Annotated in this window: 53 protein-coding genes (2 of these 53 cut by a window edge); 29 read left to right on the top strand and 24 right to left on the bottom strand. The window is 70.9% G+C overall.

Features of this window, described 5'->3' with window-relative positions; all coding sequences use genetic code 11:
• Both OG266_RS35935 and OG266_RS35930 read left to right on the top strand, forming a co-directional pair.
• Window positions 1-86 carry the 3' portion of a DMT family transporter gene (locus tag OG266_RS35935; protein WP_329548609.1) on the top strand. Its footprint begins 808 nt before the window's first position, so the window shows 86 of its 894 coding nt (coding positions 809-894); the start codon falls outside the window, past its left edge; the stop codon is at window positions 84-86.
• A 42-nt stretch (window positions 87-128) separates the two neighbouring features.
• Window positions 129-644, top strand: coding sequence for an NUDIX domain-containing protein (locus tag OG266_RS35930; protein WP_329548608.1), 516 nt, complete (start codon window positions 129-131; stop codon window positions 642-644).
• Here OG266_RS35930 and OG266_RS35925 read toward each other — a convergent pair.
• Window positions 626-1489, bottom strand: coding sequence for a hypothetical protein (locus tag OG266_RS35925; protein WP_371550829.1), 864 nt, complete (start codon window positions 1487-1489; stop codon window positions 626-628). The genes OG266_RS35930 and OG266_RS35925 overlap by 19 nt on opposite strands.
• 52 nt (window positions 1490-1541) lie before the next feature.
• Here OG266_RS35925 and OG266_RS35920 point away from each other — a divergent pair, with 52 nt between their 5' ends.
• From OG266_RS35920 to OG266_RS35900, 5 genes are all read left to right on the top strand, one after another.
• Window positions 1542-1934, top strand: a complete 393-nt coding sequence (locus tag OG266_RS35920) for a YidH family protein (RefSeq protein WP_266466824.1) — start codon at window positions 1542-1544, stop codon at window positions 1932-1934.
• Window positions 1931-2263 (top strand): DUF202 domain-containing protein, encoded by a 333-nt coding sequence (locus OG266_RS35915; protein WP_266466821.1) that lies wholly within the window; start codon window positions 1931-1933, stop codon window positions 2261-2263. The genes OG266_RS35920 and OG266_RS35915 overlap by 4 nt, the downstream gene beginning before the upstream one ends.
• A gap of 110 nt (window positions 2264-2373) precedes the next feature.
• On the top strand, window positions 2374-2670 hold the full coding sequence (locus OG266_RS35910) for a hypothetical protein (RefSeq protein ID WP_266466818.1): 297 nt from the start codon (window positions 2374-2376) through the stop codon (window positions 2668-2670).
• Between the two features lie 166 nt (window positions 2671-2836).
• Entirely contained in the window at window positions 2837-3859 is a 1023-nt protein-coding gene (locus OG266_RS35905) for a phosphotransferase family protein (RefSeq protein ID WP_266466815.1), read from the top strand.
• A 6-nt stretch (window positions 3860-3865) separates the two neighbouring features.
• Entirely contained in the window at window positions 3866-5080 is a 1215-nt protein-coding gene (locus OG266_RS35900; RefSeq protein WP_266466811.1) for an acyl-CoA dehydrogenase family protein, read from the top strand.
• 93 nt (window positions 5081-5173) lie between these two features.
• Here OG266_RS35900 and OG266_RS35895 read toward each other — a convergent pair whose 3' ends face one another.
• Window positions 5174-5746 (bottom strand): hypothetical protein, encoded by a 573-nt coding sequence (locus OG266_RS35895; protein WP_371550825.1) that lies wholly within the window; start codon window positions 5744-5746, stop codon window positions 5174-5176.
• Between the two features lie 177 nt (window positions 5747-5923).
• Here OG266_RS35895 and OG266_RS35890 point away from each other — a divergent pair, with 177 nt between their 5' ends.
• Both OG266_RS35890 and OG266_RS35885 read left to right on the top strand, forming a co-directional pair.
• Entirely contained in the window at window positions 5924-7918 is a 1995-nt protein-coding gene (locus OG266_RS35890; protein ID WP_371550823.1) for a sensor histidine kinase, read from the top strand.
• 53 nt (window positions 7919-7971) lie between these two features.
• Window positions 7972-8706, top strand: coding sequence for a response regulator (locus OG266_RS35885; RefSeq protein WP_371550821.1), 735 nt, complete (start codon window positions 7972-7974; stop codon window positions 8704-8706).
• Window positions 8707-8710: 4 nt separating this feature from the next.
• Here the strand turns inward: OG266_RS35885 and OG266_RS35880 are convergent, their stop codons facing one another.
• The 3 genes from OG266_RS35880 to OG266_RS35870 are packed head-to-tail and all read right to left on the bottom strand — an operon-like array spanning window position 8711 to window position 11767.
• Window positions 8711-9304 carry a TetR/AcrR family transcriptional regulator gene (locus tag OG266_RS35880; protein WP_266466797.1) on the bottom strand — a complete coding sequence of 198 codons (594 nt, stop codon included), beginning with the start codon at window positions 9302-9304 and terminating at the stop codon, window positions 8711-8713.
• 34 nt (window positions 9305-9338) lie between these two features.
• Window positions 9339-11006, bottom strand: coding sequence for a class I adenylate-forming enzyme family protein (locus OG266_RS35875; RefSeq protein WP_371550819.1), 1668 nt, complete (start codon window positions 11004-11006; stop codon window positions 9339-9341).
• Window positions 11003-11767 (bottom strand): SDR family oxidoreductase, encoded by a 765-nt coding sequence (locus tag OG266_RS35870; protein ID WP_371550817.1) that lies wholly within the window; start codon window positions 11765-11767, stop codon window positions 11003-11005. The genes OG266_RS35875 and OG266_RS35870 overlap by 4 nt, the downstream gene beginning before the upstream one ends.
• A 205-nt stretch (window positions 11768-11972) precedes the next feature.
• Here OG266_RS35870 and OG266_RS35865 point away from each other — a divergent pair, with 205 nt between their 5' ends.
• Both OG266_RS35865 and OG266_RS35860 read left to right on the top strand, forming a co-directional pair.
• Window positions 11973-13211: an exo-beta-N-acetylmuramidase NamZ domain-containing protein gene (locus OG266_RS35865; RefSeq protein ID WP_371550816.1), complete on the top strand. Its 1239-nt coding sequence runs from the start codon at window positions 11973-11975 to the stop codon at window positions 13209-13211.
• Window positions 13212-13306: 95 nt separating this feature from the next.
• Entirely contained in the window at window positions 13307-14629 is a 1323-nt protein-coding gene (locus tag OG266_RS35860) for a serine-threonine protein kinase (RefSeq protein ID WP_371550814.1), read from the top strand.
• Window positions 14630-14732: 103 nt separating this feature from the next.
• Here the strand turns inward: OG266_RS35860 and OG266_RS35855 are convergent, their stop codons facing one another.
• A complete protein-coding gene (locus tag OG266_RS35855; RefSeq protein WP_371550813.1) occupies window positions 14733-17528 on the bottom strand; it encodes a penicillin acylase family protein in 2796 nt (931 codons plus the stop codon).
• A 331-nt stretch (window positions 17529-17859) separates the two neighbouring features.
• Between OG266_RS35855 and OG266_RS35850 the strand changes: the two genes are divergently transcribed.
• From OG266_RS35850 to OG266_RS35840, 3 genes are all read left to right on the top strand, one after another.
• Entirely contained in the window at window positions 17860-18465 is a 606-nt protein-coding gene (locus OG266_RS35850) for a hypothetical protein (RefSeq protein ID WP_266466778.1), read from the top strand.
• A gap of 120 nt (window positions 18466-18585) precedes the next feature.
• A complete protein-coding gene (locus OG266_RS35845) occupies window positions 18586-19320 on the top strand; it encodes a 3-keto-5-aminohexanoate cleavage protein (RefSeq protein WP_371550811.1) in 735 nt (244 codons plus the stop codon).
• Window positions 19321-19472: 152 nt separating this feature from the next.
• On the top strand, window positions 19473-20540 hold the full coding sequence (locus OG266_RS35840; RefSeq protein ID WP_371550809.1) for an RNA ligase (ATP): 1068 nt from the start codon (window positions 19473-19475) through the stop codon (window positions 20538-20540).
• Window positions 20541-20576: 36 nt separating this feature from the next.
• On the opposite strand, the gene soxR is transcribed toward OG266_RS35840, so the two are convergent.
• Window positions 20577-21113 (bottom strand): redox-sensitive transcriptional activator SoxR, encoded by a 537-nt coding sequence (gene soxR, locus OG266_RS35835; protein WP_371550807.1) that lies wholly within the window; start codon window positions 21111-21113, stop codon window positions 20577-20579.
• A 107-nt stretch (window positions 21114-21220) separates the two neighbouring features.
• Here soxR and OG266_RS35830 point away from each other — a divergent pair, with 107 nt between their 5' ends.
• Window positions 21221-21682: a MaoC family dehydratase gene (locus OG266_RS35830; protein ID WP_329548594.1), complete on the top strand. Its 462-nt coding sequence runs from the start codon at window positions 21221-21223 to the stop codon at window positions 21680-21682.
• A gap of 25 nt (window positions 21683-21707) precedes the next feature.
• Here the strand turns inward: OG266_RS35830 and OG266_RS35825 are convergent, their stop codons facing one another.
• From OG266_RS35825 to OG266_RS35815, 3 genes are all read right to left on the bottom strand, one after another.
• Entirely contained in the window at window positions 21708-22334 is a 627-nt protein-coding gene (locus OG266_RS35825) for a TetR/AcrR family transcriptional regulator (RefSeq protein WP_371550805.1), read from the bottom strand.
• Between the two features lie 84 nt (window positions 22335-22418).
• Window positions 22419-22706 carry a YiaA/YiaB family inner membrane protein gene (locus OG266_RS35820; protein ID WP_326724149.1) on the bottom strand — a complete coding sequence of 96 codons (288 nt, stop codon included), beginning with the start codon at window positions 22704-22706 and terminating at the stop codon, window positions 22419-22421.
• Between the two features lie 106 nt (window positions 22707-22812).
• Entirely contained in the window at window positions 22813-23964 is a 1152-nt protein-coding gene (locus OG266_RS35815; RefSeq protein ID WP_371550803.1) for an acyl-CoA dehydrogenase family protein, read from the bottom strand.
• A gap of 67 nt (window positions 23965-24031) precedes the next feature.
• Between OG266_RS35815 and OG266_RS35810 the strand changes: the two genes are divergently transcribed.
• The 3 genes from OG266_RS35810 to OG266_RS35800 all read left to right on the top strand — a co-directional run bounded on the left by OG266_RS35810 (window position 24032) and on the right by OG266_RS35800 (window position 26765).
• Window positions 24032-24673, top strand: a complete 642-nt coding sequence (locus OG266_RS35810; RefSeq protein WP_266466754.1) for a TetR/AcrR family transcriptional regulator — start codon at window positions 24032-24034, stop codon at window positions 24671-24673.
• 331 nt (window positions 24674-25004) lie between these two features.
• Window positions 25005-25730, top strand: coding sequence for an ArsR/SmtB family transcription factor (locus OG266_RS35805; protein ID WP_371550800.1), 726 nt, complete (start codon window positions 25005-25007; stop codon window positions 25728-25730).
• 105 nt (window positions 25731-25835) lie between these two features.
• Entirely contained in the window at window positions 25836-26765 is a 930-nt protein-coding gene (locus OG266_RS35800) for a DMT family transporter (protein WP_371550798.1), read from the top strand.
• A gap of 240 nt (window positions 26766-27005) precedes the next feature.
• Here OG266_RS35800 and OG266_RS35795 read toward each other — a convergent pair whose 3' ends face one another.
• The 9 genes from OG266_RS35795 to OG266_RS35755 form a co-directional block, all read right to left on the bottom strand.
• The gene (locus OG266_RS35795; RefSeq protein WP_371550796.1) at window positions 27006-28088 is read right to left on the bottom strand and encodes a Zn-dependent alcohol dehydrogenase; all 1083 of its coding nucleotides are present in this window, start codon (window positions 28086-28088) and stop codon (window positions 27006-27008) included.
• A gap of 42 nt (window positions 28089-28130) precedes the next feature.
• On the bottom strand, window positions 28131-29519 hold the full coding sequence (locus OG266_RS35790; protein ID WP_371550794.1) for an aldehyde dehydrogenase family protein: 1389 nt from the start codon (window positions 29517-29519) through the stop codon (window positions 28131-28133).
• A 121-nt stretch (window positions 29520-29640) separates the two neighbouring features.
• A complete protein-coding gene (locus OG266_RS35785; RefSeq protein WP_371550792.1) occupies window positions 29641-30459 on the bottom strand; it encodes a class F sortase in 819 nt (272 codons plus the stop codon).
• Window positions 30446-31054, bottom strand: a complete 609-nt coding sequence (locus tag OG266_RS35780; protein ID WP_371550790.1) for a hypothetical protein — start codon at window positions 31052-31054, stop codon at window positions 30446-30448. Before OG266_RS35780 ends, OG266_RS35785 begins: the two co-directional genes overlap by 14 nt.
• Before the next feature lie 102 nt (window positions 31055-31156).
• Window positions 31157-32389 (bottom strand): MFS transporter, encoded by a 1233-nt coding sequence (locus OG266_RS35775; RefSeq protein ID WP_266466736.1) that lies wholly within the window; start codon window positions 32387-32389, stop codon window positions 31157-31159.
• A gap of 39 nt (window positions 32390-32428) precedes the next feature.
• Window positions 32429-33865 (bottom strand): citrate:proton symporter, encoded by a 1437-nt coding sequence (locus OG266_RS35770; protein WP_326724140.1) that lies wholly within the window; start codon window positions 33863-33865, stop codon window positions 32429-32431.
• 135 nt (window positions 33866-34000) lie between these two features.
• Window positions 34001-36259, bottom strand: a complete 2259-nt coding sequence (locus tag OG266_RS35765; protein ID WP_371550788.1) for a molybdopterin oxidoreductase family protein — start codon at window positions 36257-36259, stop codon at window positions 34001-34003.
• 167 nt (window positions 36260-36426) lie between these two features.
• The gene (locus tag OG266_RS35760) at window positions 36427-37056 is read right to left on the bottom strand and encodes a TetR/AcrR family transcriptional regulator (protein WP_266466727.1); all 630 of its coding nucleotides are present in this window, start codon (window positions 37054-37056) and stop codon (window positions 36427-36429) included.
• Window positions 37053-37658, bottom strand: a complete 606-nt coding sequence (locus OG266_RS35755) for a hypothetical protein (RefSeq protein ID WP_371550785.1) — start codon at window positions 37656-37658, stop codon at window positions 37053-37055. Before OG266_RS35755 ends, OG266_RS35760 begins: the two co-directional genes overlap by 4 nt.
• Window positions 37659-37840: 182 nt before the next feature.
• Here OG266_RS35755 and hmgA point away from each other — a divergent pair, with 182 nt between their 5' ends.
• The 3 genes from hmgA (at window position 37841) to OG266_RS35740 (ending at window position 41221) form a co-directional block, all read left to right on the top strand.
• Window positions 37841-39157 carry a homogentisate 1,2-dioxygenase gene (gene hmgA, locus OG266_RS35750; protein WP_371550783.1) on the top strand — a complete coding sequence of 439 codons (1317 nt, stop codon included), beginning with the start codon at window positions 37841-37843 and terminating at the stop codon, window positions 39155-39157.
• A 105-nt stretch (window positions 39158-39262) separates the two neighbouring features.
• Complete coding sequence (locus OG266_RS35745) at window positions 39263-40012, top strand: GntR family transcriptional regulator (protein ID WP_266466721.1); 750 nt, start codon at window positions 39263-39265, stop codon at window positions 40010-40012.
• Window positions 40013-40036: 24 nt separating this feature from the next.
• A complete protein-coding gene (locus tag OG266_RS35740; RefSeq protein ID WP_371550780.1) occupies window positions 40037-41221 on the top strand; it encodes a type ISP restriction/modification enzyme in 1185 nt (394 codons plus the stop codon).
• A 90-nt stretch (window positions 41222-41311) separates the two neighbouring features.
• Here OG266_RS35740 and OG266_RS35735 read toward each other — a convergent pair whose 3' ends face one another.
• Window positions 41312-42034 (bottom strand): TetR/AcrR family transcriptional regulator C-terminal domain-containing protein, encoded by a 723-nt coding sequence (locus tag OG266_RS35735; protein ID WP_371550778.1) that lies wholly within the window; start codon window positions 42032-42034, stop codon window positions 41312-41314.
• Window positions 42035-42098: 64 nt separating this feature from the next.
• Between OG266_RS35735 and OG266_RS35730 the strand changes: the two genes are divergently transcribed.
• The 3 genes from OG266_RS35730 to OG266_RS35720 all read left to right on the top strand — a co-directional run bounded on the left by OG266_RS35730 (window position 42099) and on the right by OG266_RS35720 (window position 45173).
• Window positions 42099-43091: an ATP-binding cassette domain-containing protein gene (locus tag OG266_RS35730; RefSeq protein WP_371550776.1), complete on the top strand. Its 993-nt coding sequence runs from the start codon at window positions 42099-42101 to the stop codon at window positions 43089-43091.
• Window positions 43088-43870: an ABC transporter permease gene (locus OG266_RS35725; RefSeq protein WP_371550774.1), complete on the top strand. Its 783-nt coding sequence runs from the start codon at window positions 43088-43090 to the stop codon at window positions 43868-43870. Before OG266_RS35730 ends, OG266_RS35725 begins: the two co-directional genes overlap by 4 nt.
• A 94-nt stretch (window positions 43871-43964) precedes the next feature.
• Window positions 43965-45173, top strand: a complete 1209-nt coding sequence (locus OG266_RS35720) for a CaiB/BaiF CoA transferase family protein (protein WP_371550772.1) — start codon at window positions 43965-43967, stop codon at window positions 45171-45173.
• Window positions 45174-45571: 398 nt separating this feature from the next.
• On the opposite strand, the gene OG266_RS35715 is transcribed toward OG266_RS35720, so the two are convergent.
• The 3 genes from OG266_RS35715 to OG266_RS35705 all read right to left on the bottom strand — a co-directional run bounded on the left by OG266_RS35715 (window position 45572) and on the right by OG266_RS35705 (window position 47284).
• Window positions 45572-45841, bottom strand: coding sequence for a hypothetical protein (locus OG266_RS35715; RefSeq protein WP_266466705.1), 270 nt, complete (start codon window positions 45839-45841; stop codon window positions 45572-45574).
• Window positions 45842-45956: 115 nt separating this feature from the next.
• Window positions 45957-46745, bottom strand: a complete 789-nt coding sequence (locus OG266_RS35710) for an anti-sigma factor domain-containing protein (protein WP_371550770.1) — start codon at window positions 46743-46745, stop codon at window positions 45957-45959.
• Complete coding sequence (locus OG266_RS35705) at window positions 46742-47284, bottom strand: sigma-70 family RNA polymerase sigma factor (protein ID WP_266466700.1); 543 nt, start codon at window positions 47282-47284, stop codon at window positions 46742-46744. The genes OG266_RS35710 and OG266_RS35705 overlap by 4 nt, the downstream gene beginning before the upstream one ends.
• A 273-nt stretch (window positions 47285-47557) precedes the next feature.
• Between OG266_RS35705 and OG266_RS35700 the strand changes: the two genes are divergently transcribed.
• The 4 genes from OG266_RS35700 to OG266_RS35685 all read left to right on the top strand — a co-directional run bounded on the left by OG266_RS35700 (window position 47558) and on the right by OG266_RS35685 (window position 54333).
• Window positions 47558-49093, top strand: a complete 1536-nt coding sequence (locus tag OG266_RS35700) for a DUF4331 domain-containing protein (protein WP_266466697.1) — start codon at window positions 47558-47560, stop codon at window positions 49091-49093.
• A gap of 174 nt (window positions 49094-49267) precedes the next feature.
• A complete protein-coding gene (locus OG266_RS35695; RefSeq protein ID WP_371550767.1) occupies window positions 49268-50890 on the top strand; it encodes a tetratricopeptide repeat protein in 1623 nt (540 codons plus the stop codon).
• Window positions 50887-52641, top strand: a complete 1755-nt coding sequence (locus OG266_RS35690) for a sulfite exporter TauE/SafE family protein (protein ID WP_371550765.1) — start codon at window positions 50887-50889, stop codon at window positions 52639-52641. The genes OG266_RS35695 and OG266_RS35690 overlap by 4 nt, the downstream gene beginning before the upstream one ends.
• 57 nt (window positions 52642-52698) lie before the next feature.
• A complete protein-coding gene (locus OG266_RS35685) occupies window positions 52699-54333 on the top strand; it encodes a serine/threonine-protein kinase (RefSeq protein ID WP_371550763.1) in 1635 nt (544 codons plus the stop codon).
• A 31-nt stretch (window positions 54334-54364) separates the two neighbouring features.
• On the opposite strand, the gene OG266_RS35680 is transcribed toward OG266_RS35685, so the two are convergent.
• The gene (locus OG266_RS35680) at window positions 54365-55174 is read right to left on the bottom strand and encodes an SGNH/GDSL hydrolase family protein (protein WP_371550760.1); all 810 of its coding nucleotides are present in this window, start codon (window positions 55172-55174) and stop codon (window positions 54365-54367) included.
• A 310-nt stretch (window positions 55175-55484) separates the two neighbouring features.
• Between OG266_RS35680 and OG266_RS35675 the strand changes: the two genes are divergently transcribed.
• A protein-coding gene (locus OG266_RS35675) for a S8 family peptidase (RefSeq protein WP_266466682.1) crosses the window boundary here: on the top strand, window positions 55485-56284 show its 5' portion. The gene runs 409 nt beyond the window's last position; only the first 800 of its 1209 coding nucleotides appear in the window; its start codon is at window positions 55485-55487; its stop codon lies beyond the right edge, outside the window.

Genomic DNA, 56284 nt, shown 5'->3' with positions numbered 1-56284 from the left:
TGGGGATCGTGCTGCTCGGGCTGCATCCGGCGATGCCGCGCGGGACGTCTGCAACGAAGCCGACGCTGGATCTTCAGCCGCACTGAGGACGGTCCGCTCGGCTGGCTCGGCCCTGCTTGGATGGGGTCATGAGTGCCGCCGACGAGATCCTCGACATCGTGGACGAGAACGACCAGGTCATCGGGCAGTCCCCGCGCGGTCGGGCATACGCGCTCGGCCTGCGCCACCGGTGCGTGTTCATCCAGGCCCGGGACGCCGAGGGCCGGATCTTCGTCCACCGCCGGACACCCACCAAGCTGGTGTTCCCCTCCCTGTACGACATGTTCGTCGGCGGAGTCGTCGGCGCGGGCGAGACGTACGACGACGCGGCCCTGCGGGAGGCCGAGGAGGAGCTCGGCGTCTCCGGGCTCCCCCAGCCCGTTCCCCTCTTCAAGTTCCTGTACGACAACGGGGCCGGCCAGAGCTGGTGGTCCTCCGTCCACGAGGTCCGCTGCGAGCTCCCGGTCGACCCGCAGGTCGAAGAGGTCGCCTGGCACCGGTTCCTCCCCGAGGACGAGGTGGAGCGCCACCTCACCGACTGGACCTGGGTCCCGGACGGCCTGGCGGCGTACGAGCGGCTCAAGGACTATCGCTCGCTGAGCTGACCCGCTCCCGACGCAGCCGTTCCTGACCCGTCCGCTCCCGACGCAGCCGTTCCTGACCCATCCGCTCGCGACCCGTCCGCACCCGACCCGGTCCCCGCGAGGGCGTCGGCCAGCGCCCGCGCGTGGGCGGGTATGCCGCCCAGGGCGGGTGGCAGGATGCGCGGGCTGTAGCGCCCGTCGCACACCGCGAGGGGGCTCGCCCCGGTCGTGCCACCGCTCAGCGGACTCTCGCCCTGCGTCGTCCACGTCGGCCCGTCCCAGAACGGGTGGTCGAGGAGCCGCTCGGCCACTTCGGGCGCCGCGCTCTCCGGGACCCCCACGGCGGTGAGCGCATCGGAGATCCTCGACACCGCCTCGGCCACCGGCACGTCCGCGTCCCCGAAGGCGGGCAGCAGGAGGAGCAGCCGCAGCGCGGGGTCCCGTACGCCCGCGGCCCGCGCCGGGGCCGAGTCGGCGACGGCGACCAGCTCGGGCCAGGACAGCCCCGGGCCGCTGAAGTGGCCCTCCAGCGAGGCCAGGGGCACGTCCCGGTCCCAGTCGGGGTGCGTGATCAGGTAGTCCGTGCCGGGGTCGTCCGGGAAGTTGCGGTGGACGATCCACAGCAAGTGCCCGCCGGCCAGCGGTATTCGGTAGGCCGGCCAGACTTCCCGAGCGCTGTACAGCGCTTCGGTCGCGGCGTCGACGTCCGCCTCGTCGGCGCCGAAGAGTCCGGGCTCCTCGATGAACTCGTCCCAGCCCGGGAGGAAGTAGGCGGGCCAGAATCCGGCCAGCCCGAGCAACTCCTCGGCCGGCGCGATGCCGTGGCCCGGCTCGGCGTACCGGGCCAATGACAGGGGAACGTCCATGCTTCGAACGGTAGCGAGCCGCACTGACAATGCGCCCGGTAGGGTCCAGGTCGTGATCGAATTCGTACGGAACGTCCAGCTGTGGTTCGCGCCCCGGGACGTAGAGGCGGAGGGCAGCACGCCCGACTACCGCTTCTCACTGGCGAACGAGCGGACCTTTCTGGCGTGGCTGCGCACCGCGCTGGCGCTGATCGGCGGCGGCTTCGCGGTGGATCAGTTCCTGCCCGACCTGCGGTGGGGATGGCGCGTCGGCCTCGCCCTGGCTCTGCTGGCGGCGGGCGTGCTCTGCTCCCTGCGGGCCGTCAACCACTGGGTGCGGTGCGAGATCGCGATGCGGAAGGGCGAGGACCTGCCGGTGTCGCGCTTCCCGGCCGTGCTGAGCATCGCGGTCGCGGTCGTCGCCGTGGCGATGGTCGTCGTCGTCCTCTTCGGCTGGGAAGGATGACGGCTCCCGCCCGGGAACAGGAGCGGGACCCGGGCCTGCAACCGGAGCGGACGAGGCTCGCGTGGCGGCGTACGACCCTGTCGAGCACCGTGGCCGCCGTACTCGCCGCGAAGACGACGCTGCACGGCGGACTGTCGGTGACCGGAGTCGTGGTCTGCGTCCTGTGCTGCGCGCTCTGGCTGGGTTTCCTGGCCATCGCCCACCGCCGCATCCGCGTGCTCACCGCGCCCGGCCCGGGCGGACCGCCCGCGCTCACACCCCGGTACGCGACGCTCGCGGCGCTGTGCACGGTGGCGCTGGCGGTGTGCGCGGCGGCGCTGGTGTTCTGAGGGAGCCGGTACGACGTCGGCACGCGAGTCGGAATGGCACGATTTAGGATGCTTTCTGGCGCTAGCCTGACGTCGTTTCCGACTCCCCACCACCTCCGAAGGTGAGCACCATGACCACCCTCCACGCGGAGCACTCAGCGCACGAGCACGCCCACGGCCCCACCTGCGGTCACACCGCCGTGCCACACGGCGATCACGTCGACTACGCGCACGACGGGCACCTCCACCGGGAGCACTCCGGGCACTGGGACGAGTGCGAGTCGAGCGGTCACACCGCGCACGACGGGCACGGCCACCAGCACGGCGACGGCTGCGGCCACCCCGCGGTCGAGCACGGTGACCACGTCGACTATGTGCACGACGGGCACCGGCACGCCGAGCACGAGGGGCACTGGGACGACCACTAGGACCTGTCCGGATCCTCGGCGTCTCCCCCTCAGCTCCCCGGTTGCCCTGATTGCCTTGGCGCCCGGGAGGGGGAGACGCCGATCACGTTTCGTTCACCCGCTGGACGACATACCGACTGGTCGGCATCATGGTCACATCCTGATTTCCGTGTGCCGAGGAGCGAAGATGAGCCCAGACCACCCGCCAGGTCTCGATCTCGACCAGTTGCGCGGCCTGCTCGACCGTGAGCGGCCCGGGCTGGTGACCGGCCCGCTGACCGGCCGGTTGATCGAAGGCGGACGGTCCAACCTCACGTACGCGGTCACGGACGGCACGACGAAGTGGGTCGTCCGGCGGCCCCCGCTCGGGCATGTGCTCGCCACCGCGCACGACATGAAGCGCGAACACCGGGTGATCAGCGCACTGCACCCGACGGCGGTGCCGGTGCCGAACCCCGTGATCCTGTGCGAGGACGAGTCGGTGCTCGGAGCCCCGTTCTACGTAATGGAGTTCGTGGAGGGCACGCCGTACCGCACCGCCGAGGAACTCGTCCCGCTCGGCCCGGAGCGCACCCGCGGCGCGGTGCTCGGGCTCGTGGACACCCTGGTCGAGCTGCACTCGGTGGATCCCGCCGAGGTGGGCCTCGCGGACTTCGGGCGCCCGGAGGGCTTCCTCGACCGCCAACTGCGCCGCTGGGGCAAGCAGTTGGACGCGTCCAGGAACCGCGAGCTGGCCGGGATCGACGAACTGCACGCGGCACTGGGCCGGGCGCTCCCCGACTCCCCCGCACCCACGGTCGTGCACGGCGACTACCGGCTCGACAACGTGCTGATCGGCGCCGACGACCGGATCAACGCGATCCTGGACTGGGAGATGTCCACGCTCGGCGATCCGCTCACGGATCTGGGGTTGCTGGTCATGTACAGCATCCCGCTCGAAATGCCCAACTCCCCCATCAGCACGACCGCTTCGGCCGCGGGGCACCCGGACCCGGCCGAGATCGTCGAGCGGTACGCCGCGCGCTCGGGGCGCGACGTGTCCGCCGTCCCCTGGTACACGGCGTTCGCGTGGTTCAAGCTCGCCGTGATCCTGGAGGGCATCCACTACCGCTACACGCAGGGCCAGACGGTCGGTGCGGGCTTCGACCGCATCGGCGAACTGACCCCCGTCTTCATCGAGCACGGCCTGACCACTCTTCAGGAAGGCTGATCCGCCATGGACTTCGCATTCGACGCCCGCACCGAGGAACTGCGCGGGAAGCTGCTCGCCTTCATGGACGAGTACGTCTATCCGGCGGAGGCAGTCGCGGAGGAGCAGCGCGCTCAGCTGGCCTCGCCGTGGGACACCCCGGCCGTGGTCGGGGAGTTGAAGGCCGAGGCCCGCAGGCAGGGACTGTGGAACCTCTTCCTCCCCGACTCCGAGTACGGCGCCGGGCTCACCAACCTCCAGTACGCGCCGCTCGCCGAAATCACCGGCCGCAGCCCGCACTTGGCGCCCACCGCGCTGAACTGCGCCGCGCCCGACACCGGCAACATGGAGGTGCTCACCCAGTTCGGCGACGAGCAGCAGCGCAAGCAGTGGCTGGAGCCGCTGCTCGCCGGTGAGATCCGCTCCGCGTTCGCGATGACCGAGCCCGAGGTGGCCTCGTCCGACGCCACGAACATCACCACGCGCATCGAACGGGACGGCGATGAGTACGTCATCACGGGCCGCAAGTGGTACATCTCCGGTGCGATGAACCCCGACTGCAAGATCTTCATCGTGATGGGCAAGACGGACCCGGAGGGGTCCGACATCCGCCGTCAGCAGTCCATGGTGCTCGTGCCGCGCGACACCCCCGGCGTCGAGATCCGGCGCGCCATGCAGGTGTACGGCTACGAGGACCACTCCCACGGCGGGCACGCCGAGGTCGTCTTCCATCAAGCCCGGGTCCCCGTGGCCAACTTGGTCGGCGAGGAGGGCGGCGGCTTCGCCATCGCCCAGGCCCGGCTCGGCCCCGGCCGTATCCACCACTGCATGCGGCTGATCGGGATGGCCGAGCGGGCGATCGAGCTGATGTGCCGGCGGGCCGTGTCCCGTACGGCCTTCGGCAAGCCGCTGGCCCAGCAGGGCGTGGTCCAGAACTGGATCGCGGATGCCCGCGTCGCCGTCGAGCAGCTGCGCCTGCTGGTCCTCAAGACCGCCTGGATGATGGACACCGTCGGCAACAAGGGCGCCCACACCGAGATCCAGGCCATCAAGATCGCCACTCCGCGCACGGTCGTCGACATCCTCGACAAGGCGGTCCAGCTGCACGGCGCGGGCGGCGTCAGCCAGGACTTCCCGCTGGCCGAACTGTGGGCGAGCGCGAGGACGTTGAAGCTGGCGGACGGACCGGACGAGGTGCATCAGCGGTCGCTGGCCCACCGGGAGATCAAGAAGTACGTGTGACGCCAGGCTGGGCGCCGCCGAGGTAGGCGTGTGACACGAGGGCCGGTGAGGGCTGACGCGCCCTCACCGGCCCTCTCCCCCGAGCGGTGTTGGTCAGTTGCGGGTGGTCGCCGAGAGCGTCCACCCCTGGCGGCACTTCAGACCGAACGTGCCCTTGTCGCAGCCCTCGACCTTGAAGCTGTAGGTCCCAGAGGTGTGCTTCTGGACCCACATCCCGCCGGTGGTGCCGCCGCGCAGGGTGACCTGCGTGCCGCCCGCGTCGGCGGCGCTGGTGTAGCGGACCAGGAAGACGTCGTAGTGGTACGGGTCGGTGGGACCCCAGTTGAAGTACGCGTAGCCGTTGCGCTCCCAGGCGGCGACCACCATCTCCTGGCCCTGGCGGGGCGAGAAGGTCACGTTCCCGCTGTCGAAGTACTGCCGCTTGCCGAGCTTCGTCCCGTTCGCCGACTTGACGTTGAGCACGTTGGTCCGCGGGCAGCCGAGCATGCCGTTCACGCCGCCCAGATCGCTCCAGCGTTCGTAGATGTAGCTGTTGCTGAGCAAGTGGCCGCACGCCGACGGTGCCCCTGCCGGAGCGGCCGTTGCGGCGGGCACGGCCACCGTGCCGCCGAGAGCGAGTGCCGAGCCCAAGGCGAGGCCCACCAGACGCCGGTTCACTGAAACCATCACTGTTCTCCCCCGTTGCCGGTCCGGTGGCTCTTCCGCCGGCCCGCTGCTATGAGCATCGGGCTGCGGGGGCCCGGGAGTTGAGGGGGTACCGCCGGGCGGTCGCCGGAAGTTCTCCCGGGTGGACCGGGAACCGTTCCCATGACACCCGGGCGTCCGGCCAGGACGATGGCTCACATGGAGGACGAGTACGGGCGGACCCGGCGGCGCACTGTCACGGCGTACGTCCTGCTGCTCCTGGCGCTGACGCAAGTGGCCGTGGGAGCAGGGGCGTTGGCCGTCGCCGGGGTGTCCGGGGCGGATCTGGTCCAGTACGACATGGTCATCGACCTGGCTGTCGGTCTCGCCTATCCCGTCTGCGGCACGGTGATCGCGCTGCACCGTCCGCGTAATCCCATCGGATGGCTGCTGATCGTCTACGGGCTGGGGCACGCGTTCACGGGGCTGTCGACCGGCCTTGCGGTCGAAGGGCTGCGGGCGGGCTGGTCCCCCGAGGCGCTGCACGTGCTCACCACGATCGGGCGCCACACCTGGATCGTCGCAAGCTCGACGGCGTTCGTGTTCGTGTTCTTCCTGTTTCCCGACGGAAGGCTGCCCGGCCGGCGCTGGCGCTGGGCGCTGATCGCCCAACTGGTGGCGTCGCCCCTGGACATCGCCTACTGGGCGCGTTACGACTGGGGGCTCTACGACGGCACCGGAGCCCAGCCGTCGTACTTCCCGGTGTCACCAGGCTGGTTGCCCGTCCTTCAGCGAGTGGTGACCGTCAAGGCCTGTCTCGTCCTGGTCGCCGTCATGGCCGTCATGTGGCTGCGCTACCGCCGCGGCGGGGAACAGGACCGCCGCCGGCTTCTCTGGCTGCTCGCGGGGGTACTGCCCTTGCTGCTGAGCATCATGCTGCAGGTCTTCGGCTTCCCGCCGGTCTACACGTCGTACGGCACCCTGCTGCTGCCGGTCGCCATCATGATCGCCGTGATCCGGCACGAGTTGCTCGACATCCGGCTGGTGGTCTCGCGGGGCCTGCTGTACGGAGCGCTCACCGTCGGAGTGGTCGCCGCCTACGTAGGCCTCGTCACGTTCCTCCAGTCGCTCCTCGACCCCCATCCCGAACTGCTGGGGCCCGCCCTCATTTCCGTTGTCCTCGCCGTCTCCTTCGAGCCCGCCCGCCGTCTGCTGCAGCGCACGGTCGACCGAGCCCTCTACGGCGACCGCCACGACCCGGTCCGCGCGGTCTCCCGGATCGGCGAGCGGCTGGCCGGAGGCGGTGTCGGCGCGGTGTCCGAGGCGGTGGGCGAGGGACTGCGGCTGCCGTACGCCCATCTGGCCGCCGAGTCCGGGGCGCCGAGCAGCAGTTGGGGAACTCCGGGAAAGCTCACGCATGTCGTGACGCTGGACTACGACGGCCGTCGTGTCGGTGAGCTGGTGATCGGGCTGCGGCCCGGCGAGCAGCAGGTCACACCGGCCGATCTCGCGGTACTCGAACTGCTCGCGGTGCCTTTGGCGGCCGCCCTGCACGCCACCGATCTGTCCCGGCAGCTCCAGCTCTCCCGGGAGCGGATCGTCGCCGCGCGGGAGGAGGAGCGTCGCCGGATCCGCCGGGATCTGCACGACGGGCTCGGACCGACGCTCGCCGGGGCCGCCTTCCAGGCCGATGCCGTACGCAATCTGCTCGCGTTCGATCCGGAGCGGGCGGCGGGGCTGCTCGCCGAGCTGCGCGCCGAGATCGGCGGGGCGGTCGGGGAGATCCGCCGGCTGGTGGACGGACTGCGGCCGCCGGACCTCGACCAGCTCGGGCTGCTGGGCGCCCTGCGCGAACGCTCGGCCCGGCTGTCCTGGCGCGCGGACGGCACTCCCATCGCCATACGGGTGCGGGCCCCCGAACTGCTGCCGCCGCTGCCCGCCGCCGTGGAGGTCGCCGCGTACCGCATCGCGACCGAGGCCCTCACCAACGCGGCCCGGCACGCCCGTGCGACCCGCGTCGACCTCCGCATCGAGATCGGCGAAGGGCTGCGCCTGGAGGTCTGCGACGACGGCTCCCCGGTGGATGGGGAGACGGCATGGCGCCCCGGGGTGGGCATCACCTCGATGCAGGAGCGCGCCGCGGAGCTCGGCGGCAGCTGTGTGGTGGGGCGGGGGCGGGTGGAGGCGACACTGCCGCTCGGGGAGCCGCCGTAGCGGGGCATGAGCCGCACGGGAGGCCGGGTACTGAAACAGCTGGGGAGGCGGGCATGGAGTCGGATGAGCACGCGGAGCCCCCACGCGAGCGGGGCCTCCAGCCGGTGCCACCGGGCGGTGGCGAGGGTGCGCTCAGGGTCGTGCTCGCCGACGATCACCCCGTCGTGCGTACGGGGCTGGCCGCACTGTTGGAGTCGGTGCGGGACGGGACGCCCGGGGTGTCCGTCGTGGGGGTGGCCTCCGGCGGACGGGAGGCGGTGCGGGCCGCCGTGACGCTGCGCCCGCATGTGGTCGTGATGGACATTCGGATGCCGGACATGAACGGCATCGAGGCGACACGGGAGATCGGCCGGGTGGCGCCCGCGGTGGCGGTGCTGATGCTCACGATGGTCGAGGAGGACGACTCGGTGTTCGCGGCGATGCGCGCCGGGGCCCGCGGCTATGTGCTCAAGGGTGCCGGTCAGGACGAGATCGTCCGGGCGATCAGGGCGGTGGCCGCCGGGGAGGCGATCTTCGGTCCGGGCGTGGCACGGCGCGTGCTGGGGCAGCTCAGCCGCCCGCTGCCGCAGCCCGACCCGTGTCCGGCGCTCACCCCGCGCGAACGGGACGTGCTCACCCTGATCGCCGCGGGGACGCCCAACGCGACGGTGGCGGCCCGGCTCGGTCTGTCCCCGAAGACGGTCAGCAACCACATGTCGGCGGTGCTGGCGAAGCTGGGTGTTGCGGACCGTGCGGAGGCGGCGGCGTGGGCCCGCGAGGCGGGACTCGGGCCGGCCGTGGACACGTAAACCCTCAGGGCCGCAGCGCCCGCAGCAGCAGGTCCGCCAGCTGGTCGGCGACCTGTTGCGGGGTGAGTGGGCCGTCGGGGCGGTACCACGTGGACAGGTGGTGCACGGAGCCGAAGTGGTAGTCGACGACCAGGTCGGCGGGGGTGGCCGTGGAGAAGACGCCCTTCTTCTGGCCCTCCTCCACGAGCGCGCGGAAGCGCTCGTGGTAGCGGCGGCGCTCGGCGCGTACCTGCTTGTGCTTCTCGGGGCTGAGGTGGTGCATGGAGCGGAAGAAGATCGACGCGTCGTCGAGGTTGTCGATCGTCGTAACGACCACGTCGGCGGCGGCGCCCCGCAGCCGCTCCTCGACGGGCGCGTCGGAGTCGGCGAAGGCGTCAAGCCGCTCCTGCTGGATGCGCAGCACGCGCGCGTAGACCTCGTGCAGGAGGTCGTCCTTGGAGCCGAAGTAGTGGTAGAGCGCCCCCTTGGTGACGCCCGCCGCCTCGACGATCTCCTGCACGGAGGTGCGGTCGTAGCCCTGCTCGGCGAAGAGCCGGGTGGCGGCGGCCAAGAGCCGCTGCGGGACGGGCGTACCGTCACCGTCCGTCGTCCTGGGCACTGCCGCCACCTGCCTTCCTTGATGTCCTGGCTGTCTACTGGCTGTCCTGTGAGCGGGAACGCAACTCCCGACGGAGGATCTTCCCACTCGCCGTCTTCGGCAAGTCGGGCAGGATCTCCACCTGCCGCGGATATTTGTAGGCGGCCAGTCTCTCCTTGCAGTACGCGGCGAACGCTTCGGGGACCTCATCGGCGCCGGGGCGCAGGCTGACGTACGCCTTGACGGTCTCGCCGCGGTAGCCGTCGGGTATCCCGACGACGGCCGCCTCGCGCACCGCGGGGTGCGTGTAGAGGACGTCCTCCACCTCGCGCGGCCACACCTTGAAGCCGGACGCGTTGATCATGTCCTTCTTGCGGTCGACCACGTAGAGCCAGCCCTCGGCGTCCATGAAACCGATGTCGCCGGTGCGCAGTTCGCCGTCCGGGAAGGTCTCGGCGGTGGCTTCGGGGCGGCGCCAGTAGCCGGGCACGACCTGCGGTCCCCGTACGACGATCTCGCCCTGTTCACCGAACGGCACCTCCTGGCCCTGGTCGTCGACGATGCGTACGACGGTGTCGGGGCCCGGTACGCCCACGGCCAGCGTCCCGGAGACCGGGTCGACGGGAGCCTCCAGCGCGGGCGGCACGGAGGCGCAGGGGGCGGTGCACTCGGTGAGTCCGTAGCCGTTGCGGATGTACGGCCCGAAGCCGGCGCGGAACTTCTCCACCAGGGCGGGCGGCAGCGGCGCGCCGCCGGAGGAGATGTTCCGGAAGGAGGCGAAGTGCTCGCGCGTGACGGCGGGGTGCGCGGCCAGCGCCATGAAGGCGGTGGACGGGCCGACCGTGTACAGGGGCTTGTGCTCGGCGAACGCGTCGAGAACGGCGCCCGCCTCGAAGCGGTAGGCGAGGACCAGCGTCCCGGCGCTGTTGAGACACGCCACGAGCTGGCAGACCATCCCGGTGATGTGGAACAGGGGCGCCATCGCGAAGTAGACGGGCGCCTCGGGCAGGTCGAGGCCGGTCCGCTGCCGCTCGGCGTTGTACATGATGTTGCCGTGCGTGTTGGTGGCCCCCTTGGGGGCGCCGCTGGTGCCCGAGGTGTAGCTGATCAGCGCGATGTCGGACGGGACGGGGTCGCGGTCCCCCGGCGCCTTGTGGCCCTGCCGGGCGACGGTCACGAGGTCGTCGGCGTCCGCGGCCTGCGGGAGCCGCTCGAAGGCCAGCACGCGCGCGTCGTTACGGGTTTGGAACTCCAACTCACAGGCGGTGAGCGCGATGCGTACGGGCGAGTCGGCGGCCGTCTCGCGCAGATACGTGTCCCAGGCACGGTCGGAACAGATCAGCGCCGCGACCTCGCCGTCCCGCAGGACGTGGGCGACCTCCCCCGACTTGTACATGGGGTTGACCGGCACGACGGTGGCACCGGCCTTCCAGGCGCCGAGCAGGGCGAGCACGAAGTGCGGGGAGTTCTGCAGCAGGATCGCGACCCGATCGCCACGCTCCAGGCCACGGGCGGCGAGGTGCCCGGCGACGGAGTCGCTCAGCTCGTCCACCTCGCGGTAGCTCAGCCGCCCGTCGAAGTAGGCGAGGGCGGGGCGGTCCGGCACCGTCTCCACGGCCGCGCGCAGGGCCTGCACCAGGGAGTCGGCGGGGCTCACCGGTGCGCGCTGGACATCGTTGAGCAGGGCCAGCCAGGGCTGGGCGGCGTACGCGGAGACGGTCACTGGCTCGACTCCCACTTCTGCTGGATGTGGTTCATGTTCGTCAGCCAGCGGTCGGGGTCGGTGGCCCGCGCCTCGTAGTACCCGGCGACCTCGGGGTGCGGCAGGATCAGGAAGCGGTCCTCCGCGATGCCCGCGAACAGGGCGTCCGCGACGTCCTCGGGCTCGATGGCGGTGGGCTGGAGCACCAGGTCGCCCGCGCTGCCGGTGGCGGCGAGCATGTCCGTGCGCACGCCCTGCGGACAGATCGCGTGGACCTTCAGGCCGCGATGGCGGTACGTCAGCGAAAGCCACTCGGCGAAGGCGTACGCACCGTGCTTGGTGACGGCGTACGGCGCGGCGCCGATCATGGTGAGCAGCCCGGCCGCCGACACCGTGGAGACAAAACGGCCGCTGCCGCGCTCCAGCCAGGCCGGGAGCAGCTCATGGGCCGCGCGGACGTGCGCCATGACGTTGACGTCCCAGGCGAGGGCCCAGACCTTCTCGTCGGCCGCCTCCGTCCCGCCCGAGGCGAGGCCCGCGTTGGCGCAGTACACGTCGACCGTGCCGCCGAGGGCGTCCCGGGCCTCGGCCACGATCGCGGACGCGTCGCCCGGGACCGCGATGCCGCCGATCTCGTCGGCCACGGTCTTCGCCTTGACGGCATCCAGGTCGTTCACGACGACTCTGGCCCCCGCGGCGGCGAAGCGGCGGGCCAGCGCTGCCCCGATACCGCCCCCCGCTCCGGTGACGATCACTCCGGCATCCTGCACGGCTTCCACCATCGGTCTCCTTCGACGCGACGAGAATCGGCTCTGCTGCGTCGCCAGACTAACCGGTCGGTATGTACGGAGGGAAGGGGGCTGGGCAGCGCCCCGAAGGGGCGCGGGGAACGGCGCGACCAGCCACAGGCGGCCCGCAGCCTACGAACTTCCGGCGGGAGCGCCTAGCGTGCCTATGCCAACCTTCCGCGATCACGGAGGTCACACCATGCGCCTGTCCAGACGGACACTGCTCGCCGCCGGCACAGCGGCGGCGGCTCTGACACCGGCTCCGGCCGCAGCGAAGGAAACCGGCGGCCGCAGGCTCCGCACCGGCTTCGAACGCCTCGCCGCAGGCGGCTACGCCCCCCTCGACGCCCAGCGCGTCGGCATCGTCACCAACCCCACGGGCGTCACCCGCGACGTACGCCACATCGTCGACGTCATGCACGCCGACGACCGCGTGAACCTGACCGCCGTCTTCGGCCCCGAGCACGGCTTCCGCGGCACCGCGCAGGCGGGCGGCTCCGAGGGCCGCTACGACGACCCGGCGACCGGACTGCCCGTCTACGACACGTACTTGAAGAGCGGTCAGCCCCTCGCCGACATCTTCACCGCCTCCGGCGTGGACACCGTCGTCTTCGACATCCAGGACGTGGGCGCGCGCTTCTACACATACATCTGGACGCTGTACGACTGCATGGAGGCGGCCCAGCTGGCGGGGAAGCGCTTCGTGGTCCTTGACCGGCCGAACCCGGTGACCGGGCGGGCGGCCCAAGGTCCCGTCCTGCACAAGGAGTTCGCGACCTTCGTGGGACGGCAGCCGATCGCCCAGTCGCACGGGATGACGGTGGCGGAGCTGGCACGGCTGTTCAACGGGGAGTTCCTGACGACGCCGGTGGCACTGGAGACGGTACTGATGTCGGGCTGGCGGCGGTCGGAGTTCTACGACTCCTCCGGTCTCCCCTGGGTGCCGCCAAGCCCGAACATGCCGACGGCCGACACCGCCCTGGTGTACTCCGGGACTTGTCTCTTCGAGGGGACGAACCTGTCGGAGGGGCGGGGCACGACCCGCCCGTTCGAGCTGCTCGGCGCGGAGGGCATCGACCGGAGCTGGGCCGAGGCGGTCGGGCAACTCGGGCTGCCCGGCGTGCACTTCAGGGAGGCGTACTTCGCTCCCACCTTCTCCAAGTTCCAGGGCAAGACCATCGGTGGGGTGCAGATCCATGTGCACGACCGGGCCGCATACGACCCCGTGCGCACCGGAATCGCCCTCCTGGTGACCGCCAAGAAGGTCTGGAGCGGCTTCACTTGGCGCGCCGACAACTGGATCGACAAGCTGACCGGGTCCACGAGCGTCCGCACGATGGTCGACGCAGGGGCGACGGCCGACGAGGTCGTGGCCGCCTGGCAGGACGAGTTGGCGGCGTTCCGGACCGTGCGCGAGGAGTACCTCGTGTATCGATGAAGTGTGCCCAGTGCCTGGAGTCTGGCCAACCTCCGGCGCCCGCAGGACGATGCGCCCACATCGCACCGCCAACGGGGGCCGAAGGGGGCTTCGTCATGGCCGATCCGGAAATGAGCGTGACTCCGTACTGGGAACTGACCTTCGACGCGGACGGAGATGTGGACGGCCGTCAACGGGACCGGCTGGTCAAGGAGATGGTGCAGCGCAAGGTCCGCGACCTGATCGTCTTCTCGCACGGCTGGAACACCGACCGCTCCGGCGCGACCCGCCTCTACAGCCGCTTCTTCGAACCCGTGCCGGCGCTGGCGCCGCAGGCCCGCCTGGGATACGTGGGTGTGCTGTGGCCCTCGATGCGGTTCTCGGACGAGCCGATCCCCGACCTGCCCCCGTCGGTGGCCGCCGAAGTCCCCGCGGCCGCCCGGCCGGTGCTCGACAAGGGCACCCGGCACGCCCTCCTCGAGGTGTTCCCGGGCCGCGCGACGGTGGTCGAGCAGATCGCCCGGCTACTGGACCAACAGCCTGACGAGGGAGCCTCGTTGGAGGAGTTCGGCCGTCTGGTACGGCTGCTCGTCGAGGTCCGGCCAGGGGGTCCGCAGGCTTCCTTCGCCGCGGACACGCTGGCGGAGGGGGAGCCGGCGGGCGACCCTCTGATGCTCTTCGGGGACACGGCGACGGTCTGCGGCGAGTTCGCGCAGGCACTGGCCGGGCTCGAAAGTTCCGGCGGCGCTTCGTTCGCCATGCCGCGCCTGTGGGACGGAGCGCACGAACTGCTGCGCCAGGCCACCTACTACGCGATGAAGCGACGGGCCGGCACGGTCGGTGAGCGTGGTCTCGGGCCCCTGATCGGTCAACTCGCCAAGGCCTCACCGGAGGTGCGCGTCCATCTCGTCGGGCACAGTTTCGGTGGGCGGCTGGTCTCCTTCGCCCTGCGCGGACTGCCCGAGAGCGTGCGCGCGGTGAAGTCCGTGACACTGCTCCAAGGGGCGTTCTCGCACTACGCGTTCGCGGCGCGGCTGCCGCACGACCCACGGGCGAGCGGTGCGCTGAACGGCCGGCAGAACCGCATCGACGGCCCCCTGGTGTGCTGTTACTCCCGCTTCGACTCCGCACTCGGCACGATCTATCCGCTGGCCTCCCGGATGGCGAACGACTCCCGGACGGTCACGGCGGACTTCGGCATCGGCCGCAAGCTGGGCCCCGAGTGGGGCGCGATGGGTCACGACGGGGTGCAGGCGGTGGCGGGCACCCGCGCCTTCACACTGGCCGAGGCCCTGAAGGCGAAGCTGCCCGCCACCGGATGCGTGAACATCGACGCCGCCTCGGTGGTGAAACGCGGCGGGTCCCCGTCCGGGGCCCACAGCGACATCTGCCACCGGGAACTGGCGCAGGTGGTGCTGTCCGCGGGGCGCGTACGGTGACTTTGCGGTCAACGGGCGTGGGCCAACACTCGTACACCTAACACCTGTTGGCCAACGAGCGAGGACAAACGCCCGTTGGCCAACAGCCATAGGTACGGCAGCGTCACCTGTGCGAAGTGAACTCCACCACCTGCTGGTAGGTCGGACGGTTCTGCCAGCTGATGCTGTAGTGCTTGATGCCGCCGAGCGTCCGCTGGACGATCGAGTCGGCGCACCACTGGTCGCCCGCCGAGCACTGGGCGTCGCCGGGGTAGACCTGGGCCGCGGTCATGCCGGCCGCGGTCTTGAGGGTGCTGATCAGGATGTCCCGGCAGCCGGTGAGGGTGCCGCCGCCGCAGTACTTCTGCGCCAGACCACCCTGTACGGACTCACCGAGCACCGCCCGGATGTCCTTGTCGACATAGCTCCACCATCCGTACTGGAAGGAGCTTCCGGCGTGCGAGCCGGTCGGCCCGTGTCCGGCCGACGGAGCCTCGTCGATGGGGAGGCTGGTGGTGATGGCGGTGTACAGGTCGGTGCCGAGGCCCGGTTCGAACTCGGCCTTCACCAGCAGCGGCCACCAGGCGTCCAGGATGCGGATGGCGTCGGCGTTGGCGTAGGTCTTCGAGCCGAAGGAGGTCTCCGTGCGTTTGGACCCGGCCGTCACCCAGGTGGACAGCTTGCTCACCGCCGCCGCGGCCGCGGTGTCGGTGACCGTCTGACTGTTGATGACCTTCAGCAGGTCCGGGAGCACGTCCTCGGCCCGCAGATCGGCGACCGAGGCGTCGGCCATCGCCTTCGTGAGCGAGGCTCTGGTCACTCCTCCCGCGGTCACGAGTTTCTTGACGCGGTCGTCGATGAGGTTGCCGCGATGGACGGAACCGTTGCCCCAGGGAGCCGTCGCATAGTCCTGGGCCACCTTGTTGTTCCAGGAGATGTAGTAGTCCTGGTCGATGTCGTTCGGGTGCGCGGACGCCGGGGTGTACGTGGCGGTGTTCGTGGCCGGATTCCAGCCCTGCCACTCATAGGCAGCCTGCGCCCACACCGGGAACTCGGCGTCGACGCCGGTGGCGCGCACCGGGTTGTTGCCGCTGTTGTAGTACGCGGTGTGGGTCGAGTCGGCGTAGAACCAGTTGAAGGTGTAGTTGATGTGCTGCGTCGCGGCCTGGAAGGTCTCCGGGCTCTTGACGTAGTCGGGGTCGTTGAGCATCTGGAAGCCGATGATCGAGTCGGCCTCGTGCATGTAGGAGGAGCGCAGGCTGGTGTAGGCGACCTTCTTGCCGTCGACCGTCGCGCGATGGGTCACGGGGCCGTACTTGGTCCGGTAGACCTGCATGCGGTACGAGCCCGCAGCGGTGCCGTCGGCGGTGGTCGGCACCCAGGAGTTGGTCTGCTCGATCTTCTCCATGGCGGTGCAGGTGCCGTGGTAGAGGTAGTGGTAGTCGTCCTGGCACAGCTCGACGGCGTACGTGTCGATGATGTCCTGACCGGAGGTGGTCGCGCTCCAGGAGTAGTCCTGGCCGCGCCCGAGTTCGACGTACATGCTCAGCCCCGCGAAGGAGGCGCCGCGGGCGCTGAGTCCGGGACCCTGGATCTCCTGGAGCATCAGGAGCTGGGGCGCGAAGTAGCCGGTCTGGGGACCGAAGACGGCGATCGGATGGCCGCTCGCCGTCTTACTGCCGCTCACCACGAGGGCGTTGGACATGCCGCGCTTTGCCGAGGTGAGGGCGGTGGCGGCCGCCGCCGTCGAGGTGGTGGCGGCGGTCGTGGTGGCCGCGCTGCCCGTACGGTCGTAGACGAGCTGCTCCTCGGCGACCGTACCGGCGGTGGGCAGGGCCTGGCCCTGCGCGACCGCGGGCTTCGTCGCGTACGGGAAGCTCTGGCCGTCATGGAGGGTGAGGGCGGCCTCGGGGTCGTTGCGCTCGCGGAAGGACTCCCAGACCTTGGTGCCCTCGGTCACTCCGTACTTGGACTGGGCGGAGAGGAGTGAGATCGCGTTGCTGACCTCGCCGCCGCCTCCGGAGCCGAAGAGCGCGCCGATGACGGAAGCCAGCGCGACCAGGTCGGTGAGCTTGAAGTGCTCGATGGTTCCGGCGTTGGTGATGGAGTCCTTGTGGCCGGTCAGGACGTACTCACCGGGGAAGTAGCGGCCGCTGTCGGAGGCGTCGATGTAGGCGTTGATGCCGGCGACGTAGGCGGTGACGTCCGCGAGGGCCTGCTGGCCACGGGCGCCGCTGTTGGCGGTGGCACTGTCGATCTGGGCCTGCAGATCGGCCTCGGTATAGGGCGCGCTGCGCCAGAACTGCTGCTCAAGACCCTGGTTGGAAGGGTCACCGCCCGCGAAGGGGGTCAGCTGGCCGCGTCCGACGTGCCGGAAGACGTCCATCAGCCACAGCCGGTCCTGGGCTGCGGCGTACCCGGCGCCGAACTCGGTGCCGTAGCGGGTGGTGCCGGTGATGTGCGGGACGCCGGTCTTCTTGTCGCGGACGATCGTGACGTCGGTGCGTCCTGCGGGGTTCGTGGTCGACTCGACCTGATCGGCGGCGACCCCGAACGAGGCGTCGTTGAAGAAGGTGTTGATCTTGGCGTCGGTGAGTCCGGAGTAGCCCGAGGCCAGGTTCGCGTAGGGGCCCAGCTGGTCCTCGGCGTGCGCGGGCTGCGAGCCGAAGACCTGGTTGAGCAGGATCTGCGCGAGGGTCGCGTTGCCGTTCTCACCGGGCGGCAGGATGTCGGAGCACTGAGCGCCGCAGTAGTCGTTGGCGGCGGCCGCCGTGACCGCCGTCCCCGCGGCAGACGCTTGGGTAAGCGGAGACAAAAGACCGGCAATGAGAAGGCATACGGATGCTGCCTTCAGGAACTTGGGGAATCTGCGGGGAGTTCTCAGTCTGTCCAGGATGGTGCGTGGGATGCGCCGTGTCATGGCAGCTCCTCGCGACGGGGGTGGGCCGGACGTTACCGCCGGTATCCCCGTGTTTGAAGGTGAACATGCGTCACTTTTTGGGATCGGGGTGTCCGTTGGGAGCTCCCCGCCTCACGGCGCGCCGCCCGTCGCCGCATTCGACAGACGGACAACAGGCAGCTCACAGCGTTCAGGGGTAGGCCAGGAGGGGTTCGGCAGATGGCTTATGGGTGGTCATCGGAAATCGGATGGAGCCGAATCGCTTGTCGATACGTCTATTCGGCGAAGTCCGTACGACGACGACGCCGAAGTGACCGAAGTACAGGTGCAGGTGTGACGGAGGTGCAGGGCGATGGCCGGTTTCCGGAGTCTGGCGAGACAGGTGCGAGATCCGAGGAGTGATCTGGCACTGCGGCGCTACTCACTGCGCAAGTGCCTTGAGAGGTTCGCCCCTTACGGGCATCGGGCGACCTGGGACCATCTGAGCTCGCGGGCCGGCTTCGGCCCCGAGGACCGCTCCCCCGATCCGGCGCGGCTCGTGGCCGCACTGGACGAGCTGGAGGAAGCCCGCTCCGTCTGGCTCGCCTACGAGGCCGGGTTCGCGGAGCGGCGCAAGAAAGAGAAGCACGACGGGCTGCGCAGGCCGGGCAGCGTGGACGACTGGCACCGGCTGACCTGGGGCGGCTTCGGAGTCGCGTGGTGCGACGACCCCCGGATCCACCCCCATGAACCACTGGCCGAGGTACTACGCCGGCTGATCGCCGCGTTGGAACGCGAGCCGGGTGCGGTGTGCCCGGTGTGCGCGGGCGGGCGCCTCGACTGGAAGTACGACCTGGCGCACGAGCCGTCGTCGGGTCCCGTCTGCACGCGCTGCGGAATCGTGGTGCCGCGGCCTGTTCTAACCCCTGAGGCGCTGGCGGAGGCCAGGCGCGGACAGTTGCTGCTCGCGTCGGCGTGAGTGTTCGGCCGGATCGGCCGGCCGGGAACTGCGGGTGAGCCGTCCGCCGCGGGTTGTTCGTGGCTGGGCGCGCAGTTCCCCGCGTCGGGGTTGTCAGTGGCGGGTGCCACTATCGAGGGCATGGTGCAGGTCTGTGTGAACGGAGCCCGGGGAGCCGGTGACGGTGCCGCCGTGCCGTTGTCGCCCGGGGACATGGCCGAGTCCGCGGCCGGAGCCGTCGCGGCCGGAGCGTCGGACATCCATGTCCATCCCAAGTCTCCCTGCGGGGACGACACCTTGTCGCCCAAGGCACTCACTCCGACGCTGGAAGCGATACGGGCACGGGTGCGCATCCCGGTCGGCGTGACCACCGGCGCCTGGGCCGAGCCGGACCCCGCGACCCGCCTGGAGCGCGTCCGCTCCTGGACCGTCCTGCCCGACCACGCCTCGGTCAACTGGCATGAGCCCGGCGCCGAGGAACTCGCGGCGGCGCTCCTCGACCGCGGAATCGGCGTGGAGGCGGGCATCTGGTCCGGCACGGAGGGCGCCGCGCGGTTCGCGACGTCACCGCTCGGGCCACGGGTGCTGCGCGTCCTCGCCGAGGTGATGGACACCTCGCCCGACACCGCGGAGAGGTCGGCACACGCCCTGCTCTCAGACCTCGGCACCGCCCACGCACGCCCCGTCCTGCTGCACGGCATGGACGGCGGCACATGGCCGGTGCTGCGACTCGCGGGGCGACTGGGGCTCGCCACCCGGATCGGCCTGGAGGACACCTTGCTGCTGCCCGACGGTGAACGGGCCGTGTCCAACGGCCAGTTGGTGGCGCAGGGCCTCGTCCAGTACCAACACGGGTGGGATCAGCGCTCCTCGTAGGGCAGCGAGACGAACACCTCGCCGACGACGCCCACGGCGCCGAAACCCACGGCCATCCCGACGCTACCAGCCGCAAATCCGCTCGCTCCAGCCCTTTCCCGTCCGGACAGTTGGGGGCGATGAAACACAGCTGAGGAACCCGAGGAGTCCCGATGTCGACGCTGCGCGTCACCGCCGAAGTGCTGACCATCCATGAGCATCCCAACGCCGACGCCCTCGAACTGGCCCAGGTCGGCCTGTACCGAGCCGTCGTCGCCAAGGGCGCCTACCGCACCGGCGAACGGGCCGTCTACATCCCGGAGCAGTCCGTGCTTCCGGCCGAGCTCATCGAAGAGCTGGGCCTGACCGGGCGACTCGCGGGGAGCGGATCGGACCGGGTCAAAGCCGTACGGCTGCGCGGCGAGCTGTCGCAGGGCATCGTCTGCCGCCCGGCGGCGCTGGCGGAGGTCGACCTGGCGAAGGCGGCCGAGCACGGGACCGACTTCGCGGAGGCGCTCGGCATCGTCAAGTGGGTGCCGCCGATCCCGCCCACGATGAACGGCGACGTCGAGTCCGCGGCCGGTCTGCTTCCCTGGCTCGACATCGAGAACATCCAGCGGTACCCGGACATCTTCGCGCCGGGCGAGCCCGTCGTCCTGACCGAGAAACTGCACGGTTCGGCCTGCCTGCTGACGTACCTCGCCGACGAGGGCCGCGTCCATGTCTCCTCCAAGGGCTTCGGCGCCAAGTCCCTCGCCCTCAAGGAGGATCCACGCAATCTGTACTGGCGAGCCGTGCACGGCCACGGCGTCCCGGAGGCCGCGGCCCGGCTCGCCGAGCGGCTCGGCGCGCGCCGGGTCGGCATCTTCGGCGAGGTGTACGGAGCCGGCGTACAGGACCTGACGTACGGCGCCGACGGCCGCCGCGAGACGCTCGGCTACTCCGTGTTCGACGTGTCCGCGGAGATCGACGGCGAGATCCGCTGGCTGGACGCGGCGGCGCTCCTCGACGGCGAACTGCCCCTGGTCCCACGGCTGTACGAAGGTCCGTACGACATCGACCGCGTCCTGGAGATCGCCTCGGGCCGGGAGACCGTCTCCGGGCGCGGGCTGCACCTGCGCGAGGGTGTCGTCGTACGGCCTGCCGCCGAGCGGTACAGCCCGGTGACGGGTGGCCGGGCCATCGCGAAGGCGGTCAGCCCGGCGTATCTGACACGGAAGGGCGGCACGGAGTACGAGTAGGCGGACGGGTCGGGTGTACGGAGCCCGGGGCGCCGTTCAGCGGCAGTCCTCGGGCTCCGGCTCCTTCTGCGGTGCGGCGGGAGCGGCGGCGCGCCTGTCCGGTCCGGCGGCCGGGCGGGCGCGTTCCGCCATGAGGCGGGAGCCTGTCAGGCGCTCGCCGAAGACATCGTCGGGATTGGAGAGCACACAGTTCTCCAGGGACAGGCAGCCGCAGCCGATGCAGTCCGTGAGATGGTCCCGCAGGCGGCCCAACTGCTTGATGCGGTCGTCGAGTTCGGAGCGCCAGGCCTCAGAGAGGCGGGCCCAGTCCTCTTTGGTCGGGGTGCGCTCCTCGGGCAGCTCGGCGAGCGCCTCGCGGATGGTGGCGAGCGGGATGCCGACGCGTTGCGCGGCGCGCACGAAGGCGACGCGGCGCAGCGCGTCCCGGTGGTAGCGGCGCTGGTTTCCGGTCGTGCGGCGGCTGTTGATGAGGCCCTTGGACTCGTAGAAGTGCAGGGCGGAGACGGCGGCGCCACTGCGCGCCGACAGCTGGCCGACGGTCAGCTCGTGGATCTTCTCAGGGATCTGGGGCACCCCTCCAACCCTACCCACCTCGCCACCCGTCCGGTCCGTTGACATCCGGCCCGCACCCGACCATGCTAAGCAGTCGCTTAGACATTGACATGCGGGAGGCCAGGGACATGGCAGAGCCGAGGATCTTCAAGTCCGCCGACGAGCTGAAGTCGGGCGTGGGCGAGCAGTTGGGCCACAGCGACTGGCTGGAGATCGACCAGAAGCGGATCGATCTGTTCGCGGACGCCACGGGTGACCACCAGTGGATCCACGTGGACCCGGAGAAGGCCGCCACGGGCCCCTTCGGCACGACCATCGCACACGGCTATCTGACGCTCTCACTGCTCCCGGCGCTGGTGCCGCAGGTGATGCGCGTCGAAGGCATGAAGATGGGCGTCAACTACGGCACCAACAAGGTCCGTTTCCCCGCGCCCGTCCCGGTCGGCTCCCGGCTGCGCGCCACGGCCGTGCTCACGGAGGTCACCGAGGCCGGTGGCGGTGTGCAGGTCACGGCGACGGTGACGGTCGAACGCGAGGGCGGCGACAAGCCGGTGTGCGTGGCGGAGTCGGTGTCCCGCTACTACTTCTGAGGCTTCCGGGCCGGTCCCCGCGGGGCTACGGCTTGGCCCCCACCATCCGCAGTACGAGGTCGGCGTAGAGCGCGCCGACCTCGTCGGGGGTCCGGGGCCCGTTGACGTTGAACCAGCGCGCCACGTCGATGCAGAGCGAGAGCACCGCGAGCGTGGTGCCCGGCACGTCGGGCACGTCGAACTCGCCCGCCGCGACACCGTCCTCGATGATGCCGCGCACGGCGGCGTCGGTCTGCCGCCGCAGGGCCACGATCTCCGCACGCGCGTCGGGACCGAGCGCGTCGAGCTCGTACTGCACGACGCGCGCGGTGGTGTGCTGCGCGGCGTGCCACCGTACGAAGGACCGCACGGCGTCCGAGAGCCGCTCGGCGGCGCTGCCGTCACCCTCCGCGGCGGTCCGCAGAATGTCGATCGCCTTGTCGTGCCCGATCCGGCTGATCCGGTGGAGCAGCTCTTCCTTGGTCTTGTAGTGGATGTACAGCGCGGCCGGGCTCATGCCCGCGCGGCCCGCGATGTCCCGGGTGGTCGTCGCGTGGTACCCGCGCTCGGCGAAGGCTTCCACGGCGGCGACGAGCAGCCGCCGGGCCGCGTCGGGGGTGACCTCGGCCCACGCCTGCGCCTCGGCGCCGGCCGTTTCCTCCGCCGTACTCATCGCTGGTTCGCCCCTTCCACTGGCAGGGTGACACCATACCCCCGAACCTGAGCGAGCGCTTAGCATGCCCGCTCAGGGAGCGGATCAGAGCTTCTCGAAGGGGTCGTGTTCGGCGAGCAGCTTCTCGAGTCTCGCCTGGTCGACCCGGCTGACGATCTGCCCGGCCTCCTGACGGTCCCGGATCACCTTGGCCAGTGTGAAGGCCGAGGTCACGAGGTAGAGGACGGCGATACCCAGGAACGCGCGCACCCAGGCGTCGGTCTGGAGGTTGAAGATGCCGAGCGCGGTGGCCCCCATCGCGATACCGAAGGAGGCGACGGCCTGCCCGTAGAAGGCCGCGGTGGACTGCTGCTTGACCGATGTCTCACTCATGGGAATCAGGGTCGGCCACGGCGCTCCGGACCACATCCGCTCGGGTACTCACTTGCGTACTCAGCCGCACCCGGGACCTCGGAGCCTCAGACCACTGCAGAACACCTCAGAACGCCGAAACGCCGGTCAGCGCCCGCCCGATGACCAGCTTCTGGATCTGGCTGGTGCCCTCGTAGAGGGTCATCACGCGGGCGTCGCGCAGCAGCTTGCCCACCGGGTACTCGTCGATGTAGCCATAGCCGCCGAAGACCTGGAGGGCGTTGTTCGCGGCACGCACGGCAGCCTCGGATGCGAAGAGCTTGGCCTTCGAGGACTCGGTGGCGAACGGCAGCCCGCGGTCTACGAGATCGGCGACCCGCCAGGTCAGCAGGCGCGCCGCGTCCACGTCCACGGCGATGTCGCTGAGCAGCTCCTGCACCAGCTGGTGATGGGCGATCGTCTTGCCGAACTGCTCCCGCTCGGTCGCGTACGTCACCGCCGCGTCCAGCGCCGCCTGGGCTATGCCGACGCAGCCCGCGGCCACCGACATCCGCCCCTTGGCCAGCGCGGACATCGCGACGGCGAAGCCCTTGCTCTCCGGCGCGATCATCGCCGAAGCGGGGACGCGCACGTCCTGGAGGACCAGCTCCGCCGTGGCCTGCCCGCGCAGTCCGAGCTTGCCGTGGATGGTGCGGCGGGACAGTCCCGGTGTGTCGGTCGGTACGAGGAAGGCGGAGACGCCCTTGTGTCCCGGGGCGTCGGTCGACCGGGCGAAGAGGAGTACGACATCGGCCCAAGTCCCGTTCGTGATGAACATCTTGGTGCCGTTGATGACGTACTCGTCGCCATCGCGGTCGGCCTTCGTCGACAGGTTGCCCGCGTCCGAGCCGGTGCCGGGCTCGGTGAGCCCGAAGCATCCGACGTACTCGCCGGAGGTCAGCCCCGGCAGCCACTGCCGCTTCTGCTCCTCGCTCCCCCAGTACGCGATCGTCTTGGCGACGAGGCCCAGCGAGACGGACACGATCCCGCGCACGGAGGAGTCACCGCGGCCCAGCTCCTCCGTCACCAGGCAGTACGCGAGGTGGTCGCCGCCGCTGCCGCCGTACTCCTCGTCGATCGTGAGCCCGAGGAAGCCGACCTCACCGAGCTTCTTCACGATGGACCGGTCGACGTCCTCCGCACGGTCCCACTCGATGACATGCGGGGCGATCTCGCGGTCCACGAAGTCCCTGGCGAGCCGCCGGACGGCGGTCTGCTCCTCGCTGAGCTCCAGGTTCATGACGAGTCACCCCACTACATTTTAATTAGCACTGCTAGTTTCCAGGCGCAGCCCTACTATGTGCGCCATGGCCCGACCGCGCAAGCCCCTCCTCAGCACCGACCGCATCGTCGGCGCGGCACGTGCGCTGGTGGACGCCGAGGGCCTGGCCGCCGTCTCCACGCGGCGGCTCGCGGCCGAACTGGGGGTCAGCGGGCCGTCCCTCTACAACCACTTCGCGACCAAGGACCTGATCCTGGAGGCGGTCGCCGACTCGGTCAGCGCGCAGGTCGACCTGTCGATGTTCGAGGACGGGCGTGACTGGCGTACGGCGCTGCACGACTGGGCCGTGTCCTACCGGGCGGCGCTGCGCGACCATCCGAACATCGTGCCGGTGCTTGCGCGGGGGCCCGGGCGGCGGCCTGCGGGGCTGCGGCTGGCGGACGCCGTCTTCGGTGCGATGGTCGAGGCGGGGTGGCCGCCGTCGCAGGCCACGTCCATCGGCGCGCTGATGCGCTACTTCATCATGGGCTCCGCCCTCGGCTCCTTCGCCGGCGGCTTCGTCGACGACGCGGCGGCGTACGATCCCGCGGACTATCCCCACCTCGGGCAGGCCCATCTGCTCGCGGAGCACCAGGAGAAGATCGATGAGCGGGCGTTCGAGGTGGGGCTGAGGGCGTTGCTGGATGGGTTGGCGGTGCGGTTCGAGGGGCTGGGGCGGGGGGAGTGAGGGGTTTTTCGCCCCCTCCGCCCCTACCCGTCCCTTGTCTCTGGGGGCTCCGCCCCCAGACCCCCGCATCGCGCTGACGCGCTCGTCCTCAAACGCCGGACGGGCTGAAAGATCTACCCCGGCCGGGGCTGAAGGATCTACCGCGGGGGCTGAACGATCTGCCGCCGGGGCGAAAGATTCAGCTCCGGCCGGGGAAATCTTCAGCCCCTCCGGCGTTTGAGGAGCGGGGTCTGGGGCGGAGCCCCAGGAACAAGGGACGGGTAGGGGCGGAGGGGGCGAAAAAAATCCCACCCCCACCACCCTTCGGTGCCCACCGAACTGTTCCCGGCGCATGCTGGACGGCATGACAAGGGCGAGGAACCCGGCAGGGCCGGGGCTGGCGGCGCTGGCAGGGCTGATCGCCGATGAGACGCGGGCCTGCATTCTGCTGGCGTTGCTCGACGGCCGGGCATGGACCGCCGGCGAGCTGGCACGCCACGCCGGAGTCGCCGCGTCCACCGCCAGCGAACACCTCGGCAAGCTGGTCGCGGGCGGCCTGCTCACCGAGGAACGCCAGGGCCGGCACCGATACGTACGACTGGCCGACACCGGCGTCGCACAGCTCGTCGAGGACCTCGCCGCCCAGGTCGCACCGACCGCCACCAGACAACCCCGCACCCTGCGGGAGTCCGGCGCCGGATCCGCGATGTCCCGCGCCCGCACCTGCTACGACCACCTCGCCGGCCGCCTCGGCATCACCCTCACCGACGCCCTGACGGACCGCGGCCTCCTCCGCCAGGACACCGGCTTCGCGCTCACCGACGCAGGCCTCCGCTGGTTCGACACCGCCGGCATCGACCTGGACCGCACCGGCCGGCGCCCCCTGACCCGCTCCTGCCTCGACTGGACCGAACGCCGCCCCCACCTCGCGGGCACCGCCGGCGCGGCCCTGTGCCGCCACGCACTCGACGCGCGCTGGTGCGTACGGATCGGCTCGGAGCGAGCGGTCAAGGTCACGCCCGAAGGCGAACAGGCCTTCGCCGGCCTCCTCGGTATCGAGGCCACGGCACTGCACTGAACGAGAACGAGGACGAGGACGAGGACGAGCGAAGCACCGAGCCCGCCGGGCACGACGTCCGAAATCCGCCAGACCCTGCCTCCACACCCACCTAGCCTCAGGAGCATGATGACCACCCCGGCCCACGCCACCGCCCGGCGGACCGACAGACTCGCCGCGGGCGCCGCGACCGTCACCGTCGTGCTGTGGGCCTCGGCCTTCGTCTCGATCAGGAGCGCGGGTGCGGCGTACTCGCCGGGTGCGCTCGCCCTCGGAAGGCTGCTGGCGGGAGCCGTCATTCTGGGCGCCATCTGCCTTGTACGCAGGGAGGGTTGGCCACCGCGTTCGACCTGGCGGGGCATCGCCATATCCGGAGTGCTCTGGTTCGGCGTCTACATGGTCGCCCTCAACTGGGGCGAGCAACATGTGGACGCCGGTACAGCGGCACTGGTCGTGAACATCGGCCCGATCATCCTCGCCCTGCTCAGCTCCCGGCTGCTCGGCGACGCCATGCCGCCGCGCCTGCTCGCGGGGATGGCGGTGTCGTTCGCGGGGGCGGTCGCCGTGGGGCTCTCGATGTCCGGCGAGGGTGGTTCCTCGGTCCTCGGGGTCGTCCTGTGTCTGCTCGCGGCCGTCACCTACGCGGCCGGGGTCGTCGCCCAGAAGCCCGTCCTCGGCCGGGCGAGTCCGCTCCAGGCCACGACGTTCGGCTGCCTCGTCGGGGCGGTCGCGTGCCTGCCGTTCGCCGGGCAACTCGTCCACGAAGCGGCAGACGCGCCCGTGTCGGCGACGCTCAACATGCTTTACCTGGGTGTGTTTCCGACCGCACTGGCGTTCACGACGTGGGCGTACGCGCTGGCCCGTACGACGGCGAGTCGGATGGGGGCGACGACGTACGCGGTGCCTGCGCTCGTGGTGCTGATGTCCTGGCTGTTCCTGGGCGAGGTCCCCGGGCTGATGACGCTCGCGGGCGGGGTGCTGTGCCTGGCCGGGGTGGCGGTGTCCCGGTCCCGGCCGAGGGCGGCCGCGCCGGAGCGGGAGCCGGAACGGGCCTGAGCTCGGGGGGTTTTCGCCCCCTCCGCCCCTACCCGTCCCTTGCTCCTGGGGGCTCCGCCCCCAGACCCCCGTATCGCGCTGACGCGCTCGTCCTCAAACGCCGGACGGGCTGAAAGATCTTCCCCGGGGCTGAAGGGTGCAGCCCCCACGGGTGGGTGGGGGATCGGGACGGCGCACCTCGCCCTCAAGCGCCGACGAGGCTGAAAGATCTCCGGCCGGGGCGGAAACCCAAGGCACGACCTAAAACACCACCACCGCCCGTCCCCCCTTCCCCGCCACCATGTTCTCGAACGCCCCCGGAATCCCCTCCAACCCGATGCGTTCCGTGACCAGCGCCCCCAAGTCCAGCCGCCCTGCCCGTACATGCTCGGCCAGTACCGGCAGATCCCGCGCCGGGTCGGAGTTGCCGTACACGCAGCCGGAAAGGGTCCGTCCCCAGTGGAAGATCTCCAGAGCGTTGAAGGTGACCTGCTGGTCCTTGCCGCCGATGCCGACGACTGTGGTGCGGCCGCCGCGTCGGGTGGAGTCCCAGGCGGTGCGGATGGTGACGGCGCGGCCGACGCACTCGACGGCCACGTCGACGCCCTGCTTGCCGGTGAGGGCGCGGATCTCGCGGGCGGTGGCGTCGGAGGCCACGACGTAGTCGGTGGCGCCCGCGTCGCGCGCGAGTGACTCCTTGGCGGGTGAGACGTCGACCGCGACGATCTTCGAGGCGCCCGCGATCCGGGCCGCCTGCAGCGCCCCGAGCCCGACGCCGCCGGCCCCGAACACGGCGACGGTCTCCCCCTGTTGGACCTTGGCGGAGTGGTGGACGGCACCGTATCCGGTGAGGACGGCGCAGCCGAGGAGGGCGGCGTCGGTGAGGGGTACGCCGTCCGGCAGGGGGAGTACGCATCCGGCGGCCACGACGGTCTCCTCGGCGAACGCGGCGACGTTCAGGCCAGGGTGGAGATCGCTCCCGTCGGAGGCGCGCCGTGCGTAGACGTCGCCCGCGCCGCGCAGCGCGTTGGCACACAGCCACACCTCTCCCAGCGAGCAGGTGTGGCAACTACCGCATGACGGTGCCCAGTTGAGGACGACCTCGTCGCCCGGCGCGACGTGCGTGACGCCGTCGCCGACGGAGATGACGGTCCCGGCGCCCTCGTGGCCGAGCACCGCGGGGACGGGCACCCGCATGGTGCCGTCGGACAGGGAGAGGTCGGAGTGGCAGACCCCGGCGGCGGCGAGCCGTATGCGGACCTGTCCGGGACCGGGTTCCGGCAGGTCGATCTCGGCGATCTCCAAAGGAGCGCCCACGGCGGGAAGTACGGCTGCGCGAACCACGTGCGTGCTCCTGAGGGCTAGAGCCGGGGGGGGACTTGAGGGCTAGAACTGGAAGGACTTGGTCTGGAGGTACTCGGTCAGTCCGTGCGAGCCCAGTTCACGTCCCACGCCCGACTGCTTGTAACCGCCGAACGGGGCAAGGGGGTTGAACCGTCCTCCGTTGATGTCGACCTGCCCGGTGTCGAGTCGCCGCGCGAAGGCGACGGCCTCCGCCTCCTCGGCCGCCCAGACGGCGCCCGCGAGCCCGTACACCGTGCCGTTGGCGATCCGTACGGCTTCCTCCTCGTCCTCGTACCGGATGATCGACAACACCGGCCCGAAGATCTCCTCCTGAGCGATCGTCATGTCCGGTGTGACGTCGGCGAAGACGGTCGGGCTGATGAAATAGCCCTGCTCGCGCGGGGATTCGGGTCCGCCCACCACCAGTCGCGCGCCTTCCGCGACCCCCTTCTCGATGTAACTCCGCACCCGGGAGCGCTGCTTGGCGCTCACGACCGGGCCGATGCGGTCGCCGTACTTGGTCGCGGCCGCGGCGGCGAGCCCGACAGCCTCCTCGTACTGCGAGGTGTGCACCAGCATCCGGGTCCAGGCACTGCACGTCTGACCGGAGTTGGACATCACGTTGGCGACGCCGACGTTGACGGCCTTGGCGAGGTCGGCGCTCGGCAGGATGACGTTGGCCGACTTGCCGCCGAGTTCGAGGGCGACCCGCTTGACCGCCGCACCGGCCGTCGCGCCGATCCGCCTGCCGACCGCCGTGGAGCCGGTGAAGGAGACGAGGTCCACGTCCGGATGTTCGGCGAGGGCCTGGCCCGCGACCGGGCCGAGGCCGGTGACGAGGTTGAAGACCCCCGCCGGAAGGTCCGCCTCGGCCACTGCTTCGGCGAAGAGCTGGGCGGTCAGCGGGGTGTCCTCGGCGGGCTTCAGGACCACCGTGCAGCCGGCGGCCAGCGCCGGGGCGGCCTTGGCGACTATCTGGTGCAGCGGGTAGTTCCAGGGCGTGATCGCGCCGACCACTCCGACGGGTTCGTGGTAGACGGTCGAGTTGCCCACCTTCTCCTCGAAGGCGTACGTCGCCGCCAGCTCGGCGTACGAACCCGCCACCAGGATCGGCACCCCCGCGTGCACCGCCTGCGAGAACGGCAGCGGCGACCCGAGCTCAGCCGTGACGGTCTCCGCTATCTCGTCCTTGCGCGCGACGAGTACGTCGCGGAGGGCGGCCAGCTTCGCGGCCCGCTCGGTGGGCGGGGTCGCGGCCCAGCCGGGGAGGGCGGCACGGGCGGCCCGTACGGCGTGGCCGACGTCCGCGGCGGTGCCCGCGGGGACCCGGCCGATCACCTGCTCGTCGACCGGGTTCACGACCTCGATCGTGTCCGCGCCGGCGGCGAGGCGCCACTCGCCGCCTATGTACATGCCGTGATGAGCCTTCATCGTGTTCCTCCCGGGCAGGGCAGCGTCGCCCGCCCCCAAACTAGCGATGTTAGTTTTCTGACGCCAGAGTGCCCGGGTGCCGGGTGCCCAGGTGCCCGGGAAGCTTCACGCTGCCCTGGGCTCATGTGCCGCGGGCGCGGCCCCGGGTCTCCGTGAGATGCGCGAAGACGACGACATTGCTGGCGTACCCCTTCTTCCGGTCGTACGTGCCGCCGCAGGTGATCAGACGCAGCTCGGGGCGCCCCCTGTCGCCGTACACCTCCTTGTTGGGGAAGTGCGCCTTCTCGTACGTCTTCACCGCGTCCACGGTGTAGACGGCGGTCCGCCCGTCGGCGCGCCGGGCCTCGACGAGTCTGCCGGGCCGGAGTTGGCCGATCGCGGCGAATACGGCGGGCCCTGTCCTGGTGTCGAGGTGGCCGACGGCGACAGCGGTGCCCCGCTCGCCCGGCGTCGGTCCACCCTCGTACCAGCCGACGAGTTTCGGATCGTCCACCGGAGGAGCGGTGAGCCGCCGTTCCCGGTCGAGCCCGAGGCCCATGACCGGCGCCTCCAGGCCGAGGTACGGGATGGCGAGCGAGGCCGCCGGGGAGCGCGGCAGCGGCCTGGGCGGGGGCTTCGGCCGGGCGGGCCGGACCGGCCGGGCGGGCGCGGGGCGGAGGGGGTTCGCGCCGCCGCGCCCATCGGTGCCGGAACGGTGGGACTTCGTACCGCGTCCTTCACCCTCGACGCGGTGGGACTTCGCACCGCGCGCATCGCCGCTGCCGTTGCCGTCGGCGGCGACCGGAACCTGGGCCAGGTTCGCGGCCGCGTCCGCGGGTTCGTCCTCCCCCGCCCACCAGACGCCGCCCACCACCAGACAGACGGACATCACGAGGGTCCGTGTCAGGCGGTAGGCGCGCGTCCGGTACCAGGGCCTGCGGGCGCGTCTACGCCGCGCCATCGGGGCGACGGCGCAGCCGGAGGTACACGGCTCCCCCGGCCACGACAAGGCCTACGGCCGCCGCCCCGGCGACCGGCGCGAAGTCCTGGGTGTGGGCGAGGCCGCCGCCACCCGCCGGGGGCCCGCCGTGCGGTCCGCCCGGACCACCGCCGGGTCCGCCGGGGCCGCCACCCGGGCGGTCCGGGCAGTTGACCTTGAAGACCTTGTGCTTGCCCGCGCCGTTGCCGCCGTCGATCTTCCAGGTGAGCTTGTACTGCCCGTCGGGCAGCGTCAGGTTCGCCGTCCGGCCCGCACCCGTGTCGAGGGTGATCTTCCCGCCGAGGGTGGCACCGCCGGTGACCGCGGGCTGCGTCACGAGGGTCCAGGTGATGCCCTCCGCCACGTCGAAGTTGAACGCGTCGAGGTAGAACAGGCACACCTTGGGCTGGTTCAGGCGGGCCTCGACGGCCGTGCCCACCACATGGACCTTGACGGTGCCGTTGTCACCGGGAGCGGCGAACGCGGCCGGGGCTGCGGCAAGGGTGGATCCCACGACTGTGAGAGCCGCGAGGGCGACGGCACTCCGGCGGCGGCCTGGAAGGGACGAGGTGGGCATGCGAGTTCCTCCGAATCAGGTGATTGTCATACAAATTGGACATGCACCTGATTCCCTTTCACATCTGCCCAGGAAAAGGCGGCAGCAGCGCCCGACACTCCGTCAGATATCGCTCTTACGGCGCAGAGGCACCCGGCTCCGCACCGGCTCACCAAGGCCCGCGACCTCCGGCTTCGCGGGCGAACGCAGCGCGATGCCCGATGACACCAGCAACAGCGCACCCAGCATCACGAACGGCGCGGCCACCCCCGCGACTCCGGCGACCAGGCCCGCGGCGGCGGGCGCGGCGACCTGGCCGAGCCGATTGCCGGTCAGCCGAAGGGCGAGGGCGGTGGAACGGGCGCCTTCGGGGGCGGCCTGGACGACCGTCGTCATGGACAGCGGCTGACCGACGCCGAGGCAGAACCCGAGAACCAGGAGCATCGCGGCCAGCGCCCAGACCGGCACCGGCAGCGCGATGCCCGCACACACCAGGCCCGCCGCCAGACACGTCACGGTGAGCAGCGCGGTCCGGCCAAGGAGTCGCAGCATCGGCGTCATCACCAGCCGGCAGGCGATCGTCGCCGCCGCTCGCAGGCTCAGCAGCAGGCCAATCACTGACGGCGCGATGCCCCGGTGCTCACCGACGACCGGCAGATACGCCGTGAGGATGTCCGTCGCCGACAGCACGGCGAGACTGATGAAGATGCCCGCGGGGACGCCCCGGGTGCGCAGTATGCGGCGCACGGGAACGCGGTCGCCTTGTGCGGTACGGGACTTGGCGGGCGTACGGCGTTCGATGCGCCACAGCGAGGTGAACGAGACCGCGGCGACCCCGCCCGCGACGAGCAGGGCCAGCGCGCTGGTGCCCGCCATGTCGGAACCGCCGATGAGAGTGCCCGCGGCGATCGGACCGATCAGCTGGCCGAGGGAGGCGCCGATGGTGAAATGGCCGAAGTTGCGGTCCTGTTCGTGCGGCGCGGACTGGCGGGCGACGATGGACTGGGCACCGATCACGAAGCACAGGTGGCCCAGGCCCATCACTCCGCTCCAAGCCGCCATCGCCGTCAGCGAGTTCGCCCTGCCGCTGAGGGCGCAGCCGCCCGCGATGAGCACGACGCCGATGGGCAGCAGCGGTGCGCAGCGGCCGTGGTCGGTACGGCGGCCCAGCGGTACCGCGGCGAAGAGCGGCAGGAGGGCGTAGACACCCGCGATCACGCCGATCGCGCGCTCGTCGGCGCCAAGGGCGAGGGCCCGGTAGGAGACGGCGGGCCGCGCCATCGACACCGCCCCCTGAGCGAAGCTGAAGGCGATGACGAGGCGCAGCAGCCAGCCGCGGTTTCCACCGGGCCCCATGGTTCTTTACCTCCTGGAGGAGTCGTACGGGTACGAGCGTCAGATGATCCCGAACAACAGCCCTGCCCCGAGGATGATCAGACATGTGAGCGCGGCCCACTTCACCACGAACCTTGTGTGGTCGCCGAACTCGACCTTGGCCATGCCGACCAGGACGTACACGGCCGGGACCAGCGGGCTCGACATGTGCAGCGGCTGGCCGACGAGCGAGGCGCGGGCCATTTCCAGCGGGGTGACTCCGTGGGCGGCACCGGCCTCGGCGAGGACCGGCAGGACGCCGAAGTAGAAGCCGTCGTTCGACATGAAGTAGGTGAGCGGGAGGCTCAGCACGCCGGTGACGAGGGCCATGTGCGGGCCCATGCTGGCCGGAATGATGTCGACGAGCCACGTGGCCATGTGGTCGACCATGCCGGTGCCCTGGAGGACGCCGGTGAAGACGGCGGCGGCGAAGACCATGCCGGAGACGTTGAGGACGTTTTCGGCGTGGGCGCCGAGGCGGGCCTTCTGGTCGGGCATGTGGGGGAAGTTGACGGTGAGCGCGAGAGCGGCGCCGAGCAGGAACAGCACCGGGATCGGCAGCCACTCCATGATCATGGCGGTGAGCAGGGTGAGCGTGAGCAGCGCGTTGAACCAGTAGAGCTTGGGGCGCAGGGTGGCACGGTTGGGGTCGAGGACGGCGAAGCTGTCGTCCTCCTCAGGAGCCTCGGCCCCAGGAGCGTCGGCGTCCGTGCCGGAGCCCGAACCACCCGTGCTCACGGCCTTCTTGCCGAGGTCGACCGGACCACCGCTGCCGGCGCCGGAACCCGCGCCGACCAGAACCGTCTCGGTCTCCTGCGGCTCCAGCACCTCCTCCAGCGTCAGCACGCCAAGGCGTGTGCGCTCGCGGCGGCCGAGGACGTACGAGAGCACGAAGACGCCGAGGAGGCCGACGGCGAGGGCCGGGATCATCGGTACGAAGATGTCGCTGGCGTCGAGCTTGAGGGCGGTCGCGGCGCGGGCGGTGGGGCCGCCCCAGGGGAGGGTGTTCATCACGCCGTTGGCCATGGCCGCGACGCCGGTCATCACGACGAGGCTCATCTTGAGGCGCTTGTACAGCGGGTACATCGCCGAGACGGTGATCATGAAGGTGGTCGAGCCGTCGCCGTCCAGGGAGACGATGGCGGCGAGGACTGCGGTGCCGACCACGATGCGCAGGGGGTCGGCCTTGCAAAACTTCAGGATGCCTCGCACGATCGGGTCGAAGAGCCCGACGTCGATCATCACTCCGAAGTAGACGATCGCGAACATGAGCATCGCCGCGGTGGGGGCGAGGCTGGTGACGCCGTCGATGACGTAGTCACCGAGCTTGGCGCCCTTTCCGACGAAGACACAGAAGAGTGCCGGAATCAGCACGAGCGCCGCGATCGGCGACATCTTTTTCAGCATGATCAGGACCAAGAAGGTCGCGATCATGGTGAAGCCGAGGATGGTCAGCATGAGTTGGATACCTAACGTTCGCCCTTGAACTCCCACCTGGGACGGCGGTGCGAGTGACGTTAGGTCGGGTGCGCAAGTCTTAACAAGACGTTGACACGCGAGCAATAAGCGCAAAACTCCAGGTCACAGCTTTGCTCAGCTCAGAGGTGTCAGCTCCACGGGTACGCCGTTGAGGACGGCGGTCCCCGACAGGGGGTCCAGGAGGCTGCCGTCGAGGAGCTGGTTGACGTTGACTCCGGGGTCGAGTGCGGCGTGGCTCATCCGGGTGCCGGGGCGGTTGTGTCCCCACCCGTGCGGGAGGCTCACCACTCCGCGTCGTACGGCGTCCGTGACCTCGGCGGGGGCGGTCACCTCTCCCCCGGCGCCCTTCACGCGGACGGCCGCCCCGTCGGCGAGGCCGAGGTGTTCGGCGTCCTCGGGATGGATGTGCAAGGTGCAGCGGTTGGAGCCGCCGGTGAGGGCGGGCACGTTGTGCATCCAGCTGTTGTTGGAGCGCAGGTGGCGGCGGCCGATGAGGACGAGGGCCGTCGGGCGCTCGCGCAGGGCGGCCCGCAGCCGGGGAAGATCGTCGACGATCGGTGCCGGAAGCAGCTCGATCTTCCCGCTGCGGGTCTTGAGCGGCTGCGGCAGTCGCGACCGCAGGGGGCCGAGGTCGATGCCGTGCGGGTGTGCGAGCAGTTTCGCCAGGCTCAGCCCGTCCGGTCGTACGCCGAAGCCGTCGCCGTACGGGCCCAGGCGCAGCATCATGTCGAGGCGTCGCTCGGGGCCGTTGTCGCCGGTGAGTTGGCCGGCGAGTTCCATCGGGTCGCGGCCGTGCACCGGCGAGTGGGGCTCGGTGACGGACTTGCCGAGTGTGCCGGCGATGACCATGTCGTCGACGGCGGACGGGTCGGTGCCGTGCATGCCGGTGGCGGCCAGGGTGAGGCGCGCGAGGATCTCGGTCTCGGCCATGCGGCCCGGTTCGAGGGGGACGGCGGCGCGGGTGTAGCGGACCTGGTTGTGCACGGCGAGGGTGTTGAAGGCGAAGTCGTGGTGGGCGCTCTGCGAGGGCGGGGGCGGGGGGAGTACGACGTGGGCGTGGCGTGAGGTCTCGTTCAGGTACGGGTCGACGCTGACCATGAAGTCCAGTGAGCCGAGGGCCTTGTCGAGGCGGTCGCCGTCGGGTGCGGAGAGTACGGGGTTGGCGGCGACGGCGATGACCGCGCGGATCGGCTCGCCCTGTTCGGTGGCGGTGTCGATCTCTTCGGCGAGGGCGGCGATCGGCAGTTCGCCCTTGGCTTCGGGGTGTCGGCTCACTCGCGAGTGCCAGCGTCCGAGGGCGAAGCCGCGTCCGGGGCCTGCGGGTCGGGGGGTCTTGTCGGTGGCGGCCTGGGGGAAGAGGGCGCCGCCGGGCCGGTCGAGGTTGCCGGTGAGGATGTTGAGGACGTCGACGAGCCAGCTGGCCAGGGTGCCGTGCGGGACCGTGCAGCTGCCGATGCGGCCGTAGACGGCGGCGGTGGGTGCGGCGGCGAGTTCGCGGGCGAGGGCGCGGATGGTGTCGGCGGGGACGTCGCAGGCCTCACTCGCGGCTTCGGGGGTGAAGTCCCGTACGGCTTCGGCGAGTTCGTCGATGTCCTGGACGTGCGGGGCGAGGTCGCCGGGTTCGGCGAGCTTCTCTTCGAAGAGGACGTGCGCCATGGCGGCGAGGAGCAGCGCGTCGGTGCCGGGCCTGATCGCCACATGCCGGTCGGCGAGTTTGGCGGTGCGGGTGCGTCGCGGGTCGATGACGGTCAGGGTGCCGCCGCGGGCTCGCAGGGCCTTGAGCTTGCCGGGGAAGTCGGGGGCGGTGCAGAGGCTGCCGTTGGATTCCAGGGGGTTGGCGCCGATGAGCAGAAGGTGGTCGGTGTGGTCCAGGTCCGGCACGGGGATCGCGTTGGCGTCGCCGTAGAGCAGCCCGCTGGATACGTGTTTGGGCATCTGGTCGACCGTGGAGGCGGTGAAGATGCTGTGGGTGCCGAGGCCGGTGAGCAGGACGGGCGGGTAGAGGGCGCCGGCCATGGTGTGCACGTTCGGGTTGCCGAGGACGACTCCGACGGCGTGCGGCCCGTACCGCTCGGCGACCGGTCGCAGCCCCGCGGCCACCGCGTCGAAGGCTTCCTCCCAGGTGGCTTCGCGCAGTTCGCCGTCCTTGCGAACGAGCGGGGTGCGCAGTCGGTCCGGGTCGCCGTCGGCGGCTCCGAAGGAGGCGCCCTTCGGGCAGATGAACCCCTTGCTGAGCACGTCGTCGCGGTCGCCCCGGGCCCCGGTCACCCGGGTGCCCTCGATGGTGAGCGTCAGCCCGCAGGTGGCTTCGCACAGGGGGCAGATGCGCAGGGCGGTGCGGGTGTCGGGGGTGGTGCCGGTGGTGCGGGACACGGGGTCCTCCCGGAGGCGGTGGCAGCGTTGGCACACGGACTGGGGCCGAGCATACCGACCGGTAGGCATGCTGGGGAGGGCTCATCGGGGGTCAGGTCGGAAATCCGCGAGCGGGTCCCTGGGCGGGTACCCGAGGCCCGGGTACCCGTTCGCCCTGCGCCGACCGCTCAGTCGAGAATCCGTTCCAGATAGGCCCGGAGCAGTACCCGGGTCTCCTCGATGATCCGCTCGTCTCCGTCCGGGGCGAGCCGGAAGGCCAGGTGGACGAGGGTGTCGGCGGTCTCCACCGAGATCAGGAAGACGCGGCGGAGATCTTCGTCCGGGGTGCGTTCGAGGTAGCCGGAGAGGAGTTCGGTGAGGCGGTCGGCGACGCGGGTGTTGGGTTCGGCGCGGGAGCCGACCGGGATCTGGTTGCCGAAGTCGACGAGGGAGAAGCCCGGCGCGGTCCGCTTCATGGCTATGTACTCGTCGAGTACGGCGTCCACGGCCGCGCGCCAGCCTCCCCCGGTCTCCCGCTCGCCGTCCGTCTCCCGGAGGCGGTGGGTGACGCGCTCGGCATAGCGCTCCAGGTTGCGCTGGGCGAGCGCGTCGGCCATCGCGCGCTTGTTGCCGAAGAAGCGGTAGACGGAGCCGATGGGTACGCCGGCACGCTGGGCCACGGCCCTGGTGCTCAGGGCGTCGTAGCCGACCTCGTCGAGGAGGTCGGCGCAGGCGTCGAGGATTCTGGTCAGTCGTTCTGCGCTGCGGCGTTGCACGGGCGCTCGGCGCAGCGAGGTCGCATGGGGCACGGGCTTCATGATGCCTTTCCGCCGGGGTCCGGTGAACCTCCGGTATCAGTACGTGCCTCGCTGCCGCTCGCACTCATCGACGGCTCCGACGGCTCGGTCGTGTGCGACGACTGCCTGGCCTGCGACGACGTGATGTCCGCGGTGCTCTCGACCGGCTCGTCGTCGACGGCCCACACGGTGTGGTCGTCCGCGTAGAGGCGGGCGGTGACCTGGTGTGTGCCGCGCGGGACGAGGTCGCCGGGGAGGTGGTATTCGGCGGTGCGGAGGGTGGCGATGCCGCGGCCGTCGAGGTAGAGGAGGGCGATGCCGCGTCCCGCGACGGCCTTCGAGCGCGTGCCGGCGGGTGAGAAGCGGAAGTGCTGGACGGTCAGTCGCACGTCCCAGCCGCCGTCGGTGTCCGGCTGGACCTCGATGGCGACCTCGGGTGCGCCCTTCTCGTCGATCTCGCGGTAGCGCCGTCCCGCCTCGTCGGTCTCGTCGAGCAGTTCACCCACGGGCGAGGCCGATACTCCGTCCTTCCGCTCGTGCGCATCACCGGAGCCGCAGCCCGCCGGTCCGCCGAGCAGGGCGCAGACCGCGAGCGCGGCGAGCAGTCCACGCGTCCACGACATGCCGGGGAGCGTAGAACATCGCACTGACACTCGGATCCCCCTGAAGTCGGGTTCCTGGCGGTACGCCGACCCCTGAGTAGTACGACCCCTGAGTAGTCCGGCCTCCGAGCGGTACGACCTCTTGCGTGCGCCGGAACCGATTCCTATGGTTGAGCATAGGAATCGGGCGCAAGGGAGTGATCATGAGCGGGGACGCGAGGAAGACCGCCGAGGGGCTGGTCTACCTGACCGGATTCGGCAACGAACACAGCTCGGAGGCGGTCCCGGGGGCCCTGCCGCACGGCCGCAACGCGCCGCAGCGGGGACCGCTCGGGCTGTACGCGGAGCAGTTGAGCGGTTCGGCGTTCACCGAGCCGAGGGCGCACAACCGGCGTTCGTGGCTGTACCGGATCCGTCCGTCGGCCGCGCATCCCGCGTTCACGCGTACGGACAACGGCGCGCTCCGTACGGCTCCGTTCGCGGAGACCGTGCCCGACCCCAACCGGCTGCGCTGGAACCCGCTGCCCGAGCCTCCGGCCGGCACGGACTTCGTCGGCGGCCTCTGGACCCTCGGCGGCAACGGCGACGCCGCCCAGCGCACGGGCATGGCGGTGCACCTGTACCACGCCAACTCCTCGATGGAGCGGGTGTTCAGCGACGCCGACGGCGAGCTGCTGATCGTGCCGGAGCGCGGCGGGCTGCTGCTGCGCACCGAGTTCGGGCTGCTCCACGTGGAACCCGAACAGGTGGCGCTCATCCCCCGTGGTGTCCGCTTCCGTGTGGAGCTACTGGACGAGAGTGCCCGCGGTTATGTGTGCGAGAACTATGGGGCGCCTTTCCAGCTGCCCGACCTGGGGCCGATCGGCGCCAACGGGCTGGCGAACGTACGGGACTTCCTCGCGCCGGTCGCCGCGTACGAGGACGTCGAGGGCCCGGTCGAGGTGGTCAACAAGTTCTGCGGCAACCTCTGGACGGCGACGTACGACCACTCGCCGCTGGATGTGGTCGCCTGGCACGGCAACCATGTGCCGTACATCTATGACCTGCGCCGTTTCAATGTGATCGGCACCATCAGCTACGACCACCCGGACCCGTCGATCTTCACGGTGCTGACCTCCCCGAGCGACACCCCGGGGCTGGCCGGTGTCGACTTCGTGGTCTTCGCGCCGCGTTGGCTGGTGGGCGAGGACACGTTCCGGCCGCCGTACTTCCACCGGAATGTGATGAGCGAGTACATGGGGCTCATCGAGGGCGCGTACGACGCCAAGGCGGAAGGTTTTGTCCCCGGGGGCGGTTCGCTGCACAACATGATGTCGGCGCACGGTCCGGACCGGGAGACCTTCGACCGGGCGAGCGCCGCCGAGCTCAGGCCGCAGAAGGTCGACGACGGGCTCGCCTTCATGTTCGAGACCCGCTGGCCGGTGACCGCCACGGCGCAGGCGGCGCACGCGGAGCACCTCCAGCAGGCGTACGACGACGTGTGGCAGGGCCTCCAGCGGCACTTCCGCGCCGCCGACTGATCGCCGTCGCCCGGGGCCCGGTTCCCGTCGCCCCGGCGCTCGGTCCGTCGCACTGATCGTCATCTCCCGTTGCACTGAACGCCCACGACCGGTACGGATACCCTCGTGACCTCCTTCGCCCCGGATTCGATCGTCCTGAACCGCAAGCTGCCGCTCTGGTATCAGGTGTCGCAGTCCCTGCGTGCCTCGATACTCGGCCGCTCCGCCCAGGACCCGCTGCGGCTGCCCACCGAGGAGCAGTTGGCGGAGCATTACGGGGTGAGCGTGCTGACCATGCGGCAGGCGCTCAAGGAACTGGAGAACGAGGGGCTGATCACGCGCCATCGCCGGCGTGGCACGTTCATCGAGCCCACCGCGCAGCGGGGGGCGCCGGTGCGGCTCCTTGGCTCGGTCGACGCGATCGTGGCGCAGCAGTCGGGGATGACGACGGAGCTCCTCGACCACGGCACGGTGCCGGTGTCCGCGGAACTCGCCGAGTACTTCCCCGATCTGGCCGAGGTGGGCTCGTACCACCGGCTGCGCGGCGACGAGAAGACGGGCGAGCCGACGAACCATGCGCGCAACTTCGTACGTCCCGAACTGGCGGCCCTGATCGACCCGGAGGACCTGGTGCGCTGGCCCATGACCAAGGTGCTGCGCGATGTGGTGGGCGTCCGCATCAGCCGGATCACCGACACGGTGGAGGCCCGGCTCGCGGACCCGGAGACGGCACGGCTGCTCCAAGTCCCGCTGCTCAGCCCGATCCTGCACTACACGGGTGTCACCCACGGCGAGGACGGCCGCGCCCTGGACGTGGCCCGCATCCTCTACCGCGGCGACCGCTTCTCGTTCACGGTCACCCTCGACGCCCACTGACCACGTCATCGACCACGTCGTACGATGCCGAGCGTGACGCACGACGACGACGCTCCGCTCCTCGCGGACCTCATGCCGTGGTCGGCCGCTCCGCCGAGGCTGGGCCGGGGGTGGCCGACGGCTCCCGACGCCGCGTCCCTGAGGGCGCGGTGGGACGCGCTCATGAAGGCCGAAGGGCCGGAGCGCGAGGCGCTGTTCGGCGTCACCCGCTCGCGTACGCCGCATTCGGCGGTGGCGCAGTTGCCGGGGCAGGCGAGCGGGACGGGCCAACTGGCGCGTGAGTCGGGGCGCTGTGCGGAGCCGGTGCGTGTGCTGCACGCTCCTTTCGATGAGCACTGGTTGATTCCGGACCACCGGCTGATCGACGCGGCGCGCCCGGAGTTGTGGCGGGTCGCCGACGAGCGGCAGTTGTTCGTGGTCGACCAGACGGTGGTACCGGAGTCGTCGGGGCCGGTATTGCTGATCTCCTCCGTGCTGCCGCTGAGCGCCGGTCGCGGAGGCCGCGTCCGGCCCCTCTACCGTCGCCCGGGCGGACTCGAACCGAACCTGGCGCCGGGCCTGTTGGACCACCTCCGCACCCGCCTCGGCCACTCCCCCGAGCCCGTCGACGTCCTCGCCTGGACGGTGGCGGTCGCGCGGGCGGGCCGCACCGGACCCGCGGTCCCCCTCACCGCCGACCCCGAACTCTGGGCGCACGGCGTCGAGTTGGGGCGCCGGATGCTGTGGCTGATGCGCCGTGACGGGGAGCGTCCGAAGCTCCCCGGGGGCCGTCGCCCGTACGTCCGCTCCCCACTTCCGGCCGTCCCGGTCGACGTGCACTACGACCGCGACGAGGAGGCCCTCCATCTCGACGAGGGCCGGATCTCCCCCGTTCCGCCGGAGGCCTGGGACTTCGAGGTGGGCGGGGTGCGCGTACTGGAGCAGTGGTTCGCGGCCCGGACGGAGCCGCCCGAGCCGGGCGCCCTGGAGGCGATCCGCCCCGCCACCTGGCCGCAGGCCTGGACCTCCGAGCTGCTCGAGATCGTCACGGTACTGGCACTGCTCGCGGAACTGCGGCCACAGCGGGCCGAGTTGAGCGTGTCCAAGCCGATCACCGGAACCGAGCTGCGCAAGGCGGGCGTGCTCCCGGTGCCGGACGGGGCACGCCGACCCGCGTCGGTACTCGACCACCACGAGGAAGGCCCGGAAGGCCAGTTCGCCCTGATCTGATGATCGCGCCTGAGGTGCAGTGCCCCGTCAGGGGCGCGGGGAACTGCGCGCCCAGCCACGGACGACCCGCAGTCGACAGACGACCGGCTTCTAACCGTCCTCCAAGCGGAGCGCAAACGCATCGAGGACCCGCCCCAGCGCCCGCTCGAACACCGCCTCCAGATCGATCGGCCCCGCGTCCTCCATGAACGCCGCGGCCATCCGCGGATACTCACCGGTGGCGATCCGCCCGCCCAGATAGCCGATCCGGACCGCGTTCTCCTGCTCCTCGGACCAGGGCAGGGAGCGGGTCCGCTCGGCGGTGGCCAGCTCGTTCCCGACGTAGGTCGTCACGACGCCGTTGAGCATCGCGATCAGCTCGAACTTGGTGCCGTAGGGCGCGTCGAGGGGGTCGAGGCAGGTCAGACAGTGCTCGAGATAGCGCAGCGCGTTGGGGCTGAAGCCGTAGACCGGGGACATCAGGCGCGGCAGCCAGGGGTGGCGGTGCATGAGGGCGCGGGTCTGGTGGGCGACGCGGAGCATGTCGGCGCGCCAGTCGCCCGAGGGCTCCCAGATGTCGTGCTCGCCGCTGATGACGTCGACCATCAGCTCGTGCAGGTCCTCCTTGCGCGGGACATAGTTGTAGAGCGACATCGTGCCGCAGCCGAGTTCGGCCGCGACGTGCCGCATCGAGACCCCGTCGAGCCCCTCCGCGTCCGCGATCCGCACCGCGGCGGCCGCGATGTCCGCACGGCTGAAGGCGGGCCGCGGACCACGGCCCGCACGCTCGGGACGAGCCCAGATCACTTCGGGTACGGCACTGCGCCCTGGCATCGGTCGATCACCTCGGAACCCATCCTAGTTACGTACACCGTACGTAGTGCGCTATGGTCCACCCATGACAACTACGTACGCTGTACTTAGTGAAGGTCTGGAGAAGCGTTTCGGGGAGGTCCATGCCGTCCGGGGGCTGGATCTCACGGTCGCCGAGGGCACGGTCTGCGGGATTCTCGGGCCGAACGGCGCCGGCAAGACCACGGCAGTACGGCTGCTCACCACACTGCTGCGGCCGGACGCGGGGTCCGCGCGTGTCGCCGGGCACGATCTCGTACGGGAGCCGGGGGCCGTACGTCGCTCGATCGGGGTCACCGGGCAGTACGCCTCGGTGGACGGCGACCTCACCGGGCGCGAGAACCTGCGGCTGTTCGCGCGGCTGCACCGGGTGCGGGGCACGGCGGCGCGGGCGGCCGAACTCCTCGACCGCTTCGGGCTCGCCGAGGCCGCCGACCGGCCCGCGTCCACCTACTCCGGCGGTATGCGGCGCCGCCTCGACCTGGCGGCAAGCCTTATCCGGCGCCCCGAGGTGCTCTTCCTCGACGAGCCCACCGCCGGGCTCGATCCCGCGAGCCGCAATCAGATCTGGGAGGCCGTGCACGCGCTCAAGAGCGAGGGCACGACCGTGCTGCTGACCACGCAGTACCTGGAGGAGGCCGATCAACTCGCCGACGACATCGCGCTCGTGGACCGGGGCAGGGTCGCCCACACGGGCTCGCCCGCCGAACTCAAGGCGCTCATCGGCAGTTACGCGGAGGTGGTCGTCGCCCACGCGGAGGCGATGTCCGGAGCGGCGGCCGTCCTCGACCAACTGACCGGCAACTCGCCCTCGTTCGACCAGGAGCGGCGCGCGGTCGGCGCCGTCACCACCGACACGACCCTGACGCTTCCGCGTCTCGTACGCGAACTCGACGCCGCAGGTGTGCCGTTGCTCGACGCGAGCCTTCGTCCGCCGACGCTCGACGACGTGTTCCTGCGCCTCACCGGAAGCCTGACCCCGGGCCCGCCCGCCGGTCTGCCCGCCGGCCCGACCGACCACAAGGAGCTTGTGACATGAGTGCGTTGGCGTACGACGGCACCGCGATGCTGGGCCGGAACCTGCGGCGGATGCGGCACAGCCCGGGGCTCCTCATCCTCACCCAGGCCATGCCGATCAACATGCTGCTGTTCTTCGGCTATGTCTTCGGCAGCGCGCTCGCGCATCCCGGGCAGGAGTACCGCGCCTTCCTGGTGCCCGGACTGCTGGTGGCGACCGCCGCCAACGGGATCATGACCGGGATGTTCCAGGCCGCCCAGGACTCGCACCGGGGCGTCATGGACCGCTTCCGCACACTGCCGATGAGCCGGGCCGCCGTACCGCTCGGGCAGGCCGCCGCCGACCTCGTCGTCACGGCCGTCGGCATGGTGCCGCTGATGCTGGTCGGGCTCGCGGTGGGCTGGCGGATCGACGGGTCGGCGCTCGAAGCGGCGGGCGCCGTAGGGCTGTTGCTGCTGTTCCGGTTCGCGATGACCTGGGTCGGCATCCTGCTGGGGCTCGCCTCGCGGAGCGAGGAGGCCGCCGGACAGCTCGGTGCCGCGACCTTCATGCTGCCGCTGCTGTCGAACGCGTACATCCCCACGGACAACTTGCCGGCATGGCTGCGGACGATCGCCGAGTGGAACCCGATCAGCGCGGTGACCACCGCGATGCGGGACCTGTTCGGGAACGCGCCGGTACCGGTGGACGGCGCCTGGCCGGTGACACGTCCCGTCGCCGGGTCGCTCGCCTGGTGCGCGCTGCTCATCGCGGTGTTCCTGCCGCTCGCCGTCCGCCGGTACGCACACGGCGGTCGCTGAGCCGCGGGAGGGACTCCCGCATCCGGTCGGCGAACCGGACCAGGGGCGCCGGCCCGTCGACACCCACGGATGACAAAGGCGTGACGCGGGAGACATGATCCCCCGCATGCAGCCACTCCCCCTCCCCCTTGAGGGCATCACCGTCGTCGCCGTCGAACAGGCCGTCTCGGCGCCCTTCGCGACCCGCCAGCTCGCCGACCTCGGCGCCCGCGTGATCAAGGTCGAGCGGCTCGACGGCGGGGACTTCGCCCGGGGCTACGACACCGCAGCGGCCGGTCTCGCCTCGCACTTCGTGTGGTGCAACCGGGGCAAGGAGTCCATCGCCCTCGACCTCAAGGACCCGCGTGGCCTCGATGTCGTACACCGTCTCGTCGCGGACGCGGATGTCTTCGTGCAGAACCTCGCGCAGGGTGCGGCGGCGCGGCTCGGCCTGGACGCGGCCGCGCTGTGCGCCGCGCATCCGCGGCTGGTCGCCGTGGACATCTCGGGGTACGGGGCGTCGGGGCCGTACGCCGGCAAACGCGCGTACGACATGCTCGTGCAGTGCGAGGCGGGGCTCGTGTCGGTGACGGGGACGCCGGAGCAGCCGGTGAAGGCGGGGATTCCGGCGGCCGACATCGCGGCGGCCATGTACGCGTTCTCCGGGGTGCTCGCGGCGCTCGTGCGGCGCGGTACGACAGGGCGCGGAGGCCCGGTCGAGGTGTCGATGCTGGAGGCGCTCGCGGAGTGGATGGGGCATCCGCTGCACCATGTGATGCACGGAGGAACTCCCCCGGCGCGCACGGGCCTCGCGCACGCCGTCATCGCGCCGTACGACGCCTACCCCACGGCGGACGGCGGGCGGGTGCTGCTGTCCGTGCAGAACGACCGGGAGTGGCGGCGATTGGCCCAACAGGTCCTTGGCCAGCCGGAGTTGGCCGACGATCCGGCGTACGCGACGAACCCGGCGCGGGTCGCCAACCGGGCGCGAACCGATGCGCTGGTGGCGAAGGCCCTGGGCGCACTCGGCGCCGACGAAGCGGTGACCGCACTGGAGAGCGCGGGCATCGCGTGCGCACGCCTGAGGGACGTTCACGAGGTCGCGGACCATCCGCAGCTGGCGGCCAGGGACCGGTGGCGGGAAGTGGGCTCACCGGTGGGGCCGTTGCGGGCTTTGCTGCCGCCGATCGCGCTGCCGGGCGGGGAGGAGGCGCGCATGGGGGCGGTACCCCGGCTCGGGGAGCACACGGGAGCGGTGCTGCGGGAGTTGGGAATGACGGACGCGGAGGTCAGGGAGCTGCTGCGGGACGATGTGGCGCGGTGAGGGGGCGCGGGGCCGACGGCCCGCGCACGGAAAGCACTCCGTGGCAGGGCGGCGGAGACGCGGATGCCGAGTGGGAGAGCAGGGCTCGAGCCGCGCTCCGGGTGGGGACTCGCGACTCACTACCGCCGAGCGGGGGGACGGCGGAGGCACGCGTGCCGACGACACGGCGAGCTTGGCTCGGAGCGCGCGTTGGGGTGAGGACGGGGAGGCTCGCTGCCGCCGGGGGGTGGGGAGGCGGGCATGCGGAGGGCGTGAGCGGGGTTGGGTGGCCGGACCCGCGCCCGGTGGTTCACCGGGCGTTGCTGCCTGCCGTGGGGATGACGGACGCGGAAGCGCAGCGCTGCGCCGGGGCGGTGGTCCGCCGGGCGCGGGTCGGGAACGCCGGTGCCGGCCGCTGCTCAGCGGCCGCCGAACAGCGAACGGCGCAGCCGCTTCAGCGGTGCGAAGAGCGAGACCCGCCTCACTCGCGCGACCCTGCTGCTGCTGTCGTGCGCGGTGTCACGCGAGGTGAGCTCGCGCATCAGCGAGGTCGCCTCGAGCGTTTCGCGCTGCGGGATGGCAGGGCCGCCCAGCACCGCGAGATGGCGGTCGAGGCGCGAACTGGTCGCACTGCTCCCGCACGTGATCGCAGGGACACGTGCCCTGCTGCGCACTGTTATCTGTTCCATGTCACTCCCCACCCGTACGAGTCCACCCGGCCCGGGCAGGCTAACCCTATCGCTCCCTCGTGGCACTCGTGTATCGCGGGCACATGATTCACCTTCTCTGTAAGGGTGTTGACGATTACTCTCCGAATCCAACCGATTCCAGGGCGAGTTGGACAACTGGTGCGGTAGTGGGCTGCACGGAACCGCCCGGGGGTTCGACTGTGACAGCGAGTGACGTGGCGGTCGTATTCAGTCCGTCGGCGACCAGGGGCGTGTCTCCGTCGAAGAGCCCCAGGGAGCGCGGATTTTCGTTGGGGCGCATGAGCCACAGCTGGTGGACGCGCCCCTCGGAGGGAGTGCCGTACCCGCTGAGTGTCACGACGGCGCGCCGTTCCGACGCGGAGGCGACCACGCCGATACCGCGTCCCTGGGCGTCCCGGTCGCCGGCCGCGCGGGCGTCGGGCGCCGCGAGAACGTGGGCGATCTCACGTGCCTGGGCGCGCTCCTGGTCCAGTTGGTCCTGGGTCCGCGTCGCCTGCACGGCGAAGAGCGAGGCGACGACGAGCGCCGCGGCGGCCGTGGCCGTGGCGAGCGGCGCGAGGAGCGGGCGGAAGCGGGGGCTGCGCGTGCGTACGGGCTGATGGGCGCCGCGCGCGCGGGGTGCGTGATGGGGCGACGGTTCCTGCGGCGTGGTCCGTACGGCGGTCAGCACTCGGTCCCGCAGCGCGGCCGGCGCCGGCGCGGCGGTGGACCAGGCGAGGCGCATCGCGTCCTCGGCGAGCGCCCGGACCTCCGCGGAGCAGCGCGGGCAGTCGCGCAGGTGGCGTTCGAAGCGGCGGCGCTCCTCGGGTTCGAGGGCGTCCAGCGCGTAGGGCGCGGCCAGTGAGTGCAGGTCACGCCGCAGCAGGCGGTCGAGAACACTCATGCGACACCTCCCAGGCAGTCGCGCAGTCGCGTCAGTCCGTCGCGCATGCGGGTCTTGACCGTGCCGAGCGGCAGGGAGAGCCGTTCGGCGACTTCACGGTAGGTGTAGCCGTCGTAGTAGGCGAGGGTGACGGACTGGCGTTGCAGGGCGGTGAGCCGGTCGAGGCAGCGGCGGACCCACTCGCGTTCGAGCCCGGCCTCGACCTCCTCGGCGACCTGGTCGAAGGCGGGGTGGTGGGCGCGCTGTCCCTCGCGCTGCTCGCGCTCGGTGGCGGCGCGGGCGCTGCGGACCCGGTCGACGGCTCGCCGGTGGGCGAGGGTGAGTATCCAGGACAGGGCGCTGCCACGCCCCGGGTCGAACCGTGCGGCGGAGCGCCAGAGTTCGAGCAGCACTTCCTGGGCCACCTCCTCCGACTGGGCGGGGTCCCGCACCACGCGGCGCACCAGTCCGAACACCGGCCCGGACACCAGTCCGTACAGCTCCTCGAATGCCTTCTGGTTGCCTCCGGCCACGAGCACCAGGAGTTCGTCCGCCTCCACCCGTTCCCCCTCTCCGGCCGCGTACGGCCCGTCCGTTCACTTACGTGTTCGCAGCGAACGCGCCCACGGATGGGTTACGGATCAGCGAACCGAAAACGCGGGTCCGGCGCCAGGGAAACGGACTTGCCGCCACGACAGCCGCTGGAGAAACAGTGCTCTCCGCTGAAACAACCTGTGAAACCCGCCGTAAGAACGTTTGGGATTCGACCAATCCACCCCGGCGACCGCTCCGAATGGCGTGCGTCAGGCAATTGGGACGTGAGGACGGACGGCATGACACCTATCTTCAGGAGTGGCACGGGGCGCAGGAGTCTCGCGACCCTCGTCTGTGGTGCGCTGGCCGCCGGGGGGCTCGCAGCCGCCGGCGTGACCGTGTTGGTACCGGGGGCGGCCTCCGCCTCCAGCCACCGGGAGGCCCCGTTGATCTCGGGGGCTCCGCAGTACGACAACACGGACGTGTACGCGTTCGTGAGCCCGGACAAACCAGATACGACGACCATCGTGGCGAACTGGATCCCCTTCGAGGAACCCGCCGGCGGACCGAACTTCTTCACGTTCGCCGAGGACGCCCAGTACGACATCCACATCGACAACAACGGTGACGCGCAGGGCGAGTTGCTCTACCGCTACACGTTCAAGACGCACGTCAAGAACGGCGACACCTTCCTCTACAACACGGGTGCGGTCGACAGCCTCGATGACCCGGACCTCAACATCACGCAGACGTACGACATCGATCTGCTGCGGTTGAAGAACCAGAAGCTGATCTCGAAGACGAAGGTCGCGGACGATGTGCCGGTGGCCCCGTCCAACGTCGGCAAGGCGTCGATGCCGGACTACGGCAAGCTGCGCGACCAGGCCGTCCACGAGCTCGCGGGCGGTTCGACGACGTTCGCCGGCCAGGCGGACGACCCGTTCTTCCTGGATCTGCGGGTCTTCGACCTGCTGTACGGCGGCAACCTGTCCGAGGTCGGGCGGGACACCCTCAAGGGCTACAACGTCAACTCCATAGCCCTGCAGGTGCCGAGCCACATGATCCAGGAGTCGGCCGAACAGCCGATCGTCGGCATCTGGTCCACCACTCAGCGCAAGGACGCGAGTGGTCACTTCACGCAGGTCTCCCGGCTGGGCATGCCGCTGGTCAACGAGGTCGTCAACCCCATCAAGGACAAGGACAAGTTCAACGCGTCCTCGCCCTGGAACGACGGCGACTTCCTGAAGAACGTGACCAACCCGGAGCTGCCCAAGCTCATCGAGGCGATCTACAAGATCCCGGCGCCGGCGGAGCCGCGCAACGACCTCGTCGACGTGTTCCTGAAGGGTGTGGAAGGCCTCAACCAGCCGCCCCACGTCACACCGGCGGAGGAACTGCGCCTCAACACCTCGATCAAGCCGGTGGCCAAGCCCAAGCGGCTCGGTGTGCTGGACGGCGACACCGCGGGCTTCCCGAACGGCCGCCGGCTCACCGACGACGTGCTCGACATCGCGCTGCAGGTCGTCGAGGGTGAACTGGTCGGTTCCAAGAACGACTTGGGCGACGCGGTCGACAAGAACGACAAGAAGTTCGGCCACACCTTCCCGTACCTGGCCAACCCGACCTCGGGTTCGCGCGGGCCACTCGCCAAGGGCACGACCAGCGGGACCGACGTGCGCAGCCAGCTCGGCGACGCGCTGAAGCCCGCGGGGGCCTCCGGCGAGACCGACACCATGCTGATCGCGGGCTCCGCGGCGGCCGGTGCGGCCGGGTTCCTCCTCATCGGCACCGGCCTCCTGTGGTGGCGCCGACGGATGCACAACCGGGCCTACTGATCCGGCCCACGGATCCGCAGCCGGGCCACTGACCCGGCTGCGCCGATCCCCGGCCGGGTCCACCGACCCGGCCCACCGACTGGCGCGGCCCGCACGTATCCATCCCCCACGGCGCGGGCCGCGCCGCTCCGCCCCCACAACGACCGTTTCCACCAAGGACTTTGAGGAGAGGGCATGTCCCCGCGTACGAACGACAGCGCGCCGGAGAGCGAACGCGGCAGCGAGCCCGCGGACCGCGCCGCGGAGGCCATGCCCGAGGAGAGCCCCGCGCTTGCCACAGAGGGCGGGACCGGTTCCGAGGCCGAGACATCGGGCTCAGCCGCGAGCGAGGCCGGGGCCACGACCGAGGCGACCGACAAGGCCGCCGCCGAGACAGGCGACGAGATGACCGACACGGCCGCCGCCGAGGTGACCGACGACGTAGCCGACGAGCGCGTCGCCGCCGTCCGTCGGCTGTCCGCATCAGGTCGCCGCCGGCACATGGCCCAACTCGCCTTCTGCGCATCCGCGTTGGCGATCGCTCTCACCGCCGGTGCCATAGTGATCGGCGCCGTACGGGACGACGGCGGAGCGGCGACCGTCGCGTCCGCCCCCGTCGGTGTGTCGCCGCAGTTGCTCGCCGGCGGGGATCTCGACGCGAGCATCACCTCTCTGCAGGACCATCTCCGGTCCCAGCCCAAGGACTTCGGCAGCTGGTCGACGCTCGGGCTCGCGTACATCGAGCAGGCCCGCACGAAGGGCGATCCCTCCCGGTACCCGCAGGCGGAGCAGGCGCTCGACCGGTCCTTGAAGCTGCGCCCCGACAACGACCCCGCGCTCGCGGGCCGAGCGGCCTTGGCCGCCGCGCGGCACGACTTCACCGACGCCCTGAAGTACGCCGACCAGGCGCTGAAGCAGAACCCGTACAGCGAGCGGGCCCTCGCCTCCCGTATCGACGCGCTCGTCGAACTCGGCCGCTACGAGGACGCGTCGAAGGCGGCCGACACGGCCGACTCGCGCCGCCCGGGCGTCCCGGTCTTCACGCGGTACGCGTACGTCAAGGAGCTGCGCGGCGACGTGAAGACCGCCCGCCGCGTCCTGGAGCAGGCGCTGGACACGTCGACGACCCGCGGCGACGTCACGTACGTGGCGACCGCGCTCGGCCAACTCGCCTGGAACCAGGGCGAGTACGACTCGGCCCTCACGTACTACGCCCGCGCACTCGCCGCCGACGACACCTATCTCCCCGCACTCGAAGGCCGCGCCCGCACCCAGGCCGCGCAGGGCGACCGCACGGCGGCGATCAGTGGCATGGAGCAGGTCGTGGAGCGCTACCCGCTGCCCCAACCCCTCGTCGAACTCGGCGAGTTGTACGAGGCACGCGGCAAGGAGGGCGACGCGCAGAAGGCGCGCGACCAGTACACCCTGGTGGACGCGTGGGTCTCGCTGGCCCGTGCCAACGGCGTCAACGCCGACCTCGACACGGCCCTGGCCGCCGCCGACCACGGTGACAAGGAGGCCGCGCTGAAGGCGGCCCGCGCCGAGTGGGCCCGCCGCCACACCGTGCACACCGCGGACGCCCTGGCATGGGCGCTGCACGTCAACGGCCGTGACGAGGAAGCCCTGCCGTACGCCCGCGAGGCGACCGCCACCGGCTACCGCAACGCGTCCTTCCTCTACCACCGCGGCATGATCGAGCGCGCCACCGGCCACGAGAAGGCGGGCGACGCCTCCCTGAAGTCGGCCCTCGACCTCAACCCGGGATTCTCACCGCTGGGCGCCACCGCGGCCCGCAAGGCGCTGGAGGCCGACAAGTGACCCGTACACTCCGCCGCGCGCTCGGCTCCTGCGCGGCCGTCCTCACGGCCGCCTGCGCGCTCGTGCTCGTCCCCTCCGGGCAAGCGAGCGCGCATCCGCTGGGCAACTTCACGGTCAATCGGTACGACGGTCTGGTCGTCGCCCCCGGACAGCTGCGGGTCGACCATGTCGAGGACCTCGCGGAGATCCCGGCCACGCAGGCCGAGCCGCAGATCAAGAAGCTGGGGATGACGGACTGGGCCCGCGAGCGGTGCGAGACGGCCGCGCGCGACAGCGAGGTCACCGTCGGCGGGAACGAGGTCCCGCTCACCGTCGGCACGAGCGTCGCGCGCGAGCGGCCCGGGCAGGCGGGGCTCAACACCCTGCGCGTGGAATGCCGGTTGACGGCCGCGCTCCCCGAACAGGACACCGTGGACGTCGGTTTCCGGGGCGCGGGAGCCGACAAGGGGCCGGGCTGGCGGGAGATCACCGCGCGCGGTGACCGGATGACGCTCACCGCCTCGGACGTACCGAAGGAATCGGTGTCGCGGCAGCTCACCCAGTACCCGCAGGAACTGCTCTCGTCACCGGCCGACACCGCGTCCGCGTCCCTGCGGGTGCGGGCCGGTGGCCCCGCGCTGGTCGAGGACGGCCGGGACGCGCCGGCCGACTCGGTCCTCCCGCGCGGCGCCGACCGCTGGACACAGGCGCTCGACGCCCTGGTGGCCCGCCACGACCTGACGATCGGCTTCGCGGCCCTCGCCCTGCTCATCGCGGTGGGCCTCGGCGCCCTGCACGCGCTCGCACCGGGCCACGGCAAGACCCTGATGGCCGCGACGGCGGCGGCCCGCGGCGGCCGGGCGGGCCTGCGTGACGTCCTGCCGCTGGCCGCCTCGGTGACGGTCACCCACACCCTGGGCGTGGTCGCCCTCGGCCTGCTGATCACGGCCGGTTCGGCCGCGGCGCCCTCCGTGATCGCCTGGCTGGGCGTGACGAGCGGACTCCTGGTGACGCTGGCGGGCGCCACGCTCGTACGCCGGGCCTGGCGCAACCGGGCACCTGGGCACGGGCACGGACACCCCCACGGGAGCGGGCACCCGCACGACCATGAGCACGGGCACGCGCACAGCCACGGAGACGGCCACGCGCACGACCACGAACACGGCGGCGCGCACAGTCACGCGAACGACGACGGCGACGCCCACGACCATGGCCACCCGCAAACGGACCACCCGCACGAGCATGGCCACGAGCACGCCGAGCAGCCCGAACGCCACTTGGTCCTCGCGCACGCCCACGCGTCCGCCGAAGCCGCACCCCGCACCAAGTCCCCCACCCACCAGCACGCCCCCGCCCCACGGGACAAGCGGACCCCCCGCCTCCTCGAACACACCCACGGCGGCTTCACCCACACCCACCCCACCGCCCCCACCGTCCGCGGCACGATCCTGCTCGGCTTCGCCGGAGGGCTCGTGCCCAGTCCCTCCGCAGTGGTCGTCCTGGTGGGCGCCGCGGCGCTGGGGCAGGCGTGGTTCGGGTTGCTCCTCGTCCTCGCGTACGGCGTCGGGCTGGCCCTGACGCTCACGGCGGCCGGGTTCGCCGTGGTGAAGCTGGGCGACGGGGTGACCCGGGCACTGGCCCGGCGCCCGCGGCTGGCCGGCGGGCCGGTCGTGACCTTCCTGCGGAGGACCGCACCGCTGGGATCGGCGTTGGTGGTCGTAGCCCTTGGGGCTGGATTGGTGTTCAGGGGGGCGGCATCCGTCCTCGGCTGAGCTACTTTTGGGGAGAAATCACGCGGATGCGCAACGGATACGAAATGGGGGACACCCGTGTCCGAAGATCCGGGCAGTGAACGTGTGATCGCGGGGCGCTACCGACTGCTGTCGCCCCTGGGCGAAGGCGGCATGGGCACGGTGTGGCGCGCCCGTGACGAGGTGCTGCAGCGCGAGGTCGCTGTGAAGGAGGTCCGGGCGCCCGCCGGGATCCCGGCGCACGACGTCGACCGGATGTACGCGCGCCTTGAGCGGGAGGCATGGGCGGCCGCCCGTATCTCGAACCGCAATGTGGTGACGGTGTACGACGTGGCCACCGACGACGGCCGCCCCTGGATCGTGATGGAGCTGATCCGGGGCCTCGCCCTCTCCGATCTGCTGGACGCCGAGGGCCCGCTCCCCCCGCAGCGTGCCGCGCACATCGGCGCCGAGGTGCTCGCCGCACTGCGTGCCGCGCACGAGGCCGGGGTGCTGCACCGCGATGTGAAGCCGGGCAACGTCCTGATCTCGAACGACGGACGGATCGTGCTGACCGACTTCGGTATCGCGATGGTCGAGGGCAGCTCCGCGCTGACCATGACCGGCGAGGTCATCGGTTCGCCCGAATTCCTGGCCCCTGAGCGGGCGTTGGGCCGCACCCCCGGCCCCGAGTCGGACCTGTGGTCGCTGGGCGTGCTGCTGTACGCGGCAGTGGAGGGCAACTCACCCTTCCGGCAGAACACTCCGCTGAGCACCCTGCGGGCCATCGTCGACGAGCCCTTGCCGACGCCGCACCGCGCGGGCCCGCTCGCCCCGGTCATCGAAGGACTGCTGGCCAAGGACCCGGCCGAGCGGCTGGGCGCCGAGCAGGCCGAGCACGAGCTGCGGATCATCGCGGCGGGGGGCACCCTGACCACCCCGGGCTTCGGCCCGCCGCCCCCGAGCCAGGAGGCGCCCACGATCGCGGCGTTCCCCCAGGATCCCCGCGGATCAACACCGCCGACGCCTTATCCGGCGGCCGGCGCGACCGTTCCCGCGACCACCGCCACGCCGGGGCCCGACCGCAATCGCCGCGCCGCCGTCGTGTTGATCGCGGGGATGGTGGCGCTCGCGCTCGCGCTGGCCGGACTGACGTACGCCCTAATCAACCGCGACAACGGGGACGACGGCGGAGGGGACGCCATCAGCAGCGGCGGCACCAACAACGGTGCGGGCGGCGCGAGTTCGGAGACGGGGAACAACAACAGCGGGAGCGATCAGGGTGCGAGTGGCGGAAGCCCTTCCACCAGCCCGCCGGCCGGCGAGAGCCGGACGACCACGCCGCCGCCCGCCCAGTCCGTACAGGTGACGGTCGCCGGTGCGCACACCGACTACTCCGGCGCCTGCCCGCCTCCCGACGCACAAGCACCCACTTTCACGGCGACGTTCACGGTCGGCCGGGTGCCGGCGGAGGTCCAGTACCGCTGGGTGACGGAGACCGGCGAGGTGTCGGACCCGGGCTGGAAGACCGTGTCGTTCCCCGCGAGCGGCGGCAGGACCCAGCAGAAGGCGGTCGTGGTGACGACGTACGACGAGTCGGGGACGTACGAGAACAAGATCGGCGTGGAGATCCGCAGCCCTGTGCAGGCGACGTCCAACTCGGTGCCGTTCTCGGTCACTTGCGTGACGGAGACCCCGTCGGACGGGGCCTCCGCTTCCGGCTCTCCCTACTAGAGAGGACTTCCGTCTCTCTCTACTAGGAGGGTCAGGCCACGGCGGTGAAGACCGGCAGATAGCCGCCGGACTGGCCCGCTGCGGTCGGGTGGTACGACTCACCGATGTTCAGCCAGTTCACGCTGTGCAGCCAGGCGCTGCCCGAGCAGATCTCGTGGCCGGTGAAGGTGCCCCTGACGTCGCCGAAGGTGAAGCCGTGGTTGGCGGCACGCTTGGCGATCACGCTGTCCAGGTAGTCGGCGGCGCCGTTGATCGCGGCTCGCTCGGCCTCCGAAAGGCCGGTCAGGCAGCTGCCGTTGAGCTTGTAGAAGCGGGGGTAGCCCAGGACGACCACATGGGCGGACGGGGCCTTCGCGCTGATCGCCGAGTAGACGGTGTCGAGTTTGCCGGGGAGTGTCGAGTCGACGTAGGCCTTCGCGGTCGCGATGCGTGCGAGGCAGTTGCTCTCGGACTGGAGCACGCACGTCGTCATGACGTCGGCGAAGCCCGCGTCGTTGCCGCCGATGCTGAGGGAGACAAGGCCGGTGGAGGAGTTGAGGGGGGTCAGCTGGTTGGCGACGACATCACCCGTACGAGCGCCCGAGCAAGCGGTGAAGTTGAACGACGAGGGTGAATGCGCGGCCGCCCAGAGGTAGGGGTAGGCCTTCGTGCTGCGCTTGCAGTCGCCGCTGGAGCTGATGTAGCTGCCCGCGCCGACGCCGGAGGAGTAGGAGTCACCGAGGGCCACATAGCCGGTGGCCGCAAGGGTTGAGGACGCCTGCGCCGCCGCTGCCCCGGTAAGGGCGAAGCCGACGGCGAGGAGGAGTGAGGTCACGTATGCCGTAATTCGGGAACGTCTCATGGAACCTCCCTTTAGCAGGATCTCTGCCACAACTTTCGTACCAGCTACGCGTGTTGACAGGAAGTGTCCATGCCAAGACTTTCGGGGCCTTTCCGGTCCCTACCCTGTGTGTTCACCATGAGTTTGATTACGTGCTCATGACAGAGTCGTGACAAGAGGTCAACTCCCTTGAGTCGCAAGGGGAGATCACCGAGTCTTTACCTCGACCCGGGGTGGAACGCGACACTCCGGGCTGTGCGCCCGATCTCCGCGCACCCCCACACGCGCGCGCCCCACCCAGGCGCCGCTGCCCGAGGAGGACTCCCTCGTAATGGCACAACTGCGTAGCAAGAAGATCCGGATCGCCGCGATAACCTCCGTGGCGACCGCAGCCCTTGTAGGCGGACTCACCGCGCTCCCCGCCCAGGCCGCACCGGCCAAGGGCACGGTGCTCGCCGCCGGCTCCCCCACGGCCGTCAAGGACAGCTACATCATCACGCTCAAGAAGGCGGCCGGATTCAAGGCCTCTTCGAGCGAGGGCAAAGAGCTGATCAACGAGTACGGCGGCACGGTGAAGAAGACGTTCGGCGCCGCGCTGAACGGCTACACGGCCACCCTCTCGGCGGACGAGGCCGCGAGACTCGCCGCCGACCCGTCGGTCGCCACGGTCGAGCAGAACCAGACGGTCCACCTCACCGACACCACGCAGACCAGCGCCCCCTGGGGCCTGGACCGCATCGACCAGGCGGCGCTGCCGCTCTCCACCACCTACACCTACCCGGACACCGCGGGCACCGGCGTGACCGCGTACGTCATCGACACCGGCGTCCGCATCACGCACACCCAGATCTCCGGGCGCGCCACCTACGGCTACGACGCCGTCGAGGGCGACAGCGTCGCGCAGGACGGCAACGGCCACGGCACCCATGTGGCCACCACCATCGCGGGCTCCACCTACGGTGTCGCCAAGAAGGCGAACATCGTGGCTGTCCGCGTGCTCGACAACGCCGGCTCCGGCACCACCGCGGGCGTCATCGCGGGCATCAACTGGGTGACCGCGAACCACACCACCCCGTCGGTCGCCAACATGTCGCTCGGCGGATCCGCCTCCACCACACTGGACACGGCCGT

This window comes from Streptomyces sp. NBC_00554 (genome assembly GCF_041431135.1).
Taxonomy (GTDB): domain Bacteria; phylum Actinomycetota; class Actinomycetes; order Streptomycetales; family Streptomycetaceae; genus Streptomyces.
Note: the sequence above shows the minus strand (reverse complement) of the source record. Positions and strands in the feature narration are given on the sequence as shown.

Coding starts and splice junctions, on each gene's coding strand:
- OG266_RS35775 (WP_266466736.1), bottom strand. CDS start 32,389: ATGGGGCCCGGTGGAAACCGCGGCTGGCTGCTGCGCCTCGTCATCGCC.
- OG266_RS35870 (WP_371550817.1), bottom strand. CDS start 11,767: ATGGTGGAAGCCGTGCAGGATGCCGGAGTGATCGTCACCGGAGCGGGG.
- OG266_RS35740 (WP_371550780.1), top strand. CDS start 40,037: ATGCCGAGCGTGACGCACGACGACGACGCTCCGCTCCTCGCGGACCTC.
- OG266_RS35910 (WP_266466818.1), top strand. CDS start 2,374: ATGACCACCCTCCACGCGGAGCACTCAGCGCACGAGCACGCCCACGGC.
- OG266_RS35810 (WP_266466754.1), top strand. CDS start 24,032: ATGGCCCGACCGCGCAAGCCCCTCCTCAGCACCGACCGCATCGTCGGC.
- OG266_RS35830 (WP_329548594.1), top strand. CDS start 21,221: ATGGCAGAGCCGAGGATCTTCAAGTCCGCCGACGAGCTGAAGTCGGGC.
- OG266_RS35925 (WP_371550829.1), bottom strand. CDS start 1,489: ATGGACGTTCCCCTGTCATTGGCCCGGTACGCCGAGCCGGGCCACGGC.
- OG266_RS35840 (WP_371550809.1), top strand. CDS start 19,473: ATGTCGACGCTGCGCGTCACCGCCGAAGTGCTGACCATCCATGAGCAT.
- OG266_RS35860 (WP_371550814.1), top strand. CDS start 13,307: ATGGCCGATCCGGAAATGAGCGTGACTCCGTACTGGGAACTGACCTTC.
- OG266_RS35710 (WP_371550770.1), bottom strand. CDS start 46,745: ATGAGTGTTCTCGACCGCCTGCTGCGGCGTGACCTGCACTCACTGGCC.
- OG266_RS35890 (WP_371550823.1), top strand. CDS start 5,924: ATGGAGGACGAGTACGGGCGGACCCGGCGGCGCACTGTCACGGCGTAC.
- OG266_RS35930 (WP_329548608.1), top strand. CDS start 129: ATGAGTGCCGCCGACGAGATCCTCGACATCGTGGACGAGAACGACCAG.
- OG266_RS35780 (WP_371550790.1), bottom strand. CDS start 31,054: ATGCCCACCTCGTCCCTTCCAGGCCGCCGCCGGAGTGCCGTCGCCCTC.
- OG266_RS35895 (WP_371550825.1), bottom strand. CDS start 5,746: ATGGTTTCAGTGAACCGGCGTCTGGTGGGCCTCGCCTTGGGCTCGGCA.
- OG266_RS35855 (WP_371550813.1), bottom strand. CDS start 17,528: ATGACACGGCGCATCCCACGCACCATCCTGGACAGACTGAGAACTCCC.
- OG266_RS35845 (WP_371550811.1), top strand. CDS start 18,586: ATGGTGCAGGTCTGTGTGAACGGAGCCCGGGGAGCCGGTGACGGTGCC.
- OG266_RS35700 (WP_266466697.1), top strand. CDS start 47,558: ATGACACCTATCTTCAGGAGTGGCACGGGGCGCAGGAGTCTCGCGACC.
- OG266_RS35695 (WP_371550767.1), top strand. CDS start 49,268: ATGTCCCCGCGTACGAACGACAGCGCGCCGGAGAGCGAACGCGGCAGC.
- OG266_RS35800 (WP_371550798.1), top strand. CDS start 25,836: ATGATGACCACCCCGGCCCACGCCACCGCCCGGCGGACCGACAGACTC.
- OG266_RS35825 (WP_371550805.1), bottom strand. CDS start 22,334: ATGAGTACGGCGGAGGAAACGGCCGGCGCCGAGGCGCAGGCGTGGGCC.
- hmgA (WP_371550783.1), top strand. CDS start 37,841: ATGAGCGGGGACGCGAGGAAGACCGCCGAGGGGCTGGTCTACCTGACC.
- OG266_RS35805 (WP_371550800.1), top strand. CDS start 25,005: ATGCTGGACGGCATGACAAGGGCGAGGAACCCGGCAGGGCCGGGGCTG.
- OG266_RS35790 (WP_371550794.1), bottom strand. CDS start 29,519: ATGAAGGCTCATCACGGCATGTACATAGGCGGCGAGTGGCGCCTCGCC.
- OG266_RS35760 (WP_266466727.1), bottom strand. CDS start 37,056: ATGAAGCCCGTGCCCCATGCGACCTCGCTGCGCCGAGCGCCCGTGCAA.
- OG266_RS35815 (WP_371550803.1), bottom strand. CDS start 23,964: ATGAACCTGGAGCTCAGCGAGGAGCAGACCGCCGTCCGGCGGCTCGCC.
- OG266_RS35850 (WP_266466778.1), top strand. CDS start 17,860: ATGGCCGGTTTCCGGAGTCTGGCGAGACAGGTGCGAGATCCGAGGAGT.
- OG266_RS35865 (WP_371550816.1), top strand. CDS start 11,973: ATGCGCCTGTCCAGACGGACACTGCTCGCCGCCGGCACAGCGGCGGCG.
- OG266_RS35905 (WP_266466815.1), top strand. CDS start 2,837: ATGAGCCCAGACCACCCGCCAGGTCTCGATCTCGACCAGTTGCGCGGC.
- OG266_RS35735 (WP_371550778.1), bottom strand. CDS start 42,034: ATGCCAGGGCGCAGTGCCGTACCCGAAGTGATCTGGGCTCGTCCCGAG.
- OG266_RS35770 (WP_326724140.1), bottom strand. CDS start 33,865: ATGCTGACCATCCTCGGCTTCACCATGATCGCGACCTTCTTGGTCCTG.
- OG266_RS35730 (WP_371550776.1), top strand. CDS start 42,099: ATGACAACTACGTACGCTGTACTTAGTGAAGGTCTGGAGAAGCGTTTC.
- OG266_RS35885 (WP_371550821.1), top strand. CDS start 7,972: ATGGAGTCGGATGAGCACGCGGAGCCCCCACGCGAGCGGGGCCTCCAG.
- OG266_RS35820 (WP_326724149.1), bottom strand. CDS start 22,706: ATGAGTGAGACATCGGTCAAGCAGCAGTCCACCGCGGCCTTCTACGGG.
- OG266_RS35900 (WP_266466811.1), top strand. CDS start 3,866: ATGGACTTCGCATTCGACGCCCGCACCGAGGAACTGCGCGGGAAGCTG.
- OG266_RS35755 (WP_371550785.1), bottom strand. CDS start 37,658: ATGTCGTGGACGCGTGGACTGCTCGCCGCGCTCGCGGTCTGCGCCCTG.
- OG266_RS35720 (WP_371550772.1), top strand. CDS start 43,965: ATGATCCCCCGCATGCAGCCACTCCCCCTCCCCCTTGAGGGCATCACC.
- OG266_RS35785 (WP_371550792.1), bottom strand. CDS start 30,459: ATGGCGCGGCGTAGACGCGCCCGCAGGCCCTGGTACCGGACGCGCGCC.
- OG266_RS35715 (WP_266466705.1), bottom strand. CDS start 45,841: ATGGAACAGATAACAGTGCGCAGCAGGGCACGTGTCCCTGCGATCACG.
- OG266_RS35915 (WP_266466821.1), top strand. CDS start 1,931: ATGACGGCTCCCGCCCGGGAACAGGAGCGGGACCCGGGCCTGCAACCG.
- OG266_RS35680 (WP_371550760.1), bottom strand. CDS start 55,174: ATGAGACGTTCCCGAATTACGGCATACGTGACCTCACTCCTCCTCGCC.
- OG266_RS35725 (WP_371550774.1), top strand. CDS start 43,088: ATGAGTGCGTTGGCGTACGACGGCACCGCGATGCTGGGCCGGAACCTG.